General features: G+C 67.9%; 65 protein-coding genes and 3 tRNA genes (2 of these 68 only partly in view). 24 read left to right on the top strand and 44 right to left on the bottom strand.

Going from position 1 to position 51,372, the window contains the following annotated elements; all coding sequences use genetic code 11:
• From E0W80_RS04400 to E0W80_RS04370, 7 genes are all read right to left on the bottom strand, one after another.
• A protein-coding gene (locus E0W80_RS04400) for a single-stranded DNA-binding protein (RefSeq protein WP_131491450.1) crosses the window boundary here: on the bottom strand, positions 1-207 show its 5' portion. It extends 270 nt beyond the left edge of the window; only the first 207 of its 477 coding nucleotides appear in the window; it begins with the start codon at positions 205-207; its stop codon lies beyond the left edge, outside the window.
• A complete protein-coding gene (locus tag E0W80_RS04395; RefSeq protein WP_131491449.1) occupies positions 207-809 on the bottom strand; it encodes a hypothetical protein in 603 nt (200 codons plus the stop codon). The genes E0W80_RS04400 and E0W80_RS04395 overlap by 1 nt, the downstream gene beginning before the upstream one ends.
• Positions 810-935: 126 nt before the next feature.
• A complete protein-coding gene (locus E0W80_RS04390; RefSeq protein WP_131491448.1) occupies positions 936-1,553 on the bottom strand; it encodes a hypothetical protein in 618 nt (205 codons plus the stop codon).
• A gap of 321 nt (positions 1,554-1,874) precedes the next feature.
• Positions 1,875-2,129 carry a hypothetical protein gene (locus E0W80_RS04385; RefSeq protein WP_131491447.1) on the bottom strand — a complete coding sequence of 85 codons (255 nt, stop codon included), beginning with the start codon at positions 2,127-2,129 and terminating at the stop codon, positions 1,875-1,877.
• Positions 2,126-2,428, bottom strand: a complete 303-nt coding sequence (locus E0W80_RS04380) for a hypothetical protein (RefSeq protein ID WP_131491446.1) — start codon at positions 2,426-2,428, stop codon at positions 2,126-2,128. The genes E0W80_RS04385 and E0W80_RS04380 overlap by 4 nt, the downstream gene beginning before the upstream one ends.
• Positions 2,425-2,637 carry a hypothetical protein gene (locus E0W80_RS04375; RefSeq protein ID WP_131491445.1) on the bottom strand — a complete coding sequence of 71 codons (213 nt, stop codon included), beginning with the start codon at positions 2,635-2,637 and terminating at the stop codon, positions 2,425-2,427. The genes E0W80_RS04380 and E0W80_RS04375 overlap by 4 nt, the downstream gene beginning before the upstream one ends.
• Entirely contained in the window at positions 2,634-3,032 is a 399-nt protein-coding gene (locus E0W80_RS04370) for a hypothetical protein (RefSeq protein ID WP_131491444.1), read from the bottom strand. The genes E0W80_RS04375 and E0W80_RS04370 overlap by 4 nt, the downstream gene beginning before the upstream one ends.
• A gap of 26 nt (positions 3,033-3,058) precedes the next feature.
• Here E0W80_RS04370 and E0W80_RS04365 point away from each other — a divergent pair, with 26 nt between their 5' ends.
• The 3 genes from E0W80_RS04365 (at position 3,059) to E0W80_RS04355 (ending at position 4,147) form a co-directional block, all read left to right on the top strand.
• Complete coding sequence (locus E0W80_RS04365; RefSeq protein ID WP_131491443.1) at positions 3,059-3,562, top strand: hypothetical protein; 504 nt, start codon at positions 3,059-3,061, stop codon at positions 3,560-3,562.
• Positions 3,563-3,589: 27 nt separating this feature from the next.
• Complete coding sequence (locus E0W80_RS04360; RefSeq protein WP_131491442.1) at positions 3,590-3,817, top strand: hypothetical protein; 228 nt, start codon at positions 3,590-3,592, stop codon at positions 3,815-3,817.
• A gap of 72 nt (positions 3,818-3,889) precedes the next feature.
• Complete coding sequence (locus E0W80_RS04355) at positions 3,890-4,147, top strand: hypothetical protein (protein ID WP_131491441.1); 258 nt, start codon at positions 3,890-3,892, stop codon at positions 4,145-4,147.
• A 17-nt stretch (positions 4,148-4,164) separates the two neighbouring features.
• Here E0W80_RS04355 and E0W80_RS04350 read toward each other — a convergent pair whose 3' ends face one another.
• The 8 genes from E0W80_RS04350 to E0W80_RS04315 all read right to left on the bottom strand — a co-directional run bounded on the left by E0W80_RS04350 (position 4,165) and on the right by E0W80_RS04315 (position 8,276).
• Positions 4,165-4,599 carry a hypothetical protein gene (locus E0W80_RS04350; protein WP_131491440.1) on the bottom strand — a complete coding sequence of 145 codons (435 nt, stop codon included), beginning with the start codon at positions 4,597-4,599 and terminating at the stop codon, positions 4,165-4,167.
• Positions 4,599-5,357 carry a hypothetical protein gene (locus E0W80_RS04345; protein WP_131491439.1) on the bottom strand — a complete coding sequence of 253 codons (759 nt, stop codon included), beginning with the start codon at positions 5,355-5,357 and terminating at the stop codon, positions 4,599-4,601. Before E0W80_RS04345 ends, E0W80_RS04350 begins: the two co-directional genes overlap by 1 nt.
• On the bottom strand, positions 5,344-6,324 hold the full coding sequence (locus E0W80_RS04340; protein ID WP_131491438.1) for a hypothetical protein: 981 nt from the start codon (positions 6,322-6,324) through the stop codon (positions 5,344-5,346). The genes E0W80_RS04345 and E0W80_RS04340 overlap by 14 nt, the downstream gene beginning before the upstream one ends.
• Positions 6,321-6,647, bottom strand: coding sequence for a hypothetical protein (locus tag E0W80_RS04335; RefSeq protein WP_131491437.1), 327 nt, complete (start codon positions 6,645-6,647; stop codon positions 6,321-6,323). Before E0W80_RS04335 ends, E0W80_RS04340 begins: the two co-directional genes overlap by 4 nt.
• Positions 6,648-6,710: 63 nt before the next feature.
• Positions 6,711-7,496 (bottom strand): phage antirepressor KilAC domain-containing protein, encoded by a 786-nt coding sequence (locus E0W80_RS04330; protein ID WP_131491436.1) that lies wholly within the window; start codon positions 7,494-7,496, stop codon positions 6,711-6,713.
• Positions 7,493-7,777 (bottom strand): hypothetical protein, encoded by a 285-nt coding sequence (locus E0W80_RS04325; RefSeq protein WP_131491435.1) that lies wholly within the window; start codon positions 7,775-7,777, stop codon positions 7,493-7,495. Before E0W80_RS04325 ends, E0W80_RS04330 begins: the two co-directional genes overlap by 4 nt.
• A complete protein-coding gene (locus tag E0W80_RS04320) occupies positions 7,774-8,010 on the bottom strand; it encodes a helix-turn-helix domain-containing protein (protein ID WP_131491434.1) in 237 nt (78 codons plus the stop codon). The genes E0W80_RS04325 and E0W80_RS04320 overlap by 4 nt, the downstream gene beginning before the upstream one ends.
• Complete coding sequence (locus E0W80_RS04315; protein WP_131491433.1) at positions 8,007-8,276, bottom strand: helix-turn-helix transcriptional regulator; 270 nt, start codon at positions 8,274-8,276, stop codon at positions 8,007-8,009. Before E0W80_RS04315 ends, E0W80_RS04320 begins: the two co-directional genes overlap by 4 nt.
• A gap of 86 nt (positions 8,277-8,362) precedes the next feature.
• Between E0W80_RS04315 and E0W80_RS04310 the strand changes: the two genes are divergently transcribed.
• From E0W80_RS04310 to E0W80_RS04300, 3 genes are read left to right on the top strand one after another with little or no spacing between them, the layout of a single operon-like run.
• The gene (locus E0W80_RS04310; protein ID WP_131491432.1) at positions 8,363-8,710 is read left to right on the top strand and encodes a hypothetical protein; all 348 of its coding nucleotides are present in this window, start codon (positions 8,363-8,365) and stop codon (positions 8,708-8,710) included.
• Between the two features lie 25 nt (positions 8,711-8,735).
• Entirely contained in the window at positions 8,736-9,173 is a 438-nt protein-coding gene (locus E0W80_RS04305) for an ImmA/IrrE family metallo-endopeptidase (RefSeq protein ID WP_165875388.1), read from the top strand.
• Entirely contained in the window at positions 9,173-10,318 is a 1,146-nt protein-coding gene (locus E0W80_RS04300; RefSeq protein WP_131491430.1) for a tyrosine-type recombinase/integrase, read from the top strand. Before E0W80_RS04305 ends, E0W80_RS04300 begins: the two co-directional genes overlap by 1 nt.
• Before the next feature lie 55 nt (positions 10,319-10,373).
• On the opposite strand, the gene E0W80_RS04295 is transcribed toward E0W80_RS04300, so the two are convergent.
• Positions 10,374-10,449 (bottom strand) — tRNA-Thr (locus E0W80_RS04295).
• A 40-nt stretch (positions 10,450-10,489) separates the two neighbouring features.
• A complete protein-coding gene (locus tag E0W80_RS04290) occupies positions 10,490-11,428 on the bottom strand; it encodes a thioredoxin domain-containing protein (protein ID WP_131491429.1) in 939 nt (312 codons plus the stop codon).
• A 234-nt stretch (positions 11,429-11,662) separates the two neighbouring features.
• Between E0W80_RS04290 and ugpC the strand changes: the two genes are divergently transcribed.
• Positions 11,663-12,766, top strand: a complete 1,104-nt coding sequence (gene ugpC / locus E0W80_RS04285; RefSeq protein WP_047521512.1) for a sn-glycerol-3-phosphate ABC transporter ATP-binding protein UgpC — start codon at positions 11,663-11,665, stop codon at positions 12,764-12,766.
• 90 nt (positions 12,767-12,856) lie between these two features.
• A complete protein-coding gene (locus tag E0W80_RS04280) occupies positions 12,857-14,161 on the top strand; it encodes a DUF4032 domain-containing protein (RefSeq protein WP_047521514.1) in 1,305 nt (434 codons plus the stop codon).
• 135 nt (positions 14,162-14,296) lie between these two features.
• On the opposite strand, the gene E0W80_RS04275 is transcribed toward E0W80_RS04280, so the two are convergent.
• From E0W80_RS04275 to E0W80_RS04255, 5 genes are all read right to left on the bottom strand, one after another.
• On the bottom strand, positions 14,297-14,938 hold the full coding sequence (locus tag E0W80_RS04275) for an NAD(P)H-binding protein (RefSeq protein WP_131491428.1): 642 nt from the start codon (positions 14,936-14,938) through the stop codon (positions 14,297-14,299).
• Positions 14,939-14,963: 25 nt separating this feature from the next.
• Entirely contained in the window at positions 14,964-15,977 is a 1,014-nt protein-coding gene (gene rlmB, locus E0W80_RS04270; RefSeq protein ID WP_047521519.1) for a 23S rRNA (guanosine(2251)-2'-O)-methyltransferase RlmB, read from the bottom strand.
• Positions 15,970-17,376 (bottom strand): cysteine--tRNA ligase, encoded by a 1,407-nt coding sequence (gene cysS, locus E0W80_RS04265; RefSeq protein WP_131491427.1) that lies wholly within the window; start codon positions 17,374-17,376, stop codon positions 15,970-15,972. The genes rlmB and cysS overlap by 8 nt, the downstream gene beginning before the upstream one ends.
• A gap of 85 nt (positions 17,377-17,461) precedes the next feature.
• Positions 17,462-18,691 carry a 2-C-methyl-D-erythritol 4-phosphate cytidylyltransferase gene (gene ispD, locus E0W80_RS04260; RefSeq protein ID WP_131491426.1) on the bottom strand — a complete coding sequence of 410 codons (1,230 nt, stop codon included), beginning with the start codon at positions 18,689-18,691 and terminating at the stop codon, positions 17,462-17,464.
• Between the two features lie 71 nt (positions 18,692-18,762).
• Positions 18,763-19,245, bottom strand: a complete 483-nt coding sequence (locus E0W80_RS04255) for a CarD family transcriptional regulator (protein ID WP_017201416.1) — start codon at positions 19,243-19,245, stop codon at positions 18,763-18,765.
• 135 nt (positions 19,246-19,380) lie between these two features.
• On the opposite strand from E0W80_RS04255, the gene E0W80_RS04250 reads away from it, so the two are divergent.
• On the top strand, positions 19,381-19,911 hold the full coding sequence (locus E0W80_RS04250) for a DNA modification methylase (protein WP_131491425.1): 531 nt from the start codon (positions 19,381-19,383) through the stop codon (positions 19,909-19,911).
• A gap of 57 nt (positions 19,912-19,968) precedes the next feature.
• Here E0W80_RS04250 and E0W80_RS04245 read toward each other — a convergent pair whose 3' ends face one another.
• The gene (locus tag E0W80_RS04245; protein WP_047521528.1) at positions 19,969-20,652 is read right to left on the bottom strand and encodes a response regulator transcription factor; all 684 of its coding nucleotides are present in this window, start codon (positions 20,650-20,652) and stop codon (positions 19,969-19,971) included.
• Positions 20,649-21,872: an ATP-binding protein gene (locus tag E0W80_RS04240; RefSeq protein ID WP_131491424.1), complete on the bottom strand. Its 1,224-nt coding sequence runs from the start codon at positions 21,870-21,872 to the stop codon at positions 20,649-20,651. Before E0W80_RS04240 ends, E0W80_RS04245 begins: the two co-directional genes overlap by 4 nt.
• 216 nt (positions 21,873-22,088) lie before the next feature.
• Here E0W80_RS04240 and phoU point away from each other — a divergent pair, with 216 nt between their 5' ends.
• The gene (gene phoU, locus E0W80_RS04235) at positions 22,089-22,799 is read left to right on the top strand and encodes a phosphate signaling complex protein PhoU (protein ID WP_047521531.1); all 711 of its coding nucleotides are present in this window, start codon (positions 22,089-22,091) and stop codon (positions 22,797-22,799) included.
• A gap of 127 nt (positions 22,800-22,926) precedes the next feature.
• On the opposite strand, the gene E0W80_RS04230 is transcribed toward phoU, so the two are convergent.
• On the bottom strand, positions 22,927-23,676 hold the full coding sequence (locus tag E0W80_RS04230; RefSeq protein ID WP_047521533.1) for a phosphoglyceromutase: 750 nt from the start codon (positions 23,674-23,676) through the stop codon (positions 22,927-22,929).
• Positions 23,677-23,734: 58 nt separating this feature from the next.
• On the opposite strand from E0W80_RS04230, the gene E0W80_RS04225 reads away from it, so the two are divergent.
• Positions 23,735-24,562 (top strand): class I SAM-dependent methyltransferase, encoded by an 828-nt coding sequence (locus tag E0W80_RS04225; protein ID WP_131491423.1) that lies wholly within the window; start codon positions 23,735-23,737, stop codon positions 24,560-24,562.
• 2 nt (positions 24,563-24,564) lie between these two features.
• Here E0W80_RS04225 and E0W80_RS04220 read toward each other — a convergent pair whose 3' ends face one another.
• The 3 genes from E0W80_RS04220 to E0W80_RS04210 all read right to left on the bottom strand — a co-directional run bounded on the left by E0W80_RS04220 (position 24,565) and on the right by E0W80_RS04210 (position 26,746).
• Positions 24,565-25,701 (bottom strand): folate-binding protein YgfZ, encoded by a 1,137-nt coding sequence (locus E0W80_RS04220; RefSeq protein ID WP_131491422.1) that lies wholly within the window; start codon positions 25,699-25,701, stop codon positions 24,565-24,567.
• 1 nt (position 25,702) lies between these two features.
• The gene (locus E0W80_RS04215; protein WP_047521538.1) at positions 25,703-26,305 is read right to left on the bottom strand and encodes an FABP family protein; all 603 of its coding nucleotides are present in this window, start codon (positions 26,303-26,305) and stop codon (positions 25,703-25,705) included.
• A gap of 150 nt (positions 26,306-26,455) precedes the next feature.
• Entirely contained in the window at positions 26,456-26,746 is a 291-nt protein-coding gene (locus E0W80_RS04210) for a hypothetical protein (protein ID WP_047521540.1), read from the bottom strand.
• Positions 26,747-26,819: 73 nt separating this feature from the next.
• On the opposite strand from E0W80_RS04210, the gene E0W80_RS04205 reads away from it, so the two are divergent.
• From E0W80_RS04205 to E0W80_RS19085, 8 genes are all read left to right on the top strand, one after another.
• Positions 26,820-27,503: a response regulator transcription factor gene (locus E0W80_RS04205; protein ID WP_131491421.1), complete on the top strand. Its 684-nt coding sequence runs from the start codon at positions 26,820-26,822 to the stop codon at positions 27,501-27,503.
• A gap of 51 nt (positions 27,504-27,554) precedes the next feature.
• A complete protein-coding gene (locus E0W80_RS04200) occupies positions 27,555-29,720 on the top strand; it encodes an RNA degradosome polyphosphate kinase (RefSeq protein ID WP_047521544.1) in 2,166 nt (721 codons plus the stop codon).
• Positions 29,717-30,706, top strand: a complete 990-nt coding sequence (locus tag E0W80_RS04195) for an NUDIX hydrolase (RefSeq protein WP_131491420.1) — start codon at positions 29,717-29,719, stop codon at positions 30,704-30,706. The genes E0W80_RS04200 and E0W80_RS04195 overlap by 4 nt, the downstream gene beginning before the upstream one ends.
• 171 nt (positions 30,707-30,877) lie before the next feature.
• Positions 30,878-31,978: a phosphate ABC transporter substrate-binding protein PstS gene (locus tag E0W80_RS04190; protein WP_047521546.1), complete on the top strand. Its 1,101-nt coding sequence runs from the start codon at positions 30,878-30,880 to the stop codon at positions 31,976-31,978.
• 104 nt (positions 31,979-32,082) lie between these two features.
• The gene (gene pstC / locus E0W80_RS04185) at positions 32,083-33,060 is read left to right on the top strand and encodes a phosphate ABC transporter permease subunit PstC (RefSeq protein WP_047521548.1); all 978 of its coding nucleotides are present in this window, start codon (positions 32,083-32,085) and stop codon (positions 33,058-33,060) included.
• A gap of 1 nt (position 33,061) precedes the next feature.
• Positions 33,062-34,147 (top strand): phosphate ABC transporter permease PstA, encoded by a 1,086-nt coding sequence (pstA, locus tag E0W80_RS04180; RefSeq protein WP_047521550.1) that lies wholly within the window; start codon positions 33,062-33,064, stop codon positions 34,145-34,147.
• 28 nt (positions 34,148-34,175) lie between these two features.
• Positions 34,176-34,955: a phosphate ABC transporter ATP-binding protein PstB gene (pstB, locus tag E0W80_RS04175; protein ID WP_047521552.1), complete on the top strand. Its 780-nt coding sequence runs from the start codon at positions 34,176-34,178 to the stop codon at positions 34,953-34,955.
• 231 nt (positions 34,956-35,186) lie between these two features.
• The gene (locus E0W80_RS19085; protein ID WP_165875387.1) at positions 35,187-35,336 is read left to right on the top strand and encodes a hypothetical protein; all 150 of its coding nucleotides are present in this window, start codon (positions 35,187-35,189) and stop codon (positions 35,334-35,336) included.
• 143 nt (positions 35,337-35,479) lie between these two features.
• Here the strand turns inward: E0W80_RS19085 and E0W80_RS04170 are convergent, their stop codons facing one another.
• The 4 genes from E0W80_RS04170 to sigK all read right to left on the bottom strand — a co-directional run bounded on the left by E0W80_RS04170 (position 35,480) and on the right by sigK (position 38,607).
• Positions 35,480-36,364 carry an aminodeoxychorismate lyase gene (locus tag E0W80_RS04170; protein ID WP_131491419.1) on the bottom strand — a complete coding sequence of 295 codons (885 nt, stop codon included), beginning with the start codon at positions 36,362-36,364 and terminating at the stop codon, positions 35,480-35,482.
• A gap of 193 nt (positions 36,365-36,557) precedes the next feature.
• Positions 36,558-37,187 (bottom strand): hypothetical protein, encoded by a 630-nt coding sequence (locus E0W80_RS04165; protein WP_047521556.1) that lies wholly within the window; start codon positions 37,185-37,187, stop codon positions 36,558-36,560.
• Positions 37,188-37,216: 29 nt separating this feature from the next.
• Positions 37,217-38,011 carry an anti-sigma factor gene (locus E0W80_RS04160; protein WP_131491418.1) on the bottom strand — a complete coding sequence of 265 codons (795 nt, stop codon included), beginning with the start codon at positions 38,009-38,011 and terminating at the stop codon, positions 37,217-37,219.
• Positions 38,008-38,607, bottom strand: a complete 600-nt coding sequence (gene sigK / locus E0W80_RS04155; RefSeq protein WP_205802298.1) for an ECF RNA polymerase sigma factor SigK — start codon at positions 38,605-38,607, stop codon at positions 38,008-38,010. Before sigK ends, E0W80_RS04160 begins: the two co-directional genes overlap by 4 nt.
• A gap of 150 nt (positions 38,608-38,757) precedes the next feature.
• On the opposite strand from sigK, the gene E0W80_RS04150 reads away from it, so the two are divergent.
• The 3 genes from E0W80_RS04150 (at position 38,758) to E0W80_RS04140 (ending at position 40,819) form a co-directional block, all read left to right on the top strand.
• Positions 38,758-39,417, top strand: coding sequence for a fasciclin domain-containing protein (locus tag E0W80_RS04150; protein ID WP_047521562.1), 660 nt, complete (start codon positions 38,758-38,760; stop codon positions 39,415-39,417).
• Positions 39,418-39,556: 139 nt separating this feature from the next.
• Positions 39,557-39,629, top strand: a tRNA-Lys gene (locus tag E0W80_RS04145).
• 401 nt (positions 39,630-40,030) lie between these two features.
• Positions 40,031-40,819, top strand: coding sequence for a CPBP family intramembrane glutamic endopeptidase (locus tag E0W80_RS04140; protein WP_165875386.1), 789 nt, complete (start codon positions 40,031-40,033; stop codon positions 40,817-40,819).
• Between the two features lie 9 nt (positions 40,820-40,828).
• On the opposite strand, the gene E0W80_RS04135 is transcribed toward E0W80_RS04140, so the two are convergent.
• Positions 40,829-41,281, bottom strand: a complete 453-nt coding sequence (locus E0W80_RS04135; protein WP_047521564.1) for a hypothetical protein — start codon at positions 41,279-41,281, stop codon at positions 40,829-40,831.
• Between the two features lie 172 nt (positions 41,282-41,453).
• Here E0W80_RS04135 and E0W80_RS04130 point away from each other — a divergent pair, with 172 nt between their 5' ends.
• Positions 41,454-41,999 carry a type 1 glutamine amidotransferase domain-containing protein gene (locus E0W80_RS04130; protein ID WP_047521566.1) on the top strand — a complete coding sequence of 182 codons (546 nt, stop codon included), beginning with the start codon at positions 41,454-41,456 and terminating at the stop codon, positions 41,997-41,999.
• A gap of 29 nt (positions 42,000-42,028) precedes the next feature.
• On the opposite strand, the gene E0W80_RS04125 is transcribed toward E0W80_RS04130, so the two are convergent.
• Positions 42,029-42,544: a CGNR zinc finger domain-containing protein gene (locus E0W80_RS04125; protein ID WP_047521568.1), complete on the bottom strand. Its 516-nt coding sequence runs from the start codon at positions 42,542-42,544 to the stop codon at positions 42,029-42,031.
• A 25-nt stretch (positions 42,545-42,569) separates the two neighbouring features.
• Between E0W80_RS04125 and E0W80_RS04120 the strand changes: the two genes are divergently transcribed.
• A complete protein-coding gene (locus E0W80_RS04120; protein ID WP_131491415.1) occupies positions 42,570-42,785 on the top strand; it encodes a hypothetical protein in 216 nt (71 codons plus the stop codon).
• Between the two features lie 200 nt (positions 42,786-42,985).
• Here E0W80_RS04120 and E0W80_RS04115 read toward each other — a convergent pair whose 3' ends face one another.
• The 10 genes from E0W80_RS04115 to E0W80_RS04070 form a co-directional block, all read right to left on the bottom strand.
• Positions 42,986-43,336, bottom strand: a complete 351-nt coding sequence (locus tag E0W80_RS04115) for a DUF1697 domain-containing protein (RefSeq protein WP_240740453.1) — start codon at positions 43,334-43,336, stop codon at positions 42,986-42,988.
• Positions 43,333-43,914 (bottom strand): isochorismatase family protein, encoded by a 582-nt coding sequence (locus tag E0W80_RS04110; RefSeq protein ID WP_131491414.1) that lies wholly within the window; start codon positions 43,912-43,914, stop codon positions 43,333-43,335. The genes E0W80_RS04115 and E0W80_RS04110 overlap by 4 nt, the downstream gene beginning before the upstream one ends.
• A gap of 66 nt (positions 43,915-43,980) precedes the next feature.
• Positions 43,981-44,053 (bottom strand) — tRNA-Thr (locus tag E0W80_RS04105).
• Positions 44,054-44,122: 69 nt separating this feature from the next.
• The gene (locus E0W80_RS04100; RefSeq protein ID WP_131491413.1) at positions 44,123-45,676 is read right to left on the bottom strand and encodes an alpha/beta hydrolase; all 1,554 of its coding nucleotides are present in this window, start codon (positions 45,674-45,676) and stop codon (positions 44,123-44,125) included.
• Positions 45,673-46,830, bottom strand: coding sequence for a DNA polymerase III subunit delta' (locus tag E0W80_RS04095; RefSeq protein WP_131491412.1), 1,158 nt, complete (start codon positions 46,828-46,830; stop codon positions 45,673-45,675). The genes E0W80_RS04100 and E0W80_RS04095 overlap by 4 nt, the downstream gene beginning before the upstream one ends.
• A gap of 71 nt (positions 46,831-46,901) precedes the next feature.
• Positions 46,902-47,531, bottom strand: a complete 630-nt coding sequence (gene tmk / locus E0W80_RS04090) for a dTMP kinase (protein WP_131491411.1) — start codon at positions 47,529-47,531, stop codon at positions 46,902-46,904.
• Positions 47,528-50,404, bottom strand: a complete 2,877-nt coding sequence (topA, locus tag E0W80_RS04085; protein WP_131491410.1) for a type I DNA topoisomerase — start codon at positions 50,402-50,404, stop codon at positions 47,528-47,530. Before topA ends, tmk begins: the two co-directional genes overlap by 4 nt.
• Before the next feature lie 77 nt (positions 50,405-50,481).
• Complete coding sequence (locus E0W80_RS04080) at positions 50,482-50,811, bottom strand: Rv3654c family TadE-like protein (protein WP_131491409.1); 330 nt, start codon at positions 50,809-50,811, stop codon at positions 50,482-50,484.
• Positions 50,811-51,182 (bottom strand): TadE family type IV pilus minor pilin, encoded by a 372-nt coding sequence (locus tag E0W80_RS04075; protein WP_131491408.1) that lies wholly within the window; start codon positions 51,180-51,182, stop codon positions 50,811-50,813. Before E0W80_RS04075 ends, E0W80_RS04080 begins: the two co-directional genes overlap by 1 nt.
• 14 nt (positions 51,183-51,196) lie before the next feature.
• Positions 51,197-51,372: the 3' portion of a DUF4244 domain-containing protein gene (locus tag E0W80_RS04070; RefSeq protein ID WP_047521780.1), read on the bottom strand. It continues 22 nt past the right edge of the window; 176 of the gene's 198 nt are visible here — the last part of the coding sequence; its start codon lies beyond the right edge, outside the window; it ends in the stop codon at positions 51,197-51,199.

Genomic DNA, 51,372 nt, shown 5'->3' with positions numbered 1-51,372 from the left:
CCCGGCGACGTGCTCGGCGAACTCCCGCCAGCACGATGCCCGGAGGAACAGCGCCTCGCCGTCCTTCCACTCGTTCGCGGCCCGGTCGAAGGTCCTCGGCGTGCTCGCGATCGTGAAGTTCGCCACGGGGAGACCGTTCTGCGTGTAGCGCAGCTCGGGATCCGCCGTCAGATTGCCGACGACAGTGATCACGGTCTCGCCGACCATCAGCTCGCCTCTCCGTAGACCTTGCCGTAGTCGATCCCGGTGACGCGCAGCTGCTTCCCGAGCAGCCAGGACCGCGCCTCAGGGATGCCGGCGTACGTCGCGACCTCGGGCCGCAGGTAGGCGAGCGTGAGGTGCGGCTTGTACTCGGCGAACGAATCGACGTGCGGCAGGACGCTCAGTGCTGCGTTCATCTCGGCGAGCTCGTCACCTCCGAGCCGCGCGACCAGGCACCCGTACGGGAGATCGAGGTAGGGCGACGGGAAGACCTCGATGTCGACGACCTCGACGGACACCTCGAGGGGCCAGCCGATGAGTTCGTCGATGATCTGCTTGCGTTCGTGCGACGGCGTCAGCAGGCCGTACTTCGCTGTCACATGCGCGCTGTTCTCCGCGACCGGTCCCTGCACCCATGTGCGGTAGTCGCCCTCGGGTGCGTAGACGTAGTCGCTCTCGACGATGCGGACGCCCCAGCTCTGCTTGTCCAGCTGTTCACGGACGTCGAGCGGGTCGAAAGTCAGACCCACGAATCCCAGGGTCTTGATGTCGACGCCGATGGACGCGAGCATTTCCTCTCGCCCGACGAATTGGTTCCTGTTGCTCATGCTGCTGCTCTCCTGTCTGATCGTGTGATCTTCGGCTTCTCGAGCTCCCGGCGGAGCTTGGTCCTGTACGACGGCTCTTTCGCGTACCTCGCGCAACACCGATCCAGGAACTCCGCGAGCGCCATGTCAGAACGGTTCATCGCTCCACCCCTCTCCCTGTCTCATGTCCCAGCGGCGAATGTCGAGGAAGTGCTTGTTGCGTAGCCGTGCGTTCTGGCAGGCGATGCAGGGTTCCAGCACTCCCCCGGGATGTTCCTCGCAGAACGGGTTCGGTGGGAGCACTTCTCGCGACATGCGGGCTGACGGAGTCTCGCCCTCGCTCGCACGCTCGCTCTCCCGCGCGCCCTCGCTCTCCCGCTCGCTCCCTCTCTCCCCCGCCAGGAGTGACTCGCGAGGCTCTCGCGAGCGCCTCGCGAATGGTGGCGGCTCGGGCAGCTCGGACTTCGTTGGCCGGTCGATGCGCCCCCAGTGGGTGAAGGCGTACAGCGAGACACCGCGGTCCTCGTACAGCGTGAGGACGTCCGCTTCGGCGAGCTCGAGCAGGTGATCCACCAGCACGGACTCGGTCACGTCGGACTGCTCCGGATACACGTCGGCGAGGATCTGCCTCAGCTCGACGCGACCGCGGCCGTGGTCGTCGGCATGCATCCGAAGCCCCTCGGCCGTCGCTCTCAGCGCCGGCGGGAGTCGTCGGATCTGCCGGAACGCCTCGACCGTCAACGTTCGTGGTCTGCTCAGCGTCATGGCGGATCGTGCCCCTCAGAATTGCGTCTACTGCTGCCGGAAGCTCGCCCAGCGGAACTCGGTAGCACTCGGTGTACCCGCGGCCGCGGCGCAGGATGGGTTCAGAGTCGTCGGCGGTGGCGAAGGCGCGCGGCCAGGTCTTCGCGAGCTCGCGGAGCGCATAGGGCTCCCACCCGGCGGGGCTGTCGCGCATCATCATGAGCACCTCGGCGCCGGTGTCGACCATGTGCCGGATTCGGGAGTCGCGCCACATGATGCCGACCTTGAGCACCTGCTCGGCGGGCCAGTACACGGCGTACACCGTGCCGGTCGTGGGACGCTTCATCGTGTTCTCGCCTTCTTCGCGGGCGTGAAGTCGCCGCGGCGCTGCCGGTGCGACTCGGTCGTCTTGGAGCAGAGGCCGAACGTGTCGAGGCGGTTCACGACCTGCCCGCATAGGCGGCATGTCGGCTTTCCCTCGTGGATCATGTCGACGATGCGGAGCTCGGCGAGAGTGACGTCCCGGTTGGGTCTCCATTCCCTCTCGTCGACCGAGGAGAGCGCGTGGGCGATGTTCGCCTCGAGGATGGCGCTCATGCTGCGTCCTCGATGAGCTCGGCCTCGCGCTGCCGCTGCCACGCCCGCTCAAACTTCGCGAACGTGATCCGCGGGTGCGTCTCCCAGTGCTCGACGAGCTCCTCAGAGGCATACGCGAGTGCACGCGTCTCGTTCCCCATGAACAGCGAGAACGGGTCGATACCCTTCTCGCGGCCGCGGGCGTTGAGCATGGCACCGCGCGTGGCCTCCTCCGCGGCGACGAACTGCGCATAGAGGGTGTTGTCGTACTCGGCACGGCACTCGCGCCATGCGGCGAACGCCTCGCTCACGATGCTCATGCGATCGCCTCGCGTTCCGCGGCCCAAGCCTCAGCGCGCTTCACCCACTCGGAGAACGCCGGGTTTGGCTCGTAGCCATCGAGCGACCTAACCCATCGGGTGGGGCGCCCCTCGACGACCGCGTTGTACTCGTCACGCAGCGCACCGACCTTCGTCGTCCCTCTGCGCTTGTCGGCGGGCCGCGGGGGCAGCACTATGGAGCGGCTCATGCGATCGCCTCATTCCAGAGCAGCCACTCGGCACCGTAGACGCTGCAGCCCATCTCCATCGCCACGGCGCGGGAGATCCGGATGCGGCTCACGCCCTCGAAGCGGTACCAGGACATCTCGAGCGGGTAGAAGACCGGCACGCGTTCGGGGTGCTTCACCCAGCGTCGGACCTTCCACCCGAAGCGGAGCGCCTGCGCCTGCAGCGCGCCCTCGCACGCGGCGTTGCAGAACGCGCACAGCGACAGGCCATCGACGGGCGACGGGACGTTCTTCGACCCGCCCATACCCACCGCGCGGCGGTGCTGAAACGTGAGCACGAGCACACCGCACGCCGCGCACCGGCGCTCATCCCGCTGGTAGACCGCGTTGCGGGTCTCCGCGGTCGGCGCGCTCATCGGGTCACCCCCGATAGAGTGCCGCCATGGAAATCGACTGGCTGTGGCCTCTGCTCGTCGGGTCGGGCCTGACATACGGCTTCACAAGCCTTGAGGGACTTCGCAGCCGGAAGCACCAGGACCGTCGCGATGCTCGCGAACAGCTGTCGGAGGCACTCGACCTCGCCACGACGATCTCCGCTGAGCTGGCCGGGAGCCAAGCGAGGAACCGATTTGGGAATGACGCAGTCGATCCCAACTCGCCGGCATTCACCCAGCTGGCCGCGATCGAAGAGAAGCTGCCCGACCCAGAAGTACGCAAAGCTGTGAAGCTCACGGGATACATACTCAACATCGCGCAAGCCGCCGAGCAGCTCGGCGTTTGGCAAGACGAAGCCGGCCATGTACAGCGTGGAGCGGTCGGACGCCTGCGAAGCATTCTTGGCGCTTCTGTGAGAGGCGAGCGAAAGATCCCAGTCAAAGACCTTGAGTGGCTGATCGATCGCCGCCGCGAGGCTCAGGCCGCGATCGAAGAGGCTTTGAGTAGTTAGATCGATCCCGCCCGATAGAGTGCGGGCATGTCGAAGCAGGACGTGACGCTCCACTACAACGGGACTGAGTTTCTGATCTCGATCGAGGACAAGGACAAGATCGAGTATCAGATTCAGCAGGGCCGACAACTGGTCTGGCACTTCTACCCGGTGAACGCTCCCAACACGATGGTCGGCGTGCACATCGGCCCCGGTGTCCCCCTCCATTTCACAGCGGCTCGCGGGTATCGCGATGACTACGAGGGCCTCGACTGACTGCGCGGAAGCGCGGCACGTACCGTCCCCCCTCGCTCCACACACACGACATGCCCCCGATAGAGTTCGGGCATGACTGAAAACGCTGTGCCTGAACTCCCGGCGGCAATCGGCGAGTCCGTGAATTTCAACGGCGGATCCTCCGGGAGCCCCGTCACGGTCACGCGCGTCGGAGAGAATGCCTTCGAAGTCCGATACGACCTGAACCCGTCCTACCTCGCGATCCTGGAGCAGGACGGCAGAGATTCCTTCTTCCTCACGCCTGCACCGGGTGTTGGCGCAGTCGGCGGCGGATGGGATGCGTGGTCGTTCTTCTACGAGCATTTCTGAGCTCGCCCTGACCGCGCTCATCGGTGCGCCCCGAACTGCGCGGCGATAGCGCGGTTGATGTTGAGCATCGCGTTGACCTTCGTGCGCAGGGCGCGCTCGGTGCCGGCGGCGTAGTGGTACTCGGCTTTGACGTCGTGCCATGCCTCGAGTTCCGCCTGTGCGTCGGTGTCTGCCATCGCGCGGGCGAACGTCGCGGGGACGTTGTTGCGGCCGTAGTGGGCGAGCTGGGTCTGCTTCCTCGCGATGTAGGCGCGCTCGGCGGCGTAGCGGCGGGCGTTGATCTCGAGCATCACGTCGGGCAGCTTCTCCATCAGCCCGACGGACTCGCGGATGAAGTACTCCATCTCGGTCGGGTTGGTCGGCTGGTAGTCGAGGAGCTGCGCGCCCGCCTTGATCGCGAACGTCGCAGCCTCGGTCGTCATCACCTCGCCCGTGCTCGGGTTCGTGAACATCAGCGGCGCCCCTTCTTGCGTGCCACGGCGCGGCGAGCGGCGCGGTTCTGCGGCGGGAGGTGATCGCGCGGTGCAGGCCTTTCGACGACGGGCGTCTCGGGCTCGGTCGCCGTCGGAGCGGCCGCGGCGGCGGACACCGCCCAGGCGGACTCGACGAGCGCCTTCCGCTGGTTGCGGGCGGTGCGGTGCAGGTCGGTGCCGGCCTTGTCGGGGGTGAAGGCGCGGACCGCGCGGGCCTCCGCTTCGAGGGCATCGATCTGCTCGATCGTCTCGGTCGCGAGGAACTCGGCCGCCCAGTAGCGCTCCGACGCCGGCGCTGTACTCGCGGGGGCGTCCGGCAGGTCGCGCTCGTCGACCTCCTCCTCGATACGGATGTCGCCGAGGAGGTCACGGAACGTCTGCCGGAAGGCGACCATTCGCACGGTCCGGCCGAGGTGCCGCATCGGCGAGCGGTCCCACTTCGCCGCCCACTCCTCGGATGCGGCGGGGTACTGCTCGGCCCAGCGGATGGTGACCTTCGTCGGGACGCGTACCTCCTTGCGGTACACCTCGACACGAGCGAACTCGGGGTGCGCGATGAGCGTGCGGACGGGCTCGCCGCTCAATCCGACCTCGAAGGTCGGCGCCCACGCTTCGGTCCAGGTCTCGCCGTCGTCGGAGAACTCGACTGAGCCGGTGCCGTCCCAGAGGCCGGAGGCGTGCACGATGTGCTCGACCTCTCCGATGGTCTTCTTCTCGATGAGCTCAGTCGTTGACATGCTCGACCTCCTGGAACTTCAGAGCGGGCGCCTTGCGGGTGGTGCGGGGGAAGTGCTTCAGCGCCGACGCCTCCAGCACGGCGAGCTCGACGCGCAGCGCCTCGACGTGCGCGTGGACCTCGGGCGCGGCGGCCTTCCATGCGGCTTCGTCGATCGACACCGTCTCGGAGACGGTGGTCTGGAACCCGCCGTGCTCGGTCATGCCGACGGCGCCGAAGCGCTGCGCACCGGGGAGCTTCGCGGTCGCTGCCTTGACCTTTGCGTTCGCGTCCTTCTCCGCCTTCACTGCGGCGTCGAGGTCGCGTTTCAGCGGCGCCCAAGCGGCGACAGCGTCCGTGACTTCGTCGGGGAGGTCGTCGACGTCGGGGCATCCGGCGTCGCGCCAGGCGATGAAGTTGTCGGCGCGGTCGACGAGGTACGCGATCATCTCCGCGTCGCGGGGCACGGGGATCCAGGTCGCGCCGTCGACGGGGGGCATGTCGTCTTCGTCGCGGACCTCGAACCCGTACAGCGCGTAGTCAGCGCCGAGGACGTGGATCTGCCACTGCATCTGCGCCATGTGCTCGACGGGGATCGTCCAGGAGTCCCAGCCGAAATCGTGGGACTTCACCTCGATGACGACGAGCGCGCCGTCTTGGTCGATTCCGATCGCGTCCGGGGTGGCTCGGTGCAGGTCATTGTCGAGCGCGGCCCACAGCGCGGCGTTGGGGGTGAGCGATGCGAGGCGCTCGGCGGCCTCGTCGAGCAGGGCGGCCTCGCGGGCGTGCCCGGCCGCGGTGGCCCGGTTGCCACGGAAGGTCGAGCCGTTCATTTTCTGCTCGACGATGGCGCGGCGCGCTTTGATGCCGGCGCGTGCGATGCGCCATGCGTCGGAGGCGGTGACGCCCTCGCCGCGCTCGAGCATCCACACGGTGCGGGGCGCGTCGCCGGGGACGACGACGCGGGCGGCGGTGATCTGCGGGGTCATGACTGGTCGTCCTTCTTCGGGAGCGGGATGAGGAATGCGGCGACGAACGTCGCGAGGCTGAGGAGGACGCCGAGGTCGGCGCCGTTGATGCCGGTTGTCGGGTCAGCCGCGGCCGGTCCGCAGATGGCGGCGGTGATGAGCGCGGCGACGACGGCGGTCATGCGTGCTGGCGACAGCGGCCAGATGCTGCGGTGATCGGTCGCGATCGGTCCGTCGATCACCGGCGCTGTACGCTCGGCGACGCTGAGGTGCCTGTCGGCGGTCATCGGGGCGAAGCTGTCGACCGGTTCGACGTTCTCGTCGGTATCCTGTGTCTGAGGCATGTGCGTGCCTTTCGTTTTGGTGGGGCGCCCGGTGCAACGGGCGCCCCACTTTCGTGTGTGGGGTCAGTGAGGGATGGCGAGGGTGCCGTGCGTGCCGAGCCAGGCGGCGAGGCCGTCCCAAAGGCGGGCCTCGCCCTTCGGTGTGAGGCGGGTCGACACGGCCGTCTGCGTGCCGCGGGTGTTCGTGCCGAACGTCGTGCGGTGCGCGCGCGCCCATCCGGCTTCGATCGCCTGCGCGGTCGGCTGGTTGTGGCGGACGGACGCGGTGCGGATGATGATGCCGAGGCGGCCTGCGTGGTCGAACACGTCCTGGTGACGGACCTTCACGCCGGGGAACTTCTCGGAGCAGTGCGCCTTGAAGTCGTTCGCGAGATCCCCGATCGTGCGCAGGCCGTCGGCCTGGCGGAACGTCTCGGCGTGAGCGGCGACGGGCTCAAGTTCGGCGACGCGCGTCTCGAGCGCCTCGACGCGGCGTGCGGTGATCGCGAGCGCCTGGTGCACGATCTCGTCTTCGGTCAGCGCCGGCGTGTAGGACCCCGTGCGCACGACCTGCGGGAGCACCTCCTCGAACGCCCAGCGCTCGAACCGCTCCGCCGACGGGAGCCGCGAACTCGCGATCATCCGGAGCAGGTCAGGTTCGCCGATGACGCGTGCGAGCTGGGCGCGGCCCATGCTGTCTTCGATGGGGTGGTGAATCGCCACCCCACGGCAGTGCGTCTTGATCGCGTTCGTCGTGTCGACGTACCCGAGCGCCGCCGCGACATCACGCGCCACGAACTTAGGCATGCCCTCGATCACCACGACCCGCACATCGGCGCCGTCGAACCCGAACACCTCGAGCGCGCTCATCGCCCGTTCCCCACTCCGTCGAGGCGGTCGAGGCGGCTGAGATCCGACTCAGTCGGGGCATCCGTCCCCACGGTGCCCCGACCGGGGGAACCCGAATCCCCAGCGGGCAGACCGGCATCCCAGCGGCCGGAATCGATGAGCAGCTGCGCGAGCCGCCAGATGATCAGGCCGAGCACGCCCACCAAGCTGAAGAGATCGACATGGCCGCCGACGGTCCAGCCGAAGGCAAGCGCCGCGACTCCCATGGCTATCCACTTCACTGTGCGTAGAAGCCGAGTCACGACTGCTCCCTCGTATTGACGAGCGTCGAACGCACCCAGGCGTCGACATCGGCGCGGGAATAGACGACCGTCTTCGCCGACGGCTTTGCGTATCGCGGCCCCTTTCCGGCGTCGCGCATCCGCTGTAGCAGCGTCATGGTCATCCCGGGGATCACCTCACAGACCTCCGCAGGCGAGAGCCACTCCGCGAACGGCGCCGACGCCCGCGGCTTCATCGCCGTGACGTTGCTCATGACGCGACCGCCCTTGGCTGCGGCGCGGTCGCGCGCTCCCAGAGCAGCGGTAGCGGGATGCCGAGGAATCGAGACAGGAACGCCATCTCGATGGCGTTGAACGGCGTTGCTCCGCTGAGTCGACGGCCGATGGTCTGCTGAGTCGAACCGATAGCGAGCGCGAGTTCCGCGGCGGTGCGGCGCTGGCGAGCGAGCTCGCCTCGAACCTCATCGGCGAAGCGACGGGCCGTTTCCGCTTCATCGGGAAGGGTTGCATGAAGTTCCATGCAGAGACCTTCGCATGGAAATCCATGCAGTGTCAACCTTGTCATGCATCTTGTGCAAAATTCATGCACCTGTCAGGATTGCCACCATGACCGATATTGAGTTCGCCGAACGGTTCTCCGATGCTCTCGTCAGCGAGATCAAGGCCGAGATGGGCAGACAGTCCCTCTCCTCGCGCGGGCTCGGCCGACTCATCGGTAAGTCGTCGCAGTACATGAGCGATCGACTCGACGGCGGCAACACCAAGACTGGCCGGCGGGTGATCCTCAACGTGTGGGACATCTCCGCCATCGCGACCGCCCTCGGTGTTTCCGAGATCGAGCTCATCCAGCGCGCCGACAATGTCGCACGTCGCCGCCAGGATTACGACCTGGTCGCGAACGACTCGATCAACGAGTTCCCCGAAGGCAACGACGCCGACTACGACCACGCATAACCATGCTCTACCGAGGGGGTCCCGCATGGACATCTGGAATCTCGCTGCCGATCTCGGCCTGACAGTCCGCGAACGACGCGGCACCCACCGGAGCGGCTACGCTCCCAACAGCAAGCACATCGACCTCACTCCGGGCATGCGCGGACGCATCCTTCGCGGCGTCATGTGCCACGAGATCGGCCATCATGTGCTCGGCCATCGCCCCACTGACTTCGGGCTCATCCGCAAGCGTCAGGAGGCCGCCGCGAACATCTGGGCAGCGCAGACGCTCATCACGCCCGCGGCCTATGCCGACGCCGAGCACCACCGCGACGGCCACGTCACCTCGATGGCGATCGACCTCAACGTTCCCGACGAGCTCGTCGTCGTCTACCGCAGCACACTCCTGCGCACCGACGCCGCAGTCTACGTCGACCCGCGCATGGGCGCCGGCCAGTTCGCCCACCGCGTCGAGGTGACCTGATGAGCGGCACCGTCAGCGCCTACGAGACCGCAGCCGGAAAGCGGTACCGCGTTCGATACCGCAAGCCGGACAAGTCACAGACCGACAAGCGCGGATTCCGCACGAAGAAGGAAGCCGAACTCTTCCTCGCCTCCGTGACGGTATCGAAGGCGCGAGGCGAGTACCTTGACCCCGCCCTCTCGCGCGTCACCGTCGCACAGCTATACGACACGTGGATCATCGGCAAGAAGTCCTTGAAGCCGTCCGCGTTCGCACAGCTCCCGATCGCATGGCGGCTGCACGTCGAACCGAAGTGGGGCGCGCGCGAGGTCGGCGGCATCCTCCCGTCCGAGGTCCGCACGTGGGTAACCGAGCTGACCCACGACAAGCCTGACGGCACGAAGGGGCGCAGCGCCACCGTCGCGTTGCGAGCGCTCGGCGTACTCGCCGGCGTTCTCGACGTCGCCGTCGACGACAGACGGATCGCCCGAAACCCCGCGCGCGGGATGAAGAACCTGCCACGCAAGCCGAAGCGCAAGGCTGGGCGCGTGTACCTCACGCACGACCAGGTGCACACACTCGCCGCCGAGTCGGCGCGCCCCGAGCTCGTGCTCACGCTCGCCTATACCGGGCTGCGATGGGGTGAGGCGGCCGCTCTGCGCGTTCGCAGCGTCAACCTGCTGCGCCAGCGACTGCACGTCGAGGAGAACGCCGTGCAGGTCGACGGAGTGATCCACGTCGGGACACCGAAGACTTGGCAGATCCGATCGGTGCCCTTCCCGAAGTTCATCGCGCCGATGCTCGAGCGCGCCGCGCGTGGCAAGGGCCCCGACGACCTCCTCTTCGGAGACGGGACGAACCACCTTCGTCCGCCGCGCTTCGGCAACGGATGGTTCGAGGGCGCGGTCTCTCGGGTTCAGGCCCGAGACGACCAGTTCCCGAGGATCACTGCCCACGACCTTCGGCACACGGCAGCGTCGCTCGCGATCGCCGCCGGCGCGAACGTGAAGGCCCTGCAGCGGATGCTCGGCCACGAGTCCGCCGCGATCACTCTCGATGTCTACGCCGACCTGTTCGACGACGATCTCAGCGCCGTGTCGGCGAACCTCGAGACCGCCGCCCGCGCGCAGAGTGTGGGCAAATCGTGGGCAGCACTGCTCGCCTAGATACGACGAAGGCCCGCATCCCCAGTGTTTCCTAGGGGATGCGGGCCTTCGTGTGTGGAGCCGACTACGGGACTCGAACCCGTAACCCCCGTATTACAAGTACGGTGCGCTACCAATTGCGCCAAGTCGGCGGATGCCATCAGCTTAGCGATGACATCGACCCCCTCCGAATCAGGGGGCGGGTGTGGAGGTCGGTGTCGGGGTCGGCGTTTCGCGCGACGCGTCGCTGGCGACGCTGAGGACGAACTGCGAGAACTCGGCGGGATCGTCCATGGCGCCGACGTAGGCCTCGCCGTTCGCCACGATCATCGGGGTCGCGGTCAGCACCAGGTCATCGGAACCGGCGAGCGGGCCGTCCAGCGCCCGGGTCGTGGCTTCCTTGGCCCAGCTGACGAAGTCGCCGTCCTCGATGCACGAGCGGACGGCCTTGCCGTTGCCGACGCCGACCGCGAGAGCGAGATTCGCGAGGTCTTCGTCGGAGAGGCCGTCGCTGCCGACCTCGGGCTGATCGTCGAGCAGCTCGTGGTTGAACGCGTAGAACTGCTCGGGCGAATGCGTGGCGACGCACGCCGCAGCCGCAGCCGAACGCAGCGAGAACTTGGTGCCGTTCGAGCTCGCGGTGAGCAGGGCCACCGGGTGGTAGCTGACCGTGACCGCACCTTCCTTGATCCATCCGGCGAGCTGGCGGGCGTTGGCACGCTCGAACATTCCGGCGTCGGGCGAGAGGTAGTCGACGTAGACGTGGATGTCGACCTTCTCGGACGCCGTCGGCTCCGGCGTCGGAGATTCGGAAGCGCCCGCGTCGGTCGACTCGGGTGTGGGGGTCGTGGGTACCGCAGCGGATCCGGCGAAGGCCTCGACGTCGGTGACGACGACGCCGTCCGATTCCATGCCGGTCGGCGTGAGCCGCGGCTTGGACACCTGCGACGACACCGCCAGCGTCACCGCCGTGCCGATCGCGCCCACCGCGACCAGCGCCACGGCGCCGATGATGATCCGTCGCATGAGGCGCGCCCGCGACTGCTGGGCGTGAACTCTCTGGGCCTTCTCCCGCACGACCTCGCGGGAATTGCGTGGCGTGGGGACGTTCGGCGTTTCGTCGCTCGACATCGTTCCTCTTGTAAGTCTCCAGGGGGGGTCCGGGTTGGCCCCGACCGCCGCTCGGCGACGATCGCCGCAGCGCGCGGCCGAGTTCGATGCTAGCGATTCAGGCTGAGAAATACCCAGGTACCCCGGTTCATGCCATACTGATTCCGACCCAGAGTCGGGTCACGGCGGGTTCACTCCGCCGCTTCATCACTACGGATCGTCCGGCACGTACCTGCCGGTGAAGGAGAAACAACGATGGCATCTGTGACTTTCGACGAGGCCACCCGCTTGTACCCCGGCGGAACCCGTCCCGCTGTCGACAAGCTGAACCTCGAGGTCGGTGACGGCGAATTCCTCGTCCTCGTCGGTCCTTCCGGGTGCGGTAAGTCGACCTCCCTCCGCATGCTGGCCGGCCTCGAAGAGGTCAACGCCGGCCGCATCCTCATCGGCGACCGCGACGTGACCGACGTCCCGCCGAAGGACCGCGACATCGCGATGGTCTTCCAGAACTACGCGCTGTACCCCCACATGACGGTCGCCGAGAACATGGGCTTCGCCCTGAAGATCGCGGGCGTCGGCAAGGAAGAGCGTGCGGCCCGCGTGCTCGAAGCCGCCAAGCTGCTCGACCTCGAGCCCTACCTGACCCGCAAGCCGAAGGCCCTCTCGGGTGGTCAGCGTCAGCGTGTCGCCATGGGACGCGCCATCGTGCGTCAGCCGCAGGTGTTCCTCATGGACGAGCCGCTGTCGAACCTCGACGCCAAGCTCCGCGTGCAGACGCGTACGCAGATCGCCTCGCTGCAGCGCCGTCTCGGTGTCACCACGGTCTACGTCACCCACGACCAGACCGAGGCTCTGACCATGGGCGACCGCATCGCGGTCCTCAAGGACGGCCTCCTGCAGCAGGTGGGCTCCCCGCGCGACCTGTACGAGAAGCCGAACAACGTCTTCGTGGCCGGCTTCATCGGTTCGCCCGCGATGAACCTGTTCGCTGCCGACCTCGCCGACGGCGGCATCCGCTTCGGCTCGGAGATCGTCCCGCTCGATCGCGACACGGTCGGCCGCGCCAACGGCAGCCAGGTCACGGTCGGTGTGCGTCCCGAGGACATCACGGTCGGACCGGCCGACGGCAAGGGTCTTCCCGTCGTCGTCGACCTGGTCGAAGAGCTCGGCGCCGACGGCTACCTCTACGGCCACACCGAGATCAACGGCAAGCGCAGTGACATCGTCGCCCGTGTCGACGGCCGCAACCACCCGAACGCCGGCGAGACGGTCACGCTCGCGGCGAACCCGGGCCACGTGCACGCGTTCGACATCGAGTCCGGCGACCGCCTGAACGACAAGCCGGTCGTCTCCGTCTGATCGGATCCACAGACGCGGCGCAGGCTGACTTCGGTCGCCTGCGCCGCGTCTCTTTCTGTCTCCGTCGTCACCCCGCGTTCAGGGAGCACCATGCACGATTCACTGCGGATCACCGCGAGCAAGATCGATCCGGGCCTCCTGGCCCTCCCCTGGTCCACGACGCTCGCGAAGTGGCCCTCGGAGTACATCGTGTCCCTCCCGAAGGGTCTTTCCCGCCATCTCGTGCGCTTCGCCGACCTCTCCGGCCGCGTGATCGCGGTGAAGGAGACCACGGCCGAGATGGCCCAACGCGAATACGACATGCTGGGCAACCTCGCTCGGCTCGATGTCCCCTGCGTCGACCGCGTCGCCGTGATCGCCGGACGTACGGACGCCGACGGGGAGCCGCTGCCGGCAGCCCTCGTGACAGCGCATCTGCGCTTCTCCATGCCCTATCGCGCGCTGTTCACCCGCGTCCTCCGTCCGGATACGGCCACCCGGCTCGTGGACGCCTTGGCACTCCTCCTGGTGCGCCTGCACAACGTCGGCTTCTACTGGGGCGATGTCTCCCTGTCGAACACGCTGTTCCGTCGCGACGCCGGAGCCTTCGCGGCGTATCTGGTCGACGCCGAGACCGGGGAACTGCACGAGGAGGGGCTGACCGACGGCCAACGTGCCTACGACCTCGACCTCGCCCGCACGAACATCGCCGGGGAGATCATGGACCTCGCCGCCGGGGGCCGCCTGGAGCACGGTGTGGACGCCATCGCGATCGCCGACGGCATCGTGTCCTCGTATCGGTCCCTGTGGGCGGAGCTGACCGCCCAGGAGTCGTTCTCTGCCGCGGAGACGTGGCGCATCACGGAACGCGTCGAGCGTCTCAACGCTCTGGGCTTCGACATCGACGAGATGTCCATGTCGACGACGGCGGATGGCACGGTCGTCGAGATCCAACCGAAGGTGGTGGACGCCGGTCACCACCAGCGCCGCCTGATCCGCCTGACAGGGCTCGACGTCGAAGAGAACCAGGCCCGGCGCCTGCTCAACGACCTCGACGAGTTCCGCGCCCGTTCGACGAAGCAGTGGTCCGACGAGGAGATGTACGCGCACGAGTGGCTCACGCGGGTCTTCGAGCCCGTCGTCCGCGCGATCCCGTACGAACTGCGCGCCAAGCTCGAGCCCGCGGAGGTGTTCCACCAGGTACTGGAGCACCGGTGGTACCTGTCACAGGCGCAGGGGCGTTCCGTGCCGCTCGCGGAGGTCCTGACGAGCTACATCAACGAGGTGTTGCGCCACCGCCGTGACGAGGCCACCATCATGGGTCCACCCACCGAGACGATGAGCCTGCCCGTCATCACCGGGGTGACTCCCGTCACCGACGACGACGAGGACATCGACTGGCGGGACCTGGTCTGAGCGCCGAAACCCCTCTTCATCGTCGATACCCCCGGTGGTCGGCGCCGGAGCCCGGGGGTTTCGACACGGCAGGGGGGCGTCGACCGCCCGAGACGGGGTCGCGCCCGGTAGGCGCGGTCGCGCCGGTACGCGCGGTCAGTAGCCGACCGTGAAGCGCTCGCGGTGGTGATTCCCCTGCTCGATCTCGTCGACCACGGCCATCGCGAAGTCCGCACCGGAGATGAACGACTTCCCCTCGGCATCGCGGACGATCACGTCACCGCCGTCGCGGTAGTGTCCGGTGCGCTCACCCTCGGCCCAGGGACCGAAGACCTCTGCGGGGTGGATGAAGAACCAGTCGAGATCCTCGTCCGTGCTCTCCAGGAGCGCGAGAGAATCGATGCCGACCTGCGCTTCGTGCTTGTACTCCTCGGGGAAGTCCTGATCGAACAGACGCGGTCCGCCCGGAGCGACGAGGCTGCCACCTGCTCCTCCGACCACACCGAGACGCGTCGGCGTACCGGCGAGCTGAGAGACGACATTGGTCAACGCCTCCAACGCCCGATCGGCCATGTCCCCGCGCGGTGAGAGCGCCGAGACGACGGCGTCCGCACCGACGAAGGCGTCCGCGAGCGACGCCGGCTCCAGCGCAGAGCCCTGCACGTAGGCTGCGCCCGCCACCGGATCAGTCGCCTCCGAGCGCGAGATCGCGATCACGGCATGTCCTCGACTCACCGCCTCGGCGACGATATGACGACCGGCGTACCCGGTTCCTCCGAGGACGATGATGCGAGCCATGGTGGACCTCTCTCTGGGCGTGCGGCTAGGACTGCTTCGCGGCGCGGACCGTCGCCACCTGATACAGCGCGACCGACGTCGCGATACCGGCGTTCAGCGACTCCGTCGCGGCGGAGATCGGGATCGAGACGATCTGGTCGCACGTCTCGGTGACGAGCCGCGACAGCCCCTTGCCCTCCGAACCCACGACGATCACCACGGGACGATCGGCGAGCTGCAGGTCGGGAAGCGACACATCGCCGCCACCGTCGAGTCCGAGCACGAACACGCCCTGCTTCTTGAACTCCTTGAGCTGCGTCGTGAGGTTCGTCGCGAGTGCCACCGGGATCCTCGCAGCGGCGCCCGCGCTGGTCTTCCAGGCCGCGGAGTTCACCCCGGCGGAACGGCGCTGCGGCAGGATGATGCCGTGACCGCCGAACGCGGCAGCGGATCGGATGATCGCTCCGAGGTTGCGGGGATCGGTGACACCGTCCAGCGCCACGAACAGCGGCACCTCGCCCTGGTCGATGACCTTCTCGAGGAGGTCCTGCGGGTGGGCGTACTCGTACGGGGGCACCTTGACCGCGACGCCCTGGTGCACGCCGTCGAAGCCGGCCATGCGGTCGAGCTCCTGCCGGGTGACCTCCATCACGGGGATTCCGCGATGGGTCGCGATCGACAGCATCTCCTTGACGCGGTCGTCCATCTCCACGCGCTGCGCGATGTAGAAGGCCGTCGCGGGGATCTTCGCCCGCAGCGCCTCGAGCACCGAGTTGCGCCCGGTGACCGTCTCGGTGTCGGTGGTGTTGTCCTTCGCCCTCGCGGAGCGGTTGGGATTGCCGCCCGAGGTCTGGCGCTGTCCACCGGGCTTGCCCTTGCCCCCGGAGGCGGCATAGCGCTCAGCTGCTGCCTTGCGCTTGCCCGCGGGGTGCCAGGCGCGGTCCTCCGCCTTCGGGGTCGGACCGCGGCCCTCGAGTGCCTTGCGCCCGAGTCCGCCTGTGCCCTTGGTCGGGCCCTTCTTCTTACCGTTGCTCGCGCCGGGGCGCTGTGGCTTAGCCATCGATACTCCAATGAGTTCCGGCCGGAGTGTCCTCCAGCGTGATTCCTGCGGCGGCGATCGCGTCTCGGATGCGATCCGCCGCCGCCCAGTCCTTGTCAGCGCGAGCCTGCGCGCGCTGGGTGATCATCGTCTGGACGAGGGCGTCCAGAGTGCGGTGCTCGGCGAGGTCTGCCCCACCGGACGGGAGTTCGTCGAATCCGAGGAGGCGGACCATCGCGTCCACCTGGACGAAAGCGGTCCAGGCCTCCTCCTTCGACCCGGCGTCGAGTGCCGAGTTGCCGCGGCGCACGGTGTCGTGCAGTACGGCCAGCGCATGAGGGACCCCCAGGTCGTCGTCCATCGCGTCCGCGAACGCATCCGGAACAGCCGCATCGCCCTCAGCGTCATCCGTCATGCCGGGAACGGCGCGGCGGACGCGAGCGGCGAAGGTGTCGATGCGCGCCAACGCGGCCTCGGCCTCCGCCCAGGACGATTCGCTGAGGTCGAGGCTCGATCGGTAGTGCGCGGCGGCGAGCGCATAGCGCACCACCCGCGGGTCATGTGCAGACAGGACGTCCGCCGCCAAGGTGAAGTTGCCCAGCGACTTGGACATCTTCTGCCCGGCCACGGTCACGAGTCCGTTGTGCACCCAGTAGCGGGCGAAACCGTCGCCCGCCGCCGTCGACTGCGCGAGCTCGTTCTCGTGATGCGGGAATCGCAGGTCGAGCCCGCCGCCGTGGATGTCGAACTCCGCGCCGAGGTAGCGCTTCGCCATGGCGGAGCACTCGATGTGCCACCCAGGACGACCGGCGCCCCACGGCGAGGCCCACGTCGCGTCCGCCGGTTCCTCCGGCTTGGCGCCTTTCCAGAGCGCGAAGTCCTGCGGGTTCCGCTTGCCTCGGGGGTCGGCATCCTCCGCGGGCTCCATGGCGTCGATGGACTGATGCGTGAGGGAGCCGTACTCCGCCCAGGAGCGCACGTCGAAGTACACGTCTCCCGAGTCGTCGGGGGCGGGGTAGGCGTGTCCGCGGGTGATCAGACCAGCGATCAGCTCCTGCATCTGAGGAACGGATGCCGTGGCGCGAGGCTCGTAGGTCGGAGGAAGGATGCCGACACCGGCATACGCGGCCGTGAACTCCTGCTCCATGCGGTAGGCCAGTGCCCACCAGGGCTCCGCATCCGTCGCATTGGCGAGCACCTTGTCGTCGATGTCGGTGACGTTGCGCACGAAGGTGACCCGACCATAGCGGTGGGCCAACCAGCGACGCAGCAGATCGAAGCTCAGGGCCGCTCGGACGTGCCCGATGTGGGGTCCGGATTGCACCGTGGGTCCGCACACGTACATCGTGATGTTCTCGGGATCGAGAGGCACGAAGTCGCGCAACACCGCAGCGCGGGTGTCGTAGAGGCGGAGAGTCACCGCTCAAGCCTACTCGGCGACTGCTGAGCGACCGCCCCGCGATGACGATTCATGCGGCGTGTGACGATCTGAACGTGGTGGACCGTCACCCGTCGCGCGGATCGACGGCCACCACGACCGCGACCGCCGTCACCGCGATGCCCTCGCCCCGCCCGGGAAAGCCCAGCCGGTCGGTCGTGGTCGCTGTGACGGACACGGGAGCGCCCAGCACGGAGGACAAGACGCCTTCCGCCTCGCGACGACGCACGCTGAAGCGCGGCCGGTTCCCCTGCAGCTGCACGGAGACGTTGCCGATCTCGAAGCCCGCGTCTGCCAGCAGCTCACGGGTGCGCGCGAGGAAGACCTCCGCATGTGCGCCCGCGTACTCCGGGTGCGAGGTGCCGAAGTGCTCGCCGATGTCCCCGAGGCCGGCGGCGCCGAGGAGAGCATCGACGATCGCGTGTGCGACCGCATCCCCGTCGGAGTGTCCGGAGAGGGGCTGCTCCCCCGGCCATTCCACGCCGGCGAGCCAGAGGTTCCCCTCGCCGCCGAACGCATGCACATCGGTGCCGATGCCGATTCGAGGGATGACGGGACGAGTGATCGGCGCCTCCTGCGGTGCGTGCGCCGGCGTTGCAGACGCACCGACCAGGTGCCGGGCGCGCTCGAGGTCATCGGGGGTGGTGATCTTGAACGCTCGAGCGGAACCGTCGATGTGCCGCACCGTGTTCCCGGCCGCGGCGAACAACGCCGCGTCGTCGGTGTACTCGACCCCCGCGGAGACGGCTGCCGCGTAGGCCGCTTCGAGCGCAGCGCGGGGAAAGCCCTGCGGCGTCTGCGCCGCGGCGAGCTCGGAACGGTCTACCGCGGCCACCACGGCACCTTCCGCCACCTTCTTGAGCGTGTCGACCACGGGGAGCGCGGGCACGACTCCTTCCTGCGCGGTGACGGCACGCGCGACCGCATCGATCTGGGAGGGTGGCGTGAGGGCGCGCGCCGCGTCGTGCACGAGCACGGTCTTCACGTCGCCCCAGAGCGCGTCGAGCCCCGCGGCGACGGACTGCTGCCGCGTCGCGCCGCCCGTCACGACGCGACCGAGGTCTCGCCGGTCTCCTGCGGCGGCTTCGAGTTCCGCCAACGCGTCGCCCTCGTGGCCGGCAGGTGCGACGACGATCACCTGCGCAGGCAGGGCTGCGAACACGCCGTCCAGGGCATGCCGGAGGATCGAATGCGCGTCGATCCCCACGAGAGCCTTCGGCGCCCCCGCCTCCAGCCGAGTGCCGGAGCCGGCGGCGACGACGATGATCGCGATGTCGGGGACAGGAAGCAGGGTCACCCTCTCACGCTACCGCGTGGCAGGGACGACGAAGGGGCGGATGCCGCAGCATCCGCCCCTTCGTCGAGAACTCAGGAAGCGAGGACCTCGTCGAGCAGTGCGCCCGCCTTGTCCTCATCGGTCTTCTCCGCGAGCGCGAGCTCGGAGATGAGGATCTGACGAGCCTTCGCCAGCATCCGCTTCTCGCCCGCCGACAACCCGCGGTCCTGATCGCGACGCCACAGGTCGCGGACGACCTCGCTCACCTTGATGACATCGCCGGAGGCGAGCTTCTCGAGGTTCGCCTTGTACCGGCGGGACCAGTTCGTGGGCTCCTCCGTGAAGGGTGCACGCAGCACCTCGAACACGTGGTCGAGGCCCTCTTTCCCGATCACATCGCGAACGCCGACCAGGTCGACATTCTCAGCAGGAACCTCGATGATGAGATCGCCCTGGGTGACGTTGAGCTTCAGATATTTCTTCGCCTCACCCTTGATGATGCGCTCCTTGACCTCGATGATGGTCGCAGCGCCATGGTGGGGATAGACGACGGTTTCGCCAACCTCAAAAAGCATAAAAACGTGTCCTTTCGGCAACCTCAAGGATACCACAGGGCAGATGCGCTAAGGTTCGCGCCCCAGGGCCGCAGAGTCGCTCACGACTTACCCATAGAATGGATGCGGATATCCCGCCGGACCTCAGGAGGACCCGTGAAATCGCGCCTTGTTGCGTCTGCAGCCCTCAGCGCCCTCGTTCTGCTCGGCGCGACCGGGTGCACGTTCATCACCCCGCAGTCGACGAAGATCGAGTATCCGGCGTCCGACGGTGTGAACATCTCCGACGCCGACGGCCCGATCGACGTGCGCAACGCCCTCGTGATCGCGACGGAGGACGGATCGATCGGCAACTTCATCGCCGCCGTCGTGAACCCCACCGAAGAGAGCGCCACACTCACGATCTCCCTCGGAGACGGCAACGATTTCAAGGTCACGGTCCCTGCGGGCGAGACGAAGAGCCTGGGTGCCGACGAAGAGCCGCTGCGCATCGTCGGACTCGACACCAAGCCGGGTGCGACCGTCGAGATGCACTTCCAGTCCGGAGACTCCACCGGCAAGGCCGACGTTCCCGTGCTCGACGGCTCTCTCCCCTACTACTCGGACCTCGTCCCCTCGGAGTCGGTGCGCACATCGGCACCGACGCCGATGCCGACCGACACGGCGGCGCCTGCTCCCTCGGAGTGACCCCGCGTCGAACACAGAGGAGGCCGGCACCTTACGGGGTGCCTGCCTCCTCTGTGTTCAGCCCTCGAAGCGGTAGCCCAGGCCGCGCACCGTGACGAGCATCACCGGTTCGCTCGGGTTCTCCTCGATGCGCGAACGGATGCGCTTGATGTGCACGTCGAGCGTCTTGGTGTCGCCGAAGTAGTCGCTCCCCCAGACCCGGTCGATGAGCTGACCGCGGGTGAGCACGCGCCCGGAGTTGCGCATCAGGACCTCGAGGAGCTCGAACTCCTTCAGCGGCATGTTGATCTGCTCACCCGCGACGGACACGGTGTGCCGGTCGATGTCGAGTGAGACCCTGCCGCCGTCGAGCACGCGTTCGTCGAGCTCGCCGTCGGCCTGCACGACCCGGCGCAGCACGGCGCGCATCCGCGCGAGCAGTTCACGCGACGAGTACGGCTTGGTGATGTAGTCGTCGGCGCCCAGCTCGAGCCCGACCACGATGTCGACCTCGGAGTCCTTCGCCGTGAGCATGATGATCGGCACGGCCGACGTCGAGCGGATCTGACGGCACACCTCGGTGCCCGGCATCCCGGGCAGCATCAGGTCGAGCAGCACGATGTCCGCGCCCCGCTCCCGGAACGCGGAGAGCGCGCCGGGGCCGTCCTCCGCGATCTCCACCTCGTAGCCTTCACGGCGAAGCAGATACGCGAGCGGGTCGGCGAGGTCGGGCTCGTCCTCGACGAGAAGGATTCGGGTCATGTTCTCTCTCCGTTTCGAACGCGCGCGGATGCCGCAGCCTTGGCGGCCTTGCGCGCACGCTTCTTCTTGCTCTTCTTGCCCGAGTCGCCGTGCTCCGGGGCGTCGATCCGAGGAAGCCGGATCGTGAAGGTGGAGCCGCGTCCGGGGCGGGACCACAGCCGCACCTCCCCACCGTGGCGCTGCGTGGCGTGCTTGACGATCGACAGCCCCAGTCCCGTGCCGCCCGTGCGTCGGGAACGGGCCTCATCCGCTCGGTAGAACCGCTCGAAGATGCGCTCACGGTCCGCTTCCGCGATACCGATGCCCTGGTCCGACACCGCGATCTCGACCACTCCGTCCTCGGCGCGCACGCCGACGCCCACCCGGGACCCCCGGGGCGAGTAGACGATGGCGTTGGCGATCAGGTTGCCGACCGCCTCGATGAGGATCTGGGCGTCACCGCGCACCCAGACGCCGCGGTCCCCGCCTCTGGCGAGCTCGACTCCGGCGGAATCGGCCTGTACCACGTGGCCCTCTATCGAGGACGCGATGACCTCGTCGATCGCCACGGGACCGACCTTGGTCAGACCGTCCTCGGCCTGGAGGCGGGACAGGCTCATGATCCGGCCCGTGAGCTGTCCGAGTCGCCCGGCCTCCGCCGCGATGCGGGCGGCGAAGATGCGCACCTGCGCGGGATCGTCGGCCGCCGACTCGATGGCCTCGGCGAGAAGGCTCACTGCGCCCACCGGTGTCTTCAGCTCGTGACTCGTGTTGGCGACGAAATCCCGGCGCATCTGATCGAGGCGTTCCTGCTCGGTGACGTCGCGGATGATCAGCAGCACCAGGCGCGTGCCGATCACGCTCGCGCGCGCCGACACGAGTCGTGGATCGAGGCTCAATCCTCCCCGCGTGATGCGCATCGACTCGGTGACGGAGCCTCCTGTGTCCCGCACGACACGTACGAGCTGACGGAGCTCCGGGTTGTCAAGCGTCGCCCCGACCTCGATACCGAAGCGGGTCGCGGCCTGCGAGGAGGCGAGAACCATGCCGGAGCTGTCCACGATCGCCGCTGCATCGTCCATGCTGCGCAGAACGTCGGTGATACCAGCCGGGACGGCCAGCGACGTCTCCTCCTGCACACGTGCGCGTGCCCGGTATGCCCAGGCCACGAGCAGGGAGAGGCCGACACCGATCACCAGCCCGATGGCGAGCGAGGACAGCGCGAGCTGCGGCAAGGTCATGTCACAAGCGTAGAGTGCGTTCACCGTCCGTCCGGCGGGTTTCCGCGCCCTGGCGGGAACAGGGGAAGTACTATTCACGTGCTGGGCACCGTTCGTTAACCTTCGAAGCGGACAATCGCTTCGGGCTTGTGCGGGAGCACAGACCTGCTCTCGTGCGGACGACCCGCCGTCTCGCGCTGACACAGCCGAGATCCGAATGAAAGGTTGCGCCCCAACATGCGCGAAGTGTTCCACCAGTCCCTCGAGGATCTTCAGAACCGCCTGGTCGAGATCGCCGACCTCGTCACGGTCTCCATCGACAAGGCCACCCGGGCATTCGCCACGAGCGACGTGGCACTGGCCGAGGAGGTCATCGCCGACGACGCGAAGATCGACGAACTGGCCGTCGCCCTCGACGAGCAGGCGATCGAGATCCTCGCCCGCCAGCAGCCGGTCGCACGCGACCTGCGCATCGTCGTGACGGCTCTGCGCGTGAGCGCCTCGCTCGAGCGCATGGGCGACATGTCGGAGCACATCGCCCAGCTCGCCCGCCTCCGCTTCCCCGAGCGCGCCATCCCGAAGGGCCTCAAGGGCACGTTCGTGAAGATGGGCGAGCTCGACGTCGAGGTCGCGCGCACGCTGTCGGAGCTGCTGCGCACACAGGACCTGCGTTTCGCCGACGCCATCCGCAACGCGGACGACGATGTCGACGAACTGCACGCCACCGTCTTCGAGAAGGTACTCAGCGACAACTGGAAGGGCGAAGCCACGGCGACCGTCGATGCCACGCTCGCCAGCCGCTACCACGAGCGTTTCGCCGACCACGCGGTGGCCGTCGCGAAGAAGGTCGTCTACCTCTCGACCGGCGACTGGGCGGTCGAGGAGGAGGACATCCCCCTCGCCGTCGAACAGCAGGAACTGGAGCAGCAGGAACACGGCCACGCCTGACCCGTCTCTCCTTCCCTCCCCCCTCCGGTTCCTCCGGACATTTCGGTCGAGACCCCCTCTGCACGTCGGCGCCCCTCCTGATTCGCGTGAATCAGGAGGGGCGCCGACGGTGTGAGGGGGTCTCGACCTACTTCTTGCCCTGCGCGGCGACGGCGGCCGCGCCGGCAGCCGCAGCCTCGGGGTCGAGGTAGCGGCCGGGACCGGTCGGGACGTTGTTCTCATCGAGCTCGTACACCAGCGGGATGCCGGTCGGGATGTTCAGCTCGGCGATGTCTTCGTCGCTGATGCCCTCGAGGTGCTTCACCAGGCCGCGCAGCGAGTTGCCGTGCGCGGTGACGAGGACCGTCTTGCCGGCTTCGAGGTCGGGGACGATCGCGCTCTCCCAGTACGGCAGCAGACGGTCGATGACGAGCTTGAGCGACTCCGTGCGGGGCACCTCGCCGTCGATGCCCTGGTAGCGGACATCGTGCACCTGGCTGAACTCGCTCTCGTCGTCGAGCACGGGCGGAGGCACGTCGAACGACCGGCGCCACAGCTGGAACTGCTCGGGACCGAACTCCTCGAGCGTCTGCGCCTTGTCCTTGCCCTGGAGCGCACCGTAGTGACGCTCGTTCAGACGCCAGGAGCGCGTCACGGGGATCCACAGACGGTCGGCGGCGTCCAGAGCGATGTTCGCCGTCTGGATCGCCCGGCTCAGCAGCGAGGTGTGCAGCACGTCCGGCAGGATGCCGGACTCGGCGAGCAGCTCGCCGCCGCGACGCGCCTCCTTCTCGCCCTGAGCGTTGAGGCGGACGTCCACCCAACCGGTGAAGAGGTTCAGTTCGTTCCACTCGCTTCGGCCATGGCGGAGCAGGATGAGGGTACGCGTCGCAGTCATGCCGCCAGTTTATCCACCTGGGACGTCCCGCCGAGTCGGATCCTGGGAGGATGGTGACATGGCGTCATCTCCCCTCGGCCGGCCGACCCGCGGCACGACGGGGACGAACCGACTCCGACGCAACGACCGTTGGATCGCGCAGAGCGACGCGCTGCGCCGCGCGCACGATCCCCTGGTCGTCGACCTCGGCTACGGTGCCAGCGGAGTCACCGCGTTCGAACTCGCCACACGTCTCGTGCGCGTCCACGACGATGTCGAGGTGCTCGGGCTCGAGATCGACCCCGCCCGCGTCGCCACGGCCGTGGCTCAGCTCGCGGAGGTGCGGGCCGGACGGACTCCTTTCGCCGCTGATCTCCCCGTGTCGTTCGCGCGGGGTGGCTTCGAGGTCCCCCTCCCCCGAGGACGCAGTGCTGCGGCGATCCGGGCCATGAACGTCCTGCGCCAGTACGACGAGGAAGACGTGCCGGATGCCTGGGCACGCATGACCGCACGCCTGTCCCCCGGCGGCCTGCTCTTCGAAGGGACCTGCGACGAGATCGGGCGCGTGTCGAGTTGGATCGACGTCGATTCGCAGGCCACACCGCTGCGCTTCACGATCTCGCTCCGTCTCGCCGATCTCGAACGTCCGAGCGTCGTCGCCGAGCGTTTGCCGAAGGCCCTGATCCACCGCAACGTCGCCGGAGAGCGCGTGCACGATCTGCTCATCGATCTCGACCGGGAGTGGGACCGCGCGGCTCCCCTGTCGACGTTCGGCGCCACGCAGCGCTTCCTCGCCGCGGTGACCGGACTACGGGATCAGGGCTGGCCGGTGCTCGGCGGGCGCACCCGCTGGCGTCTCGGCGAGCTCACACTGCCGTGGGCCGCGGTCGCGCCGCTGCCCGGCTGAGTTCAGCTTCCGGTTCCGGGGACGGCGTCACGCGGGTCCGGCGCCGTGGGTCTCCGAGACAGCCGGGTCAGGCGCGGGACGTCTGCCGTGGCCCCCGCATCAGCCGGGACGATGACCTGCTGCGACGCGGCGATGTCGATGCTGTCGGCGCGAACCACCAGGTCGCCGATGGGCGCGCGCCGGGAGAGGATCGCGAGGGCGATCGGACCGTCTTCGTGATGACGCGCCACCGAGGTCAGGTGCCCGACCTCGTCATCGCCGGCGAAGACCGCGGCACCGGGCTCGGGCAGGACCGCATCGCTGCCGTCCAGGTGGAGCGCGGCCAGACGACGCGGCGGGTGCCCGAGGTTGTGGACCTTGGCGACGGTCTCCTGTCCGCGGTAGCAGCCCTTGCTCAGGTGCACCGCGCTGCGGATCCAGTCAGACTCATGAGGAAGCGAGCGCTCGTCGACCTCGGTCGTCCAGCGCGGGCGCCACGCCGCGACCCGCAGAGCCTCTGCGGCGAGAACGCCGGCGAACGCCTCCCGGTCGAGAGAAGCGGCGAGAGCGTCGGCCTGCTCCGCGGTGAGGATCGCCACCCGCCAGGCGTAGTCGGCCGCCGGATGCTCGATGACCTCGGAATACTGGTGTCCGCCGACGCTGATCCGCTGCCACGGGTCGGACCACACGAGTGCGGCGCCGTTCGGGGCGAACGCCGCGGCGGTCGCCGTCGCGGAGATGACGCCGCCGTCGATGTATCCGACCAGCACGAGGTCGGAGCGGAGGTCGACGGTCGCCTGTGTGCGGAACTTCATCCGCGTCAACCAGCCGGCAAGCGCCTCGGCGTCTCCGTCGTCGGCGATGAGCCACGTGGATTCGCCGTCGTCGATGACACCGGCCGCGTGCTCCACCCGGCCCTGCGGGTCGAGCACCAGAAGCTCGGTGCTGTCACCGGGGGCGAGGCGTCCCACGGCCTGCGATGTGATCGAATCGAGCCAGCTCAACCGCTCCGGACCCGCGACCTCGATCACGGCGCGATCGCCGAGCGGGGCGAGAGCCGCGCCGTCGGCGAGGCGTCGCTGCTCTCGGAACACATCGCCGAAGTGGGCGATCAGGTCGCCCTCGGCGACGGCACCGTCGACCTGGTCGAAACCGGACATCTCAGACCTTGGCCAGCCGGGCGGAGGCGTGGGAGCGCAGCGGGGTGCCGAGCGCGGCGATGTCCCACGCCCACAGCAGGTGTCCGTCGACGAGGCCGTACATGCGCGATGATGCGGTGTGCACCTTGGCGCCGGCGCTGCGCACGACGGCGTCGGAGCCGATGTCGATGCGCGGTCCGTTGATCTCGCCGATGTACAGCTCGAGGGCACCGTCTGCGTGCGCGAGCGACACCTCGATGGGGAATCCGCCGCTCGGCGCGCGTAGCTCCTCCACGTCGTCGACCGTGCGTGCGACGGCGGGCGCGGTGGGCGGGAGCAGCGCGGGACCGGGATCCGAGTCCGTCGCCGGTCGCGCGAGTCGCCAGAATCCCGTCTCGGCGAGCAGTGCCGCCGCCGGCGCACCCTCGTCGGTGAGGAAGGTGGCTGAGCCGGAGTAGTTCAGGAACGGGCCGCCGTCATGGCTGAAACTGACCCGATGGGTGAACTCACCCTGCAGGCGTTCGTCGCCGACCGGGTAGTCGATGACACCGGTACCCTCCCAGACGCCGATCAGCCACGCGAAGGGGACGAGATCGGCCGGAAGGTCGACGGGCAGTTCGATCACGATCGCGTCAGCGCTGGCCGCGGAAGAGGTTGCGCAGCACCACTGCCGAGACGAAGACGATAGCGAGGCTCGCGAGGCCCAGCAGGCCGATGAAGAAGATTTCGAGCGCCATGAGGTCCATGTCCCCCACCTTACCGCGCCCCGCCGTCGTCAGGACGGGATCAGCGCCGCGAGACCGAAACCGACCGAGATGAGCCCCATCAGCATCAGGGCGCCGATCACGCTGCTCGCCACCCGGAAGATGAATCCCTGGGTGCGGCCGTACCAGAGCTGCACGGCGAAGGAGAGCAGGACGACGCCTCCGAAGCCCACCAGCATCCAGGGGACACGCCACTCCTCCGGCACGAAGATCCCGATCGCGACGGTCGCGACGAATGCCGCCGCCCACACGACGATCACACCGACGAACGCGTTGCGTGGTGCGAGTGCTGGTTCCGTCATGACAACCATTGTTGCGCATCCGCCCCGGTATCATGGCGGCACGACGTCGATCCCCCGTCGGTGAGGAGTGCGCGTGGCCCTGGTCCTGGTTCTGACCAATGCTCCGCTCTCGGAGCAGGTCCTGCCCGCCCTTGAGCTGCTGAGCCATAGAGCGCGCCAGATCCCTGCGGAACCCGCACAGCTGGTCAACGCTCCGGAGTACGACGTCGTGATCGTCGACGGACGTCATGATCTGGTCGCCGCGAAGTCGCTGTGCCGGCTGCTGCGCGCCACAGGTCAGGACGCTCCCCTCCTCCTCGTCGTCACGGAGGGCGGCATGAGCGCTCTCTCGGGCGACTGGGGCATCGACGACGTACTGCTCGCGACCGCGGGCCCGGCGGAGATCGACGCGCGCCTCCGCCTCGCGCTGGCCCGACGCGATGAGGTCGCCGAGCCCGCGAGCGTGCAGGCTTCCGGAGTGACGATCGACGAGCAGTCGTACTCGGCGAAGCTGCGCGGCAGGCCGTTGGACCTCACCTACAAGGAGTTCCAGCTGCTGCACTTCCTGGTCACCCATCCTTCGCGTGTCTTCACGCGGGAGCAGCTGCTCAGCGAGGTGTGGGGCTACGACTACTTCGGCGGAACCCGCACGGTCGACGTGCACGTGCGGCGCCTCCGGGCGAAGCTCGGCGACCAGGAACAGATCATCGGCACGGTGCGCAACGTCGGCTATCGCTTCAACGTCAACGAAGAAGAGAGCGTCGCCGCGGGCCACTGAGGATCGACACCGTTCACACGAGCGTCACCTGGCGGTGCTTAGATGTACCCCATGATCGATCCCGCACTCGCCGACGCCGGTCTCGGTGACGCCGAAGACGACGACTTCGACGCCATCGAGTCCCCGGACTCGTTGCTGCCCGACCACCGCTACCTGGATCGCGAGCTGAGCTGGCTCGCGTTCAATCAGCGCGTGTTGGAGCTCGCGGAAGACCCGTCGCTCCCCGAACTCGAGCGGGCGAACTTCCTGGCCATCTTCGCCAGCAACCTGGACGAGTTCTTCATGGTGCGCGTCGCAGGCCTCAAGCGGCGCATCATGACCGGTCTCGCAGTGCCGACGAACATCGGTCGCTCCCCGGTCGACGCGCTGGCCGACATCTCCCGTGAGGCACACGCACTGCAGCTGCGCCACGCGGACGCGTGGAACTCGCTCGTGCGCCCCGCCCTCGCCGAATCCGGTATCGAGATCACGGACTGGTCCGAGCTCACGGACGGTGAGCGCTCCGCGCTGTCCGACTACTTCCAGGCGCAGGTGTTCCCGGTGCTGATGCCCCTCGCGGTCGACCCGGCGCACCCGTTCCCATACATCTCCGGACTCTCGCTGAACCTCGCGATCCGCATCCGCAACGCCCGCACCGGGCGCCAGGAGTTCGCGCGCATCAAGGTCCCGCCGATGCTCCCCCGCTTCGTGGAGGTTCCCGGCGCCGGCGAGATCAAGCGCTTCCTGCGCCTGGAGGAACTCATCGCCAACCACCTGGGCGACCTGTTCCCGGGCATGGAGGTGCTCGACCACCATGCGTTCCGCCTCACCCGCAATGAAGATGTGGAGATCGAGGAGGACGAGAGCGAGAACCTCATCCAGGCGCTGGAGGCCGAGCTCCTGCGCCGCCGGTTCGGTCCGCCGATCCGGCTCGAGATCACCGATGACATGGATGACGTCACGATGGATCTGCTGGTCCGCGAGCTCGACATCACGGATCTCGAGGTCTACCGCCTCCCCGGGCCTCTCGACCTCCGCGGACTCTTCGACCTCTCGCGCATCGACCGGCCCGATCTGCGCTACCCGCCGCACCTGCCCACCACGGCGGTGGCCTTCCAGCCCGCGGGATCGAGCGCACGGGCCGACATCTTCAAGGCGATCCGCAAGTCGGACGTGCTCGTCCACCACCCGTACGAGTCGTTCACCACGAGCGTGCAGGCCTTCCTCGAGCAGGCCGCCCGTGACCCGCATGTGCTCGCCATCAAGCAGACGCTGTACCGCACCTCCGGAGACAGCCCCGTCGTGCAGGCCCTGATCGACGCCGCTGAGGCCGGCAAGCAGGTCCTCGCGCTGGTCGAGGTGAAGGCCCGGTTCGACGAGGCCAACAACATCGTCTGGGCGCGCAAGCTCGAGAAGGCCGGCGTGCACGTCGTGTACGGCCTCGTGGGACTCAAGACACACTGCAAACTCGCCCTGGTCATCCGCGAGGAAGAAGGGATGCTGCGGCACTACTCCCACGTCGGGACCGGCAACTACAACCCCAAGACCAGCCGCATCTACGAGGACTTCGGGCTCTTCACCGCCGACGCACAGGTCGGCAAGGACCTGACGCGCCTGTTCAACGAGTTGAGCGGGTACGCCATCGAGAAGAAGTTCAAACGACTCCTCGTCGCCCCGCTCCACCTCCGCAAGGGACTGATCCGCCAGATCGACGCCGAGCGCAAGAACGCGGAGGCCGGGATCCCCGCCCACATCCGCATCAAGGTGAACTCGATGGTCGACGAGGAGATCATCGACGCGCTGTACCGCGCGAGCGCCGCGGGCGTGAAGGTCGACGTCTGGGTGCGTGGCATCTGCAGCCTGCGCACCGACCTGGACGGCATCAGCGACAACATCACGGTGCGCAGCATCCTCGGCCGCTATCTCGAGCACTCGCGGATCTTCGCGTTCGAGAACGCCGGTGACCCGCAGGTGTACATCGGCAGCGCGGACATGATGCACCGCAACCTCGACCGTCGCGTCGAGGCACTGGTGCGCGTGACCGACCCCGCCCATCTCAAGGAGCTCCGGACCTTCTTCGACCTGGCGATGAACGACGGCACCTCGTCATGGCACCTCGGCGCCGACGGCGTCTGGGAGCGCCACGCCGTGGATGCCGACGGAAAGCCCCTGATCGACCTGCAGGATAAGACCATGGGGTTGATCCAGCGGCGCCGCCGCGCACGGGCGGTTCGATGATCCGGCGGCAGCTGCAGCTCCCGCCCGACTCCGAGACGGGGTCGAAGTGGGCCGACAAGGCGGTATACGCCGCAGGCGCCGTGGTCTGGCGGATCATCGACGGCAAGTTGCGGATCCTCCTGATCCATCGCACCAAGTACCGGGACGTCACGCTGCCCAAGGGGAAGGTGGATCCGGGAGAGATGCTCGCCGAGACTGCCGTGCGCGAGGTGCACGAGGAGACCGGCATCCGCGTCTCCCTCGGTGTTCCCATCGGAGTGAGCCGCTACCACCTCGCCTCCCGCAAGCAGAAGGTCGTGCACTACTGGGCGGCCGAGGCGACGGAGGACGCGATCCGCGAGTCCACGTTCGTGCCCAATCGGGAGATCGCGGCGCTCGAATGGGTCAGCGTGAAGAAGGCACGCAACCGACTGAGCTACCCGGTCGACCTGGAGATCCTCGACTTCTTCTCCAACCTGGTCGATGACGGCGTGCTGCGCACCTTCCCCGTGATCGTGCTGCGCCACGCGAAGGCGCTCTCGCGCTCGGACTGGGACCGCTCGGACGCCGCACGCCCGCTCACCGAACGTGGCCGCACCCAGGCGAAGTCCATCGTCGGGCCGCTCCGCGCCTTCGGTGTGCGCAAGATCGTCACGAGTGATGCCGTGCGTTGCGTCGCGACCGTCACCCCGCTCGCGAAGGCCCTCGGCCGGAAGCCTGTGCAGACGGAGAAGATCAGCCAGGACGCCTGGGAAGACGGCGCGGCCGATCTTCGATCCGTGGTCGGACGACGAGTGCGGTCCGGAAAGCCGGCCGTGCTGTGCAGTCACGGTCCCGTGCTCCCCGGGCTGCTGTCGGAGATCGCCCTCGCGACCGGCACCGTCACCGGGTCGTATCTCGGCAGCGCCGCCGACCTCGAGCCTGCCGCGTTCTCGGTCGTGCACCTGTCGTCCACGAACCCCGGTTCCGGCATCATCGCGATCGAGACGCACATCCCGAAGGTCTGACGAGTCGACGGATTCCGGAAACCACAGCCGGAATCACGCGGGAGCACCCCAGAGAGTCGCCCGTCGTTCACCTGCCGTTCACCTGCTCGGGAGAGTCTCGTTAACCGTCGCCCATAGCGTCACTGTGTGCCCTGCACCGGGCCCCACCCATCCAAGATCGAAGGATCCACAGTGAAGATCTCCCGAATCGCACGAATCGGCGCCATCGGCGCCGTCGCCGCTCTCGCCCTCGCCGGTTGCGCCGCGAACGAAGGCGGCTCCGGTTCCACCGAAGCTCCCACCGATTCCACACTCTCCGGAACGATCGACGCCACCGGCGCGTCCTCGCAGGCGGCCGCTCAGGAAGCCTGGGTCGCCGCGTTCCAGACCGCGAACCCCGACGTGACCGTCAACTACGAGCCCACCGGATCCGGTACGGGTCGCGAGAACTTCCTCGAAGGCGGCAGCAACTTCATCGGCTCCGACCGCGCGTTCAACGACGAAGAGGTGGCCGCCGGCGGCTTCGGCGCCTGCACGACCGACGACATCGTCGAGGTCCCGCTCTACATCTCGCCGGTCGCCGTCGCGTTCAACCTCGAGGGCGTCGACTCCCTCAACCTGGACGCCGCGACCATCGCGGGCATCTTCGCCGGCACCATCTCCAACTGGAACGCCCCGGAGATCGCCGCGCTGAACGACGGCGTCGAGCTGCCTGACCTGGCCATCTCGCCCGTGCACCGCTCCGACCCCTCGGGGACGCAGGAGACGTTCACCAAGTACCTCAACGCCACGGCGGGTGACGTCTGGACCTACGAGCCGGCCGACGTGTGGCCGATCCAGGGTGGCGAGGCAGCGCAGGGCACCTCCGGTGTGAAGCAGGCCATCACGGCAGGCAACGGCGCCATCGGCTTCCTCGACGCTTCGCAGGCCGAGGGCCTCGGACAGGTCGCTGTCGGCGTGGGCGGCGACTTCGTCGCCTACTCGGCCGAGGCTGCCGCCAAGCTCGTCGAGAACTCGCCGCTGGTCGAAGGCCGCGGCGCAGGGGACCTCGTCTTCGACGTCGACCCCGCCACCGCTTCGGACGGCGCCTACCCGATCGCCCTGGTCAGCTACCTGATCGGCTGCGAGCAGTACGAGGACAGCAACGTCGCGGAGCTCGTGAAGGAGTACTTCACCTACATCGCGAGCGCTGAGGGCCAGGACGCTGCGGCCGAGAACGCCGGCAGCGCACCGATCTCGGACGGCCTGCGCGATCAGGTCCTCGCCGCGATCGACCTGATCCAGGTCGGCTGATCACGCCGACACGCTGACACGGTGCCCCCGCGTCCCGACGGGGCGCGGGGGCACCTCCCGGTCAGTATCCGATCCATATCGACCCGGCCCGAAACAGGGAGATCATGAGCACGACAGCCCAGGCGCCGACACCGACGCCGACCAAGGCGCCACCTGCGCCTATCAAGGCGAAGCAGCGACTTGGCGACCGGGTCTTCTCCGGCACCGCGCTCGGGGCGGGGATCGTCATCCTCGTCGTCCTCGCGCTCGTCGCCGCCTTCCTCTTCATTCAGAGCCTCCCCGCCTTCGAGCTCGACACCAGCGACAACCACATCCTCAAGGGTGAGTCCTTCTGGTCGTACGTGTGGCCGCTCATCTTCGGAACGCTCTGGGCCTCATTCATCGCGCTCCTCATCGCCGCTCCCATCGCGATCGGCATCGCGCTGTTCATCTCCCACTACGCCCACCGGCGTCTCGCCGCGGTCCTCGGCTACATCATCGATCTGCTCGCCGCCGTCCCCTCCGTCGTCTTCGGGCTCTGGGGCGGCCTCGTGCTCGCCCCGCTCCTGCAGCCGATCTACGCCTGGCTGAACGAGAACGCCTCCTGGGTCCCCTTCTTCGGGGGCCAGGTGTCGTCGACCGGGAAGACGATCCTCACCGCGGCTCTCGTGCTGGCAGTGATGTGCATCCCGATCATGACCGCCATCTGCCGTGAGGTCTTCCTGCAGACCCCGAAGCTCCACGAGGAGGCAGCCCTCGCCCTCGGTTCCACCCGATGGGAGATGGTGCGTATGGCCGTCCTGCCCTTCGCTCGCGGCGGCATGGTCTCGGCGGCGATGCTCGCCCTCGGCCGGGCACTCGGCGAGACCATGGCTGTGACCATGGTGCTCTCCCCGTCCGCAGTGGTCACCTTCCTGGTACTCACCGCGACGAACCCCACGCCGATCCCGGCCAACATCGCCCTGGCCTTCCCCGAGGCACACGACACCGGAGTGAACACGCTGATCGCCACCGGCCTCATCCTCTTCGTCGTGACCTTCGCCGTCAATGCGCTGGCGCGATGGATCGTCGCCCGCCGCGCCGAGTTCTCGGGAGCCAACTGACATGACCGTCCTGACCGCCGCTCCCGCGAGCACCGCGTCGCTCACCTCGGGCAAGCTCCCCAAGTGGGCTCCGTGGGCGCTGCTCGCGGCATCTTTCGCCATCTCGGCCGCGATCTTCGCCGTGGCCGCGGCCGGTTCCAGCCTCGCCGACTTCAACATCGTCGGTACCGTGATCTGCGGGATCCTGATCTACATGGTGATCATCACCGTGATCTCATCCATCGCGGAGAGTCGCCGCAAGGCGATCGACAGGCTCATGACCGCACTGGTCGCGACAGCCTTCCTCATCGCGCTCCTGCCCCTCATCTCGTTGCTCTGGACGGTCGTCGCCAACGGCATCGAGCGCTTCGACCTGGAGTTCTTCTCTTACTCGATGCGCAACGTCGTCGGCGAAGGCGGTGGAATCGTCCACGCCATCTGGGGCACTGTGCTCATCACGCTGACAGCCACCGTCATCTCCGTACCCATCGGCCTGATGACCTCGATCTACCTCGTCGAGTACGGCCGCGGGAAGATCGCGAAGGCGATCACCTTCTTCGTCGACGTGATGACCGGCATCCCCTCGATCGTGGCGGGTCTGTTCATCTACGCAGTGTTCTCGCTGCTGGTGCGCCCGGGCATCTCGATGGGATTCATGGGAGCTCTCGCGCTTGCCGTGTTGATGACCCCCGTGGTCGTGCGAGGCAGCGAAGAGTTGCTGCGCATCGTCCCCAACGAGCTGCGAGAGGCGTCCTACGCCCTCGGGGTGCCGAAGTGGCTCACCATCCTGAAGGTCGTGCTGCCGACGTCGATCGCGGGCATCATGACGTCGATCATGCTGGCCATCTCGCGGGTGATCGGAGAGACGGCGCCGCTTCTGCTCACTGCCGGCTTCACCCAGAGCCTGAACACGAACATCTTCAACGGGCAGATGATGACGCTGCCGGTGTTCGCCTACAACCAGTACATGAACCAGGGCACGAACCCGGACGCGGCGATCGCCCGCGCCTGGGCGGCGGCCCTCACCCTCATCCTCATCGTCATGCTGCTGAATCTGCTCGCCCGACTCATCGCGAAGCTGTTCGCACCCAAGCTCGCCGGCCGCTGAGCGGCGGCCCACCCGGAATAGGAAACACGTGTCCAAGAGCATCGAAGTCAACGACCTCAACGTCTACTACGGCGACTTCCTCGCCGTCGAAGGCGTCTCCCTCGACATCCAACCGCGCAGCGTCACAGCCTTCATCGGCCCCTCGGGCTGTGGCAAGTCGACGTTCCTTCGCACCCTCAACCGCATGCATGAGGTCATCCCCCGCGCACGCGTCGAGGGCGAGGTCCTGCTCGACGGCAAAGACCTCTACGGACCCGGAGTCGACCCGGTGCTCGTGCGCCGCCAGGTGGGCATGGTATTCCAGCGGCCGAATCCGTTCCCCACCATGTCGATCAAGGAGAACGTGCTCGCCGGGGTCAAGCTCAACAACAGCCGCATGTCGAAGAGCGACCAGGATGCCCTCGTCGAGAAGTCCCTTACGGGTGCGAACCTGTGGAACGAGGTCAAGGACCGGCTCGACAAGCCGGGTTCCGGGCTCTCCGGCGGCCAGCAGCAGCGACTGTGCATCGCCCGCGCGATCGCCGTGTCGCCGCAGGTCCTGCTGATGGACGAGCCGTGTTCGGCCCTGGACCCCATTTCGACCTACGCGATCGAAGAGCTCATCAGCGAACTCAAGAACGAGTTCACGATCGTCATCGTCACGCACAACATGCAGCAGGCCTCGCGCGTGTCGGACAAGACGGCGTTCTTCAACATCGCCGGCACCGGCAAGCCCGGCAAGCTCATCGAGTACGACGACACCATGTCGATCTTCACCACCCCCTCTGTGCAGGCCACGGAGGACTACGTCTCCGGCCGCTTCGGCTGACCCCTCGCGCGGGGACTTCGAAAACCCAGACCATTCGCGCTCGTGACGGCGTGTGCCCCAGCGACACGCCGCTCTGAGTCCCGATGGTCTGGGTTTTCGCATATCCGAGGGTCGTGGGCGACGACTGCACCGGGAGGGAACACAGCGACTTCGTTCCTTCCGTCCACCACGTCTGGATGGGGAACGCGGGAACCCCCCGGTCGGCGTGCGAGGACTGCGTGATGCACAGGGATGAGGGCCGCGTCCGCGTCGGCGAGGCCGCGCCGGTACACGACTCTCCGGTTCACCTACGAGCTCATCATCGACGACTGGCCGCTCGTGGAGGCCGCGATCCGGGGTGCTCTCGCACGCGGAGCACACCTCGCCCCGGCGCTCCTCTGACGACTGCGTGGCTCCGCCGACACGGGGCGTGGCGTGCCAAAACAGAGACGTCTCGCGCACGTCACGGCGTGTCTGGTGGGGCACACCGCAGTGCGGACGGATGCTCTCCGTTTTGGCCCAGCGAACCGGACCGAGGAGAGGCTTCAGTCGCGGGGAGAGAGCAGGTAGCGGTTCAGATCGGCTGTCAGGCTCGGGTCCACCGGGAGAGAGACACCGTCGATCGCGGTGATGGCTGCGGCGAGGCGGACGCTCGACACCAGCCACGCCGCATCCGCTCGCGGGAGATCCGCTGCCGAGCTACGGTCATAGGCGGTCTCGAAGCCCTGCGCCGCGAGGTGCTCGTATACGCTGAGCTGGGTCGTCCCGTGCAGGATGCCCCCGTTCGGCGCCGGGGTCACGAAGCGGTCCCCGAACCGCAGGATCAGCGAAGCCGTCGGTGCCTCGAGCACGAAGCCGTCGCTCGAAAGGAAGATCGCATCGTCCGCGCCGCGGCGGTGAGCCTCACGCAGGGCCGCCATGTTCACGGCATACGACAGGGTCTTGGCGCCCAGCAGCAACCACGGTGCCCGCTCGGCCGCACCGAGGTCGTAGCCACGGTCCAGAGTCACGACGCGCACCCCGTTCTCCCGCACGGCGGAGAAGTCGGGCGCCGGTGCAGCCGTGACCCAGGCCGTGGGAGTGGGCCCGTGCTCGACGCCACGACTGAGGATGAGCTTGATGACGGACTCACCGGATCCGAGCTGCGCCGCCGCCTCGTCGATGGCCTGATGCCACTGCGCGAGGTTCGGTGCGGGGAGATCGCACAGGCGCGCGGAGTGCGCGAGCCTCTCCAGATGCGGGACCACTTCCTGCGCGTGCCCGTCGACGACGCCGATGGACTCGAACACGCCGTCACCCCGCTGGGTACTGAGTTCACCGACGCTGAGCGCCGGCGCCGCCGCATCCACCTGGGTGAACGTGTCGGCGTAGTCGGAGCGCTGCTCCTCAATGTCCACGGGATCGATCATGAATGCGAAGCGCCCGGTCATGATCCGAGCCTAGAGGGCGGGAATACCCACGGCTGCATCGCGTTACAATTGAATGGCCGGGCCGCATAACCCCGGGCTCCATTTTTTGCCGCTACGAGCGGCCTTCCGCCGAGAGGCGTTCTTGCGGCCCGGTCTTTTCTTGTCCAGGCGCCGAACGCTGCGGAAGCACCAGCGCTCCCCGGTGAGGATCCGCTCAGCTGAGGGCTCCTGTGCGCCACAGCACGGCCGAAGCTGCCAGATCCTGCGCGTAGCTGCTCAAGCGGAGTGCCCGCGTCGTGAGCTCGCTGGCGCGCGCAGGCTCCGTCGGCTCGTAGTCGTCGGCGGTATGGGTCGCACCGGACGCCTGTACACGACAGAAAGCGGCGGCGCGATCGAGTGCCACGGCGAAGTCGCCGCGGAAGGCCCCGCGCAGGATGGTGTCGATGAGGGCGACGAGTTCCTCCGGACCCGCCGGCACCGGAGCACCCGCGATCACGGTGTCCGCCGACGACAGTTCGACGCGGCCCCGGTCGTAGAGCAGTGCGGCCGTACGAGCGTCGGCGTGGATCGCGAGCTGCAGCACGTAGAGACGCCACAGTGCTCCGGGAAGCGTGCGCGACGGCGCCTTCGACCAGAGCTCGGCGATCTCGTCGATGCCGTGCTCGGCCGTGAAGGCCACGAGTCGCTCGGCGCTCGCGCCGCTCTCATCCGCGCGCACACGGGTCAGCAGCGCGGAAGCCGTGGCGTGCGCGACACGGGTCTCCTCGGCGGGATCGTGTGAACCGACGATGTTGTCGAAGGCGGTGGTGGGGCGACGCACGGGGCGGTGGTGCTGCTCGGGCATCCCTCCAGGGTACGCGCGATCGACGACGATCAGGCCGTGGGGATGACGATGACCGGGTCCGTGGTCGGCTGGCCTGTCGGAGATCCACCGGCCTGCTCGACGGTCACGGCGATCGCGTCGCCCGCCTGCATCTCGCCCGTCAGGAGCGCCGTGGCGTCGCCGCCGTCCACATCGAACACACCCGCCGAGACCGGGGCATCACCGCGGACGAACCAGAGCTCGTACGTCTCCCCCTCTGCAGGGGTGGGGATGCCGTCGGCGACCAGCACGGCCTTGCCGACCGAGGCGGACCAGTGCGCGGTCGCCGATCCCCCGTCATCGAGGGCGACGGTCGCCTGCTCGGCGTCTCCCGCGGCCTCGATCTCCTGCAGCGCGACCACGCTGGCGGGAGGATTCAGTTGCTGGTTGAGGGCGACCGCACCGATTCCGACGCCGACCAGCACGGCCAGGCACGCCGCCAGGGCGAACACGCTCCGCGTCCAGCGGCGCTGCTTCGGCTTCTGCTCGTCACGAGCGTCGATGGCGTCGCTCTGGGTGGCGACGGGGGCGTCCGTGATCGCCGACGTGGCATCCGGATCGGACCGCGTTCCGCCGTCCTGGGGCAGGTCCGCGATCTGTGCGAGCAGCGCGGATCGGATGTGCGCGGGAGCGGTGACCGGTTCGACGGGGTCCGCGAGTGACGCAGCGGTCGCAGCATCCTCATCCACGGTGTCCTCCCATTCCGGGTGCTCCGCGAGGGCAGCGAGGTACCGACGCTCGTCGTCTGCAGACAGCGAGTGCAGCGCGGCACCTGCCGCGAGCTCTGCGAAGTCCTTCTCGTTCATGCCGTCACCCCCATCGCCGTGCGCAGACGGGTCAGCCCGTCTCGCATCCGTGTCTTGATCGTCCCCAGTGGCGCGCCCACGAGGGCCGCGATCTCGTTTTGACTGTAACCGCCGTAATACGCGAGGACGAGTGCTTCGCGCTGTGCTTCCGGAAGCCCCGAGAGCGCTTCGACGACCTTCCCTCCCTCTATCCCCAATTCGACCTGCTCCGCGACACTGTCGTGCGCGACGCCGATGTCCTTGAATCCTGCTCGTACGTCTCGGTCGGCGCTCGACTGCGATGCACGCACCCGATCAACGGCCCGGCGATGAGCGATCGTCATGATCCATGCTCGTCCCTGACCTCTGTTCGGAGCGAAGCGCGAAGCGGATTGCCAGATCTCCAGAAAGACCTCTTGGAGCACTTCTTCGCTCTGCGAGCGGTTGACCAGCACACGGAGGATGAGGCCGAACACGCGAGAGGAGAGCAGATCGTAGAGAGTCGCGAAGGCAGCTTGATCACCTGACGCGACGCGGACGATGAGGTCGGCGACAGCATCCTGCGTCGCTCCGTCCTCGGGAACGTCGAACCCATCGATGACCATCTCTATAAGCATGCCGCATCTCCGCTCCGGTCTCGCGCAGACGAGGCCGCTGCCGGAGCGATTTCAAAGAATTCTGAGATTCTTCCCATCCGATGCCGCAGGGGCTCCGAACAGCACTCGACGCCACGGAGAGGCCGTGGCTCAGTTCTGAAGGAGCTCGACATGTTCAGCACCAAGAAGAAGGTCACCGCGGCAATCACCCTCGGCCTGGCGAGCGCATTCCTGCTCTCGGCCTGTTCCATGGGCAGCGGCAGCACCACGGACGAGTCGTCCGAGCCGAAGGCACCGGAGACGTCGGAGTCGACGCCGATGGAGATGGACCCGGCGGCGAACCTGGTCGGTCCCGGCTGCGCGGCATACGCCGACGCCGTGCCGGACGGCGCAGGATCCGTCGAGGGCATGGCCCAGGACCCGGTCGCAGTCGCGGCCTCGAACAACCCGCTGCTGACCACGCTGGTCTCGGCGGTGAGCGGACAGCTCAACCCCGACGTCGATCTGGTCGACACCCTGAACGGCGGCGAGTTCACCGTGTTCGCACCGGTGGATGACGCCTTCGCGAAGATCGACCCGGCCACGATCGAGGCCCTCAAGACCGACAGCGCCACGCTGAGCTCGATCCTGACCTACCACGTGGTCCCCGGCCAGATCGAGCCGGCCGACATCGACGGCATGCACAAGACCGTGCAGGGTGCCGAGCTCGAGGTCACGGGCAGCGGCGACGACCTGATGGTCAACGACGCGAAGGTCATCTGCGGTGGAGTCCAGACCGCGAACGCGACCGTGTACCTCATCGACACGGTCCTGATGCCCCCGGCATCCTAAGCCGGGCGCTGTCGGGTGGGAGGACACCCGACGCACGCCCTTCTCGGGAGTAGGGGGAGGATCCTGAGAAGGAGAGAAGGGCCGTCAGCGGAGTCATGTCGCTGACGGCCCTTCTTCTTGCGCACTAGACTTGACGCAGGGGCCTCTAGCTCAGTCGGCAGAGCATCGGACTTTTAATCCGCGGGTCGTGGGTTCGAGCCCCACGGGGCCCACCGCACAGGCACGGGGATGGCTCGCCTGATTTGGGACCTCCTCTTCGGAGGGTTCGCCGGGCCCGCCGAGGCATGCCGCACCGACGGTTGATTCCGGGCGCGCTCCGCTGTCGTTTCGACGAGGCCCGCCGGCGACGCCGCGTCCCTCCGCGGGATCTCTCGTCCCCACTCCCCACTCCCCACTCCCCACTCGGAGCGTCGCCTCCCGCGGCGCAGCAAACGGTGCGTTTCGCTCGAATTGGATATTTAATCCATCGACGTTACTATTTGGTGTCGGACGCGCCGCGCCACCCGAGCCAGGCCGCTCGTCCACGATGCCCTCACCACACGTCGCCTTTCCGCGCGCCACCTCCGGCGTGTGGTCCGACACTCATCCGCCTGCGTCCCGATCAAGGATCCCTATGAACATGCCCACCAAGTACCGCGTCAAACCCAGCATCTGGATGGGGGCGATCTTTGCCGTCGCGCTCTTCTTCCTCCCCGCCATCGCAGGCCTGCCCTTCGCGGGCCTGCCGAAACCCTTGTACATGCTGATAAGCACGGCGTTGGTCGTCGTCATCGCCGTCGGGATCGCCGCTGCGCTCGGTTGGCTTCGCCCACTGCTGTTCGAACCGAACCGGGTCAAGGGAGTCCTCCCGATGCTGCTCGCGTTCGGGCCGGTCCTCTACATCGTCTACTGCACCGTCTCCACCGACTGGGCGGTCCTTCCCACGACGACCATCGTCCTGGCGCTCCTGTCTGGGCTGTACTCCGGAGTCTGGGAAGAACTCATGTTCCGCGGCGCGCTTCTCATCGGCATCCGCGGCAACCTGAAAGAGGTCTGGGTCGCAGTCATCACTGCGGTCGCGTTCGGTCTTCTTCACTCGATCAACTTCGTCGCAGAGCCCGGCGCAGAGACGGGATACCAGGTCGTCTACGCGATCATGGTCGGGTTCGCGTTCTACGCGATTCGACGGGTCACCGGCTCGATCTTCTTCTGCATGGTCGTCCACATGCTCAACAACGCCATGGAGTCCATGGCCGAGCACTCGAACGCGACGATCGCCACGCTCGCATCGGGATTCAGCATGGCGAACATCATCTTCATCGCCGGTCTCGTGCTGGGCATCATCGGCGCCGTCGTCGTGATCCGACGCACACCGCAGGTCTCGCTCCTCGCCCCGACCACCCCGTCGCATGCGCTGAAGTGACCTGCACGTTCAGGATTCGCCGTCGTGCACTCCTGCCAGCAGCTCGTCACGGATCTCGGCCACGCCGCTCGGCAGCGTCTCGCCCTCGAGGTCGAACACCGGAGCGTCCGGGGTGCCGCCGATCGCGCACACCGCGACACTGTCCTGCCCGTCCAGGGTCTTCGGGATCACAACGAACCAGAGCGACTGCCCACCGAGCCACTCCGTGGTCGCCATGTCGGCGAAATAGGTCGCATCCGGCGCGAGACTCCGGGTCTTCTGCGTGCACAGTTCCACCAGTTGGGCGGTCGCGAATGCCGTCGCAGACTCGGTCGGCTCGGGTGTCGCCGTATCGGTCGGAGATGACGTCGGCGAAGGCGAGGCGGTCGACGCGGTCGGCGAGGGGCTCGGCGCCGGCTCAGGAGCGCAGCCGGCGAGCAGCACGAGCACCGGCACGAGGACGAGGGCAGAACGGAAGCGCATGGCTGGATGCTACTGCCTCCCCACTCCGATCCGACGGGAGCGCTCCGCGACCGCCCGACTCCGCCTCTAGCATCCTGCCCCGCTCCCCGGCCACCCCCTTCACTCCTCGCTCGTTCCGGGAGAGGGTCGACTCGTCCGCATCCGCGGGCGACTCCCCACGAAAGGATGAACGATGACCCTCACCGGCAACCGAGTGGCGTTCCTGGCGACCGACGGATTCGAGGACAGCGAGCTCACCAGCCCGTGGGAGGCGGTCACCGCCGCGGGCGCGAGCGCGACACTGATCGCCCCGGCGGGAGCGGCGATCACAGGGAAGAACGGTCACGAGCAAGCCGTCGACCTGCTCGCCTCCGAGGCGGCGGCCGACAGCTTCGACGCCCTCGTCCTTCCCGGCGGCGTCGTCAACGCCGACCACCTGCGCCTCGACAAGCCGTCGATCGCGCTCGCCCGCGCCTTCTTCGACCAGCACAAGCCCGTCGGCGTGATCTGCCACGGCGCCTGGATCCTCATCGAGGCGGACGTCGTGGACGGCCGGACGCTCACGAGCTACCCGAGCCTGACCACCGACCTCCGCAATGCCGGAGCGACCTGGGTCGACGAAGAGGTCATCGTGGACGAAGGACTCGTCTCCAGCCGCACACCCGACGATCTCCCGGCCTTCAACGCGAAGCTCGTCGAGGAGATCGGCGAGGGGAAGCACGCGGGCCAGACGGCCTGATTCCGCGCTCTGAGGCCGAAACCTCGGCCTCAGAGGCGAGCCCGATGCCGACGGACGGCCGCACGGTTGGCGCAGCGCACGGAGCAGAACCGCTGGCGACCGTTGCGCGTCACGTCCGCCACGACATTCGTGCACGGCGCGGCCTGGCAGCGCCCGAGCCTGCTCATTCCCCGGGTGACGAGATGCAGCGACGTGCCGAGGCTGATGATCGCCCGGAGCACGTAGGGCAGCGACGGCACGTCATCGCGGTAGTGCAGGTGCCAGCCTTCGCCGTCGTGGTTGGTCAGCCGCGGGTACGCGGCGGCGGCGGCGAGCTGTGCGTTCAGCAGCAGCGCCCTCGCGTCGGCATCGGGCTCGTCGACGATCGCGAGCCAGTCGTCGATGACCGCTCGGACTTCCGCATGGTCCTCGGGCGCGGGCGGGAATGTCTGCGTCATCCCGAGGGCGAGGGTGCGCTCCTCGATGCCGGCGCGATCCTCGGGCCAGTCGTTCGCCAACGACGCGGCCAGCAGGACCGCATACTCGCCGTAAGGGTTGAGATGCATAAGACCATTACATCACGCTGGATGCATGACCTCGCCGAACACTCTCCCCATCCCCCGCCTCCGACCGGAGACCGCGACCCATGAACACGGCTGGCGGGTGGAATCCCGACACCCGACGAGCGAGGGCGTCGTGCTCTACGTGCGCTGTGCGGACTGCGGATCCCGACGTGTCGACCTGCAGGCGCACCCTCACACACCACCCGTCGGGGTGAGCGCGGAACTCGGTGGTGCTGGGCGCTGAGGCTCAGACGTCAACGATCACGCGGTCAGCTCGATGAGCGTGCGTGTCGTGCGGAGGTTGCGGGCCGTGCCCGCCACGCCGAGCGCACGGTCGAGCACGGCCTTCGTCAGCTTCGTGGAATGCACGCCGCCTTCGCCGTAGTCGATCCACAGGTCGTCGTCGACGAGAGCGAGGCGCTCTGCAGGGAGCAGGCGTTCCTCCTACGCTGCGAGCGCACCACTCGCAGGCCGCCCCTCCAGGAACATCGCGTGCACGAAAGTCACATCCCCTTCGGGAAAGGGCTGCGCGGACTCCGACGAGACCAGCTGCTCATGGGTCCGATGGATCACGGGCGTGTCCACCCCGAACTCGCGGTGGATCACGGAACGGACAGCAGCGCGTGCGGTCTCGGGAGCCGGTGGCGTCGCGCAGAGGATGTTCCCGCTGGCGATGTAGGTGGAGATATCGGCGAGGTCCGTCTCGGCTGCCAGCACGTCGCGCAGCCGCCCCATCGGAACCCTGTTGCGCCCGCTGACGTTCACGGCCCGCAACAGGAGGACGCTACGACTCACGCGTCCGCGCTCACGACCAGTTCCGCGCCGGCATGCACGAGCTCGGCCAACGCGGTCTCAGTCGCCTCCGGAGCGACCCCCGCGACGAGGTCGGTCAGGATGCGGACATGGACACCGTGGGCGATCGCGTCGAGCGCTGACGCACGGACACAGTGATCCGTCGCAATCCCGACGACATCCGCGCTGAGCACCCCGGCCGCCGCCAGTACCTCACCGACGGTCTCCTGTGCTTCGGTCTCCCCCTCGAACATCGAATAGGCGGGCTTGCCCTGACCCTTGCGGACGTGGTGGGTCACGGAATCGGTCACCAGGAGCGGATCATAGTCGGCCCCCGGGGTCCCGGCGACGCAGTGCACCGGCCAGGAGTCGATGAAGTCCGGCGTCTCGGCGAAGTGACCGCCGTTGTCCCCCTCGGCGTCATGCCAGTCGCGGGAGGCGATGATCACCTCGTAGTCCGTGGCGTGCGCGGCGAGGTAGCCCGTGACGGCGGAGGCCACCGCATCACCGCCCACGACCTCGAGCGCACCGCCCTCGGTGAAGTCGTTCTGCACATCGACGATGAGAAGCGCTCTACTCATACTTCGAGGTTACGCCGTGGGGACGGGAAAGGCCCCGTGATGTTCTTCGCATCACGGGGCCTTCGGAGCCGCTTGTCAGAATCGAACTGACGACCTTTTCATTACGAGTGAAATGCTCTGCCGACTGAGCTAAAGCGGCGTGCGACGCGTGAGCGGCGCGATCACCGATATTACCCTGTCTCGCGCTCGCTCGCGAATCGGGCCGGTCTCACTCGCAGCGGAGGCCGTCTTCGGGCACCACGTCGTCGAGCAGGAACGCCTCGACCGCGTCGTCGACGCAGATGTTGCCCTTGTTGTAGCCGGTGTGCCCCTCGCCCACGCGAGTGATGAGAACGCCCTCCTCCAGCTGATCCGCGAGCGATTCGGACCACTCGTACGGGGTCGCCGGGTCGTTGGTCGTCCCGATCACGAGGATGGGTCCCGCACCTTCGGCCGTGATCTCACCCCGGGTTCCGGTCGGCGGATAGGGCCAGACCTCGCAGGAATCCGGACCGCTCCAATACGGCGCGATGGTCGGGGCACCCTCGGCGATCTTGGCATCGATGGCGGCTTCTGCGGCGGGGTCGTCCTCCACCGGGTAGTCCATGCAGTTGTATGCGCGGAACGCCTCGGTGGAGTTGTCGATGTAGACGCCGTCTTCGCGGCTGTTGTAGAAGTCGGCGAGGAGGAACGCCGAGGTCGGGTCGCCCTGCAGAGCCTCATCGAGCGCCTGCGTGAGGAATCCCCAGTTGTCCTGCGAATAGAGCGCCGCGATGATGCCCGTCAGCAGGGTGTCCGCGCCCATGAGCCGACCGTCTCCGCTCTGCAACGGCGTGCGATCGACGCTCGCCAGCAGCGCTCCGAGATCGGCCATCGCTTCATCGACCGTTCCGGCGAACGGGCACTCCCCGGAGTCGAGGCAGCTCTGCATGTAGGCGCGCAGCGCCGATTCGAAACCGAGTGCCTGCGTCGCGCCGACCTCGAGGCCGGGGACAGCGGGATCGATCGCACCGTCGAGCACCAGACGCCCGGCCTTCTCGGGGTAGAGCTTCGCGTAGGTCGCGCCGAGGAATGTGCCGTACGAGTAGCCGAGGTAGTTCAGCTGCTTGTCGCCCAGCACGGCACGGATCAGATCCATGTCGCGGGCGGCGTTGACGGTGGTGATGTACGGCAGGATCCCGCCGCTGTTCGCATCGCACGCCTCGGCGAACGACTTGTGCGCGTCGAGCAGTTCGGCCTCCCACTCCGCGGTACCGCGGGCGGCGGCGGGGATGCCGTAGAGATAGTCATCCATCTCGGGGGCGTCGTAGCAGGTCACCGCGGTCGAGTCGCCGACTCCGCGCGGGTCGAAGCCGATCACGTCGAAGTTCTCGATGAGGTCGGCCCCGACGGCGAATCCGAGGTTGTTCAGGACGAGGTCCACACCGCTGGCACCAGGGCCACCGGGGTTGGTCAGCAGCGAGCCGACCGGGGTCCCCTCCGCCCGGTGGCGCACGACCGCGAGCGTGATGTCGCCCGCTGCCGGGTTCTCCCAGTCGAGCGGAGCCGTGACGTCGGTGCAGTCGAAGCCGGTGCCGCACTCGGTCCAGGTCAATTCCTGCGAGTAGAACGGCAGTAGGTCTTCTGCCACACCCTCGGTATCGGGAGCGGCGGTCGTGGACGGCCGCGAGGACTGCTCGGGGATCATCGCGTAGAGGCAGCCGGAGAGGGCGACGGAAGCCGCGGCGAGGCCGGCGATGACCCCGAGGGCACGCCGGAAGCGGGAAGTCGATCGGTTGTTCACGGTTTCCTCCCGCTCGCGATCGTCACGAGCAAGCTCTCCAGGGCGAGCAGCGGAGCGACATTGCGCTCCAGGGACTGCCGCGTCTCGGCTAGGTGGTCAAGTACGACAAGAGTACGGGTCACGGGCCAGACGGCCGCGAGCTCCTCGAGTTCGGGACGGAGTTCTCGGTTGATGAGGTCGCCGCCACGGTCGAACTGCAGCATCACGACGTCACGGAACAGCGATTGCAGGTCGGTGAGCACCCGGTCGATCCCGTCGCGCAGACTCCGGGTGGCGCGCTTCTTCTGATCGTCTTCGAGCGCGGACAGCTGGGTGCGCAGCGCCGGCGGCACAGCCTGGCCCTCCGCGATGCCGATCGTGCGCAGCAGCGAGGCGCGCTCGCTCGCATCGCGCTCGGCCGTGAGCGCCTTCGCATCCTCCGTCGCGGCCTGGATGATCCGGCCGGCGACCTCGACGGCATCGCCGACGCCGCGTACACCGAGGACGGATCGCAGCGTCTCGTCGCGGCGACGGCGTGCCGCATCGTCGGTCGCCAACCGCTGGGCCATGCCGATGTGGCGCTGCGCGTGCCGCGCGGCCTGCTCGGCGATGGCCTCGTCCGCCCCCGTGCGCAGGCTGATGAGACGCGCGACATCGTCGACGTCCGGTTCCGTCAGCCGCAACGACCGCACGCGAGAGCGGATCGTGGGCAGGAGGTCGGCCTCACTGGGGGCGCACAGGATCCAGACCGTCTGCTCCGGCGGCTCCTCGAGCGCCTTCAGGAGCACGTTGGACGTGCGCTCGACCATGCGGTCGGCGTCTTCGACCACGATCACGCGATATCGCCCCGCGGAGGGGGCGAAGTAGGAGCGCTCCACCAGGCCTCGGGCCTCGGCGATCGTGATGATGACCTTGTCGGTGCGCAGCGCGGTGACGTCGGGATGCGTGCCCGCCAGCACTTGCCGCATCACGTTCTCGTCGTCGGGGTGATCGGCGATCAGCGCGGCCGCGAAGGCATAGGCCAGGGTCGATCTTCCTGATCCGGGTGGACCGGTGATCAGCCAGGCGTGCGACAGCGCGGCGGGATCGGAGGCGGCGGCACGGAGCGTGTCGACCGCGGCGTCCTGCCCCCACACATCCACCCACGGGAAGGGAGCGGGAACGGTCTGGGGCATGTACTCAGCCTAATCGGGACCACCGACCTCGTCGGGACCCTGACCTCCCCGCGCGGAGAGCCGCGGCCTGATCAGCCGAGCAGCTCTCCGACCCGCGCGCGGATCCGTTCGACGATGCTCTCGGGAGAGGCAGCGGCGTCCAGAACCAGGAACCTGTCGGGCTCGGCGTCGGCGAGCGCGAGGTAGGCATCGCGGACCCGGCCGTGGAACTCTTCCTGCTCGGCCTCGAGGCGGTCGAACGGCTTGTCCGCCGAGTCGAGACGGGTGCGTGCTGCCGCGGGATCGAGGTCGAGAAGCACGGTCAAGTCGGGAAGGGCACCTTCCGCGGCCCAGAGCGACAGGTCGCGGATCTCTTTCGCATCGAGCACGCGCCCGGCTCCCTGATACGCCACGGACGAATCGAGGTAGCGGTCCTGCAGCACGACGTCGCCACGCTCGAGCGCCGGTCGCACGACGGTCGCGACGTGATGCGCACGGTCGGCCGCGTACAGCAGCGCCTCCGCGCGCGGCGCGATGTCACCACGGTGATGCAGCACGATGTCACGGATCAGCTGGCCGACCTCGGAGCCGCCCGGTTCCCGCGTGCGCACGACCGTGCGACCCGCAGCCACGAGCCACTCGGCGAGCAGGTTCGACTGCGTGGTCTTGCCGGACCCGTCGCCGCCTTCGAGTGTGATCCACACCCCGCGGCCTGAGGTCACGAGTCCGCCTTCTCGGCGGCCTTCGCGGCCGCGTTCGCCGCACGGGTGGCCGCCGCCTTCTTCGCCGCCGCCGACCGCGCGGCCGATGTCGCCGCTGTCGTCTTCTTCGCCGGGGCCTTCTTCGCGGGAGCCTTCTTCGCGGGAGCCTTCTTCGCGGAGGTCGCCTTGGCCGCCGCCTTCTTGGCTGGCGCCTTCTTCGCCGGAGCCTTCTTCGCTGCTCCCCGCTTGGGGGCCGGCCCCTTGGCGCGCTTGTCGGCGAGCATCTGCACCGCGATCTCGAAGGTGATGTCTTCGACGGTCTGACCACGCGGGATGGTCACGTTGGTCTCTCCGTCGGTGACGTACGCCCCGAAACGACCGTCGCGAATGCGGATCGGCTTGCCGCTGACGGGATCGGCCTCGAACTCGGCGAGCGCGCTCGACGCCCGTCGACCGGCACCGTATTTCGGCTGCGCGTAGATCTCGAGCGCCTGCTCGAGCGTGATGCTGAAGATCTGCGACTCGCTCTCGAGGGAGCGGGAGTCCGTGCCCTTCTTCAAGTACGGACCGAAGCGGCCGTTCTGAGCCGTGATCTCATCACCGGATTCCGGGTCGACACCCACCACGCGCGGGAGGCTGAGCAGCTGCAGCGCCGTGTCGAGGTCGATCTCATCGACGGACATCGAGCGGAAGAGCGACGCCGTCCGCGGCTTGGGAGCCGCTTCCTTCTTCGCTCCGCGCTTCGGCTTCGGGGCCTCGACGACCTCTCCGGTCGCTTCATCGATCGCGGCGTCTTCCGCCACCGGATCGTTCTCCTGCACATAAGGCCCGAAGCGGCCGTCCTTGACGACGACGATCTTGCCGTTCGCCGGGTTCTCCCCGAGCACGCGGTCGCCCGCGACAGGAGCATCGATGAGCTCCTGTGCCTTCTCCGCTGTCAGCTCATCGGGCGCTAGGTCTTCCGGCACGTTCACGATGCGCGGCTTCGCTTCCGGGTTCTCGGGGTCGGCGACCTCGAGGTAGGGGCCGTACTTGCCGAAGCGGAGAGTGGCCGTGTCGGTGATGCGCGTGGAGTTCAGCGCACGCGCATCGATCTCGCCGAGGTTGTCGACGACCTGGCGGAGACCGACGTGCGAGTCCGAGCCGAAGTAGAACGACTTGAGCCATTCGACACGGTTCTGTTCACCGCGCGCGATGGTGTCGAGGTCGTCTTCGAGCGCTGCCGTGAAGTCGTAGTCGACGAGGTCCGCGAAATGTTCTTCGAGCAGACGCACCACGCTGAACGCCAGCCACGTCGGCACCAGGGCCTGGCCGCGCTTGACGGCGTAGCCGCGGTCGAGGATCGTCTCGGGGATCGACGCGAACGTGGAGGGACGACCGATGCCCTTCTCCTCGAGCACCTTGACGAGCGAAGCCTCGGTGTAGCGCGGCTTCGGCGTGGTGCGGTGGCCCTTCGCCTCAGCGTCCGACACCGCGAGCTGATCGCCCACGGCGACGGCCGGGAGCGACTGGTTCTCTGCGGCATCCGCGTCACCGCGCTTCTCGTCCCGCCCCTCCTCGTAGGCCTCGAGGAAGCCCTTGAAGGTGTAGACGGTTCCGGACGCCGTGAACTCGGCCTTCTTCCCCGCGGCATCGACGGCGATGGTGACCGTGGTGGTCTCGTACTTCGCGTCGGCCATCTGGCTGGCCACCGTGCGCTTCCAGATGAGGTCGTAGAGGCGCTGCTCATCGCGATCGAGCTCGGACGACAGCGATGCCGGCGTCCGGAAGTTGTCGCCCGAGGGACGGATGGCCTCGTGCGCCTCCTGCGCGTTCTTGCTCTTGGACTTGTAGACCCGCGGCTTCAGCGGCACGGCGGCATCACCGTAGAGGGCCACCGCCTGGCTCCGCGCCGCCTGCACCGCCTGGGTGCTCAGCGACGTGGAGTCGGTACGCATATAGGTGATGTACCCCTTCTCGTACAGCCGCTGGGCGACACCCATCGCCTGCTTGGCTCCCATGGAGAGCTTGCGCCCGGCCTCCTGCTGCATCGTCGAGGTCGTGAAGGGCGCGTAGGGGCTACGCGTTCCCGGCTTGGCCTCGACCTTGGTGACGGAGCCGGAGCCGACCGCGTCGATCGCCTCGGCGAGAGCGGAAGCCGCGGCTTCATCGAGCACGACGACGGCCTTCTTGAGCTTTCCGTCGTCGTCGAAGTCGGCGCCTCGTGCGAGCTGGCCGCCGTCGACGCGGACGAGGCGGATCTTGAAGGACGTGCCGGTCGCCGCGGCTGAGGCGTCGACATCCCAGTACTCGGCGGAGGTGAACGCCATGCGCTCACGCTCCCGGTCGACGATGAGTCGGGTCGCCGCCGACTGGACGCGTCCTGCGGAGATTCCGGTCTTGACCTTGTACCAGAGCACCGGGGAGACGTCCCAGCCGTACAGACGGTCGAGGATGCGGCGGGTCTCCTGGGCATCGACGAGGTCGTGGTCGAGCTCGCGGGTGTTGCCGACGGCCGCCTGGATCGCATCCTTGGTGATCTCATGGAAGACCATGCGCTTGACCGGGACCTTGGGCTTGAGGGTCTCCAGAAGATGCCAGGCGATCGCCTCGCCTTCGCGGTCCTCATCTGTCGCGAGCAGGAGTTCGTCGGCACTCTTGAGGGCGCGCTTGAGCTCGGCGACCGTCTTGGTCTTGCGATCGGACACGACGTAGTACGGGTCGAACCCGTTGTCGATGTCGATCGAGTACTTCCCGTAGGCCTGCTTGTCCTCCGCCGGAATGTCCTTCTTGTCGGCGAGGTCGCGGATGTGGCCGACGGAGCTGAGCACCTCGTAGCCGTCGCCGAGGTATCCCTGAATAGACCGCATCTTCGTCGGGGACTCGACGATGACGAGCTTCTTGCCTTCAGCCAAGGGTGCGTCCTTTCTTCGAAGCACACCATACACACCACTGTGTGGGGTCATTCACAGTGAGCGAGGTCGCGCGGCCGTCACTGTCCCTCGGGTGGCCCGGCACGGGCTCGGGAGACGGCTGCGAGTCCAGCGTACGCCGCCTGCACCTCCACGGTCGCCACGAAGCCCTCCAGAACGCATCCGGTGAGGTCGGCACCGGCCGCCTCTGCGACCGTCGCGGCGAGGGCGCACGGCTCCGCCGAGGTCGGCACGGCGCCGCTGGCGGCATCGGCCGCGGCGAGTGCCGCGGCATCCGCAGCGCCCGCCGCCCGCTGCGCCGTCACCGAAGCACCGGCCACGGCCGCCAAGCCGAGGGACAGCGCGGCCGCCACGGCGAGGACGCCCGCAGCGAGCACCGTGCCCGCCATCAGAGTCCTCCGTCGAGCGCGCAGCTCGACGCCCGCAAGGGCACCCGCACCGACGCACCCCACGAGACCTCCACCGACGAGGTGACGCAGACGAGCTCACCGCGGCGCGACGCGGATACCCCGGCGCCGGGGACCGCGGCACGCACAACCCCCTCTGCGGCGCCGAGTCCTTCTCCCCGACCGAGCAGGCGAGCGGCATCGGCCGACGCATCCTGCAGCGCGACCTGACGCGACGCGGCTCCGAGCGCACCCGCGCCCAGCAGCAGCGCCAGCACCACAGCGGGCACGGCGAGCGCGAGCTCTGCCGCGACCGATCCCCGCTCTCCCCCGATGGCGATGAGCGATGTCGTCCGTCGTCGCCACGGGGCCATGATCGGCAGCCTCCTCACGACACGGTCAGGGCGCGCCGCACGAGATCCGTCAGGATGCCGCGGACTTCATCGGATCTCATGATCACGACGAGGAGACCGGCGAACGCGACAGCCGCCATGGTCGTGATCGCGTACTCCGCTGTGGCCGCACCGGTGTCGTCGCCGAACAGCATCGCCGCCCTGCGCCGGT

Source organism: Microbacterium sp. PI-1 (assembly GCF_004337555.1).
Lineage (GTDB): Bacteria > Actinomycetota > Actinomycetes > Actinomycetales > Microbacteriaceae > Microbacterium > Microbacterium aurugineum.
The sequence above is the reverse complement of the archived record's forward strand: the minus strand, read 5'-3'. Positions and strand labels throughout refer to the sequence as shown.

What these genes read in the sequence shown, in the direction of transcription:
- E0W80_RS04370 (WP_131491444.1), bottom strand. Translation starts at nt 3,032, where the DNA reads ATGAGCGCGCCGACCGCGGAGACCCGCAACGCGGTCTACCAGCGGGAT.
- E0W80_RS04140 (WP_165875386.1), top strand. Translation starts at nt 40,031, where the DNA reads ATGAACATGCCCACCAAGTACCGCGTCAAACCCAGCATCTGGATGGGG.
- E0W80_RS04170 (WP_131491419.1), bottom strand. Translation starts at nt 36,364, where the DNA reads ATGACCGGGCGCTTCGCATTCATGATCGATCCCGTGGACATTGAGGAG.
- E0W80_RS04300 (WP_131491430.1), top strand. Translation starts at nt 9,173, where the DNA reads ATGAGCGGCACCGTCAGCGCCTACGAGACCGCAGCCGGAAAGCGGTAC.
- E0W80_RS04355 (WP_131491441.1), top strand. Translation starts at nt 3,890, where the DNA reads ATGACTGAAAACGCTGTGCCTGAACTCCCGGCGGCAATCGGCGAGTCC.
- E0W80_RS04195 (WP_131491420.1), top strand. Translation starts at nt 29,717, where the DNA reads ATGATCCGGCGGCAGCTGCAGCTCCCGCCCGACTCCGAGACGGGGTCG.
- E0W80_RS04360 (WP_131491442.1), top strand. Translation starts at nt 3,590, where the DNA reads ATGTCGAAGCAGGACGTGACGCTCCACTACAACGGGACTGAGTTTCTG.
- E0W80_RS04330 (WP_131491436.1), bottom strand. Translation starts at nt 7,496, where the DNA reads ATGAGCGCGCTCGAGGTGTTCGGGTTCGACGGCGCCGATGTGCGGGTC.
- E0W80_RS04380 (WP_131491446.1), bottom strand. Translation starts at nt 2,428, where the DNA reads ATGAGCATCGTGAGCGAGGCGTTCGCCGCATGGCGCGAGTGCCGTGCC.
- phoU (WP_047521531.1), top strand. Translation starts at nt 22,089, where the DNA reads ATGCGCGAAGTGTTCCACCAGTCCCTCGAGGATCTTCAGAACCGCCTG.
- pstC (WP_047521548.1), top strand. Translation starts at nt 32,083, where the DNA reads ATGAGCACGACAGCCCAGGCGCCGACACCGACGCCGACCAAGGCGCCA.
- E0W80_RS04160 (WP_131491418.1), bottom strand. Translation starts at nt 38,011, where the DNA reads ATGAACGAGAAGGACTTCGCAGAGCTCGCGGCAGGTGCCGCGCTGCAC.
- E0W80_RS04125 (WP_047521568.1), bottom strand. Translation starts at nt 42,544, where the DNA reads ATGCATCTCAACCCTTACGGCGAGTATGCGGTCCTGCTGGCCGCGTCG.
- E0W80_RS04110 (WP_131491414.1), bottom strand. Translation starts at nt 43,914, where the DNA reads ATGAGTAGAGCGCTTCTCATCGTCGATGTGCAGAACGACTTCACCGAG.
- sigK (WP_205802298.1), bottom strand. Translation starts at nt 38,607, where the DNA reads ATGCTTATAGAGATGGTCATCGATGGGTTCGACGTTCCCGAGGACGGA.
- E0W80_RS04255 (WP_017201416.1), bottom strand. Translation starts at nt 19,245, where the DNA reads ATGCTTTTTGAGGTTGGCGAAACCGTCGTCTATCCCCACCATGGCGCT.
- E0W80_RS04280 (WP_047521514.1), top strand. Translation starts at nt 12,857, where the DNA reads ATGCACGATTCACTGCGGATCACCGCGAGCAAGATCGATCCGGGCCTC.
- E0W80_RS04080 (WP_131491409.1), bottom strand. Translation starts at nt 50,811, where the DNA reads ATGGCGGGCACGGTGCTCGCTGCGGGCGTCCTCGCCGTGGCGGCCGCG.
- E0W80_RS04315 (WP_131491433.1), bottom strand. Translation starts at nt 8,276, where the DNA reads ATGGAACTTCATGCAACCCTTCCCGATGAAGCGGAAACGGCCCGTCGC.
- E0W80_RS04340 (WP_131491438.1), bottom strand. Translation starts at nt 6,324, where the DNA reads ATGACCCCGCAGATCACCGCCGCCCGCGTCGTCGTCCCCGGCGACGCG.
- E0W80_RS04385 (WP_131491447.1), bottom strand. Translation starts at nt 2,129, where the DNA reads ATGAGCGCCATCCTCGAGGCGAACATCGCCCACGCGCTCTCCTCGGTC.
- E0W80_RS04225 (WP_131491423.1), top strand. Translation starts at nt 23,735, where the DNA reads ATGGCGTCATCTCCCCTCGGCCGGCCGACCCGCGGCACGACGGGGACG.
- E0W80_RS04210 (WP_047521540.1), bottom strand. Translation starts at nt 26,746, where the DNA reads ATGACGGAACCAGCACTCGCACCACGCAACGCGTTCGTCGGTGTGATC.
- E0W80_RS04130 (WP_047521566.1), top strand. Translation starts at nt 41,454, where the DNA reads ATGACCCTCACCGGCAACCGAGTGGCGTTCCTGGCGACCGACGGATTC.
- E0W80_RS04290 (WP_131491429.1), bottom strand. Translation starts at nt 11,428, where the DNA reads ATGTCGAGCGACGAAACGCCGAACGTCCCCACGCCACGCAATTCCCGC.
- E0W80_RS04395 (WP_131491449.1), bottom strand. Translation starts at nt 809, where the DNA reads ATGAGCAACAGGAACCAATTCGTCGGGCGAGAGGAAATGCTCGCGTCC.
- E0W80_RS04350 (WP_131491440.1), bottom strand. Translation starts at nt 4,599, where the DNA reads ATGTTCACGAACCCGAGCACGGGCGAGGTGATGACGACCGAGGCTGCG.
- E0W80_RS04365 (WP_131491443.1), top strand. Translation starts at nt 3,059, where the DNA reads ATGGAAATCGACTGGCTGTGGCCTCTGCTCGTCGGGTCGGGCCTGACA.
- E0W80_RS04305 (WP_165875388.1), top strand. Translation starts at nt 8,736, where the DNA reads ATGGACATCTGGAATCTCGCTGCCGATCTCGGCCTGACAGTCCGCGAA.
- E0W80_RS04240 (WP_131491424.1), bottom strand. Translation starts at nt 21,872, where the DNA reads ATGACCTTGCCGCAGCTCGCGCTGTCCTCGCTCGCCATCGGGCTGGTG.
- E0W80_RS04245 (WP_047521528.1), bottom strand. Translation starts at nt 20,652, where the DNA reads ATGACCCGAATCCTTCTCGTCGAGGACGAGCCCGACCTCGCCGACCCG.
- E0W80_RS04095 (WP_131491412.1), bottom strand. Translation starts at nt 46,830, where the DNA reads ATGCCCCAGACCGTTCCCGCTCCCTTCCCGTGGGTGGATGTGTGGGGG.
- E0W80_RS04150 (WP_047521562.1), top strand. Translation starts at nt 38,758, where the DNA reads ATGTTCAGCACCAAGAAGAAGGTCACCGCGGCAATCACCCTCGGCCTG.
- E0W80_RS04275 (WP_131491428.1), bottom strand. Translation starts at nt 14,938, where the DNA reads ATGGCTCGCATCATCGTCCTCGGAGGAACCGGGTACGCCGGTCGTCAT.
- E0W80_RS04345 (WP_131491439.1), bottom strand. Translation starts at nt 5,357, where the DNA reads ATGTCAACGACTGAGCTCATCGAGAAGAAGACCATCGGAGAGGTCGAG.
- E0W80_RS04375 (WP_131491445.1), bottom strand. Translation starts at nt 2,637, where the DNA reads ATGAGCCGCTCCATAGTGCTGCCCCCGCGGCCCGCCGACAAGCGCAGA.
- E0W80_RS04075 (WP_131491408.1), bottom strand. Translation starts at nt 51,182, where the DNA reads ATGGCCCCGTGGCGACGACGGACGACATCGCTCATCGCCATCGGGGGA.
- E0W80_RS04120 (WP_131491415.1), top strand. Translation starts at nt 42,570, where the DNA reads ATGACCTCGCCGAACACTCTCCCCATCCCCCGCCTCCGACCGGAGACC.
- ugpC (WP_047521512.1), top strand. Translation starts at nt 11,663, where the DNA reads ATGGCATCTGTGACTTTCGACGAGGCCACCCGCTTGTACCCCGGCGGA.
- E0W80_RS04165 (WP_047521556.1), bottom strand. Translation starts at nt 37,187, where the DNA reads ATGCCCGAGCAGCACCACCGCCCCGTGCGTCGCCCCACCACCGCCTTC.
- rlmB (WP_047521519.1), bottom strand. Translation starts at nt 15,977, where the DNA reads ATGGCTAAGCCACAGCGCCCCGGCGCGAGCAACGGTAAGAAGAAGGGC.
- E0W80_RS04230 (WP_047521533.1), bottom strand. Translation starts at nt 23,676, where the DNA reads ATGACTGCGACGCGTACCCTCATCCTGCTCCGCCATGGCCGAAGCGAG.
- E0W80_RS04200 (WP_047521544.1), top strand. Translation starts at nt 27,555, where the DNA reads ATGATCGATCCCGCACTCGCCGACGCCGGTCTCGGTGACGCCGAAGAC.
- E0W80_RS04320 (WP_131491434.1), bottom strand. Translation starts at nt 8,010, where the DNA reads ATGAGCAACGTCACGGCGATGAAGCCGCGGGCGTCGGCGCCGTTCGCG.
- E0W80_RS04310 (WP_131491432.1), top strand. Translation starts at nt 8,363, where the DNA reads ATGACCGATATTGAGTTCGCCGAACGGTTCTCCGATGCTCTCGTCAGC.
- E0W80_RS04390 (WP_131491448.1), bottom strand. Translation starts at nt 1,553, where the DNA reads ATGACGCTGAGCAGACCACGAACGTTGACGGTCGAGGCGTTCCGGCAG.
- E0W80_RS19085 (WP_165875387.1), top strand. Translation starts at nt 35,187, where the DNA reads ATGAGGGCCGCGTCCGCGTCGGCGAGGCCGCGCCGGTACACGACTCTC.
- E0W80_RS04135 (WP_047521564.1), bottom strand. Translation starts at nt 41,281, where the DNA reads ATGCGCTTCCGTTCTGCCCTCGTCCTCGTGCCGGTGCTCGTGCTGCTC.
- pstA (WP_047521550.1), top strand. Translation starts at nt 33,062, where the DNA reads ATGACCGTCCTGACCGCCGCTCCCGCGAGCACCGCGTCGCTCACCTCG.
- E0W80_RS04335 (WP_131491437.1), bottom strand. Translation starts at nt 6,647, where the DNA reads ATGCCTCAGACACAGGATACCGACGAGAACGTCGAACCGGTCGACAGC.
- E0W80_RS04220 (WP_131491422.1), bottom strand. Translation starts at nt 25,701, where the DNA reads ATGTCCGGTTTCGACCAGGTCGACGGTGCCGTCGCCGAGGGCGACCTG.